This is a genomic window from Zhengella mangrovi (assembly GCF_002727065.1).
Classification (GTDB): domain Bacteria; phylum Pseudomonadota; class Alphaproteobacteria; order Rhizobiales; family Rhizobiaceae; genus Zhengella; species Zhengella mangrovi.
In genome coordinates, this window is sequence record NZ_PDVP01000007.1 from 112,668 (window position 1) to 166,380 (window position 53,713).

At 66.4% G+C, this 53,713-nt stretch carries 63 protein-coding genes (2 of these 63 only partly in view); 34 read left to right on the plus strand and 29 right to left on the minus strand.

Annotation, left to right across the window (positions count from 1 at the left end):
- On the plus strand, window positions 1-539 hold the 3' portion of the coding sequence (murI, locus tag CSC94_RS13125; RefSeq protein ID WP_099306804.1) for a glutamate racemase. The gene continues 259 nt to the left of window position 1, outside the view; 539 of the gene's 798 nt are visible here — the last part of the coding sequence; its start codon lies beyond the left edge, outside the window; it ends in the stop codon at window positions 537-539.
- Window positions 540-655: 116 nt separating this feature from the next.
- Window positions 656-2,404 (plus strand): PhoX family protein, encoded by a 1,749-nt coding sequence (locus CSC94_RS13130; RefSeq protein WP_205853305.1) that lies wholly within the window; start codon window positions 656-658, stop codon window positions 2,402-2,404.
- A gap of 83 nt (window positions 2,405-2,487) precedes the next feature.
- Here the strand turns inward: CSC94_RS13130 and CSC94_RS13135 are convergent, their stop codons facing one another.
- Together CSC94_RS13135 and CSC94_RS13140 are read right to left on the minus strand one after the other, a co-directional pair.
- On the minus strand, window positions 2,488-3,231 hold the full coding sequence (locus CSC94_RS13135; RefSeq protein WP_099306805.1) for a DUF4336 domain-containing protein: 744 nt from the start codon (window positions 3,229-3,231) through the stop codon (window positions 2,488-2,490).
- A gap of 104 nt (window positions 3,232-3,335) precedes the next feature.
- A complete protein-coding gene (locus tag CSC94_RS13140; RefSeq protein ID WP_099306806.1) occupies window positions 3,336-4,226 on the minus strand; it encodes a DMT family transporter in 891 nt (296 codons plus the stop codon).
- A 309-nt stretch (window positions 4,227-4,535) separates the two neighbouring features.
- Between CSC94_RS13140 and rpsD the strand changes: the two genes are divergently transcribed.
- The 4 genes from rpsD (at window position 4,536) to CSC94_RS13160 (ending at window position 7,965) form a co-directional block, all read left to right on the plus strand.
- The gene (gene rpsD / locus CSC94_RS13145) at window positions 4,536-5,153 is read left to right on the plus strand and encodes a 30S ribosomal protein S4 (RefSeq protein WP_099306807.1); all 618 of its coding nucleotides are present in this window, start codon (window positions 4,536-4,538) and stop codon (window positions 5,151-5,153) included.
- 130 nt (window positions 5,154-5,283) lie between these two features.
- Window positions 5,284-6,264, plus strand: coding sequence for a class I SAM-dependent methyltransferase (locus CSC94_RS13150; protein ID WP_099306808.1), 981 nt, complete (start codon window positions 5,284-5,286; stop codon window positions 6,262-6,264).
- A 13-nt stretch (window positions 6,265-6,277) separates the two neighbouring features.
- Entirely contained in the window at window positions 6,278-7,138 is an 861-nt protein-coding gene (gene ttcA / locus CSC94_RS13155; RefSeq protein ID WP_099306809.1) for a tRNA 2-thiocytidine(32) synthetase TtcA, read from the plus strand.
- The gene (locus CSC94_RS13160) at window positions 7,138-7,965 is read left to right on the plus strand and encodes an inositol monophosphatase family protein (protein WP_099306909.1); all 828 of its coding nucleotides are present in this window, start codon (window positions 7,138-7,140) and stop codon (window positions 7,963-7,965) included. The genes ttcA and CSC94_RS13160 overlap by 1 nt, the downstream gene beginning before the upstream one ends.
- Before the next feature lie 7 nt (window positions 7,966-7,972).
- Here the strand turns inward: CSC94_RS13160 and CSC94_RS13165 are convergent, their stop codons facing one another.
- The 5 genes from CSC94_RS13165 to grxD form a co-directional block, all read right to left on the minus strand.
- The gene (locus CSC94_RS13165) at window positions 7,973-8,785 is read right to left on the minus strand and encodes an HvfC/BufC family peptide modification chaperone (RefSeq protein WP_099306810.1); all 813 of its coding nucleotides are present in this window, start codon (window positions 8,783-8,785) and stop codon (window positions 7,973-7,975) included.
- On the minus strand, window positions 8,782-9,642 hold the full coding sequence (bufB, locus tag CSC94_RS13170) for an MNIO family bufferin maturase (RefSeq protein ID WP_099306811.1): 861 nt from the start codon (window positions 9,640-9,642) through the stop codon (window positions 8,782-8,784). Before bufB ends, CSC94_RS13165 begins: the two co-directional genes overlap by 4 nt.
- A gap of 82 nt (window positions 9,643-9,724) precedes the next feature.
- Window positions 9,725-9,985, minus strand: coding sequence for a BufA2 family periplasmic bufferin-type metallophore (gene bufA2 / locus CSC94_RS13175; RefSeq protein WP_099306812.1), 261 nt, complete (start codon window positions 9,983-9,985; stop codon window positions 9,725-9,727).
- Between the two features lie 135 nt (window positions 9,986-10,120).
- Window positions 10,121-11,356: a multidrug effflux MFS transporter gene (locus CSC94_RS13180; protein ID WP_099306813.1), complete on the minus strand. Its 1,236-nt coding sequence runs from the start codon at window positions 11,354-11,356 to the stop codon at window positions 10,121-10,123.
- Between the two features lie 101 nt (window positions 11,357-11,457).
- Entirely contained in the window at window positions 11,458-11,793 is a 336-nt protein-coding gene (grxD, locus tag CSC94_RS13185; protein WP_099306814.1) for a Grx4 family monothiol glutaredoxin, read from the minus strand.
- 113 nt (window positions 11,794-11,906) lie between these two features.
- Here grxD and CSC94_RS13190 point away from each other — a divergent pair, with 113 nt between their 5' ends.
- Complete coding sequence (locus CSC94_RS13190; protein WP_245408347.1) at window positions 11,907-12,731, plus strand: phosphodiester glycosidase family protein; 825 nt, start codon at window positions 11,907-11,909, stop codon at window positions 12,729-12,731.
- Between the two features lie 30 nt (window positions 12,732-12,761).
- Here CSC94_RS13190 and CSC94_RS13195 read toward each other — a convergent pair whose 3' ends face one another.
- From CSC94_RS13195 to purC, 9 genes are read right to left on the minus strand one after another with little or no spacing between them, the layout of a single operon-like run.
- Window positions 12,762-13,019 (minus strand): hypothetical protein, encoded by a 258-nt coding sequence (locus tag CSC94_RS13195; RefSeq protein ID WP_099306816.1) that lies wholly within the window; start codon window positions 13,017-13,019, stop codon window positions 12,762-12,764.
- 12 nt (window positions 13,020-13,031) lie between these two features.
- Entirely contained in the window at window positions 13,032-13,265 is a 234-nt protein-coding gene (locus CSC94_RS13200) for a BolA/IbaG family iron-sulfur metabolism protein (RefSeq protein ID WP_099306817.1), read from the minus strand.
- Window positions 13,266-13,278: 13 nt separating this feature from the next.
- On the minus strand, window positions 13,279-15,510 hold the full coding sequence (gene purL, locus CSC94_RS13205) for a phosphoribosylformylglycinamidine synthase subunit PurL (RefSeq protein ID WP_099306818.1): 2,232 nt from the start codon (window positions 15,508-15,510) through the stop codon (window positions 13,279-13,281).
- 20 nt (window positions 15,511-15,530) lie between these two features.
- The gene (locus CSC94_RS13210) at window positions 15,531-15,944 is read right to left on the minus strand and encodes a hypothetical protein (protein ID WP_099306819.1); all 414 of its coding nucleotides are present in this window, start codon (window positions 15,942-15,944) and stop codon (window positions 15,531-15,533) included.
- 4 nt (window positions 15,945-15,948) lie between these two features.
- Window positions 15,949-16,587 (minus strand): thioesterase domain-containing protein, encoded by a 639-nt coding sequence (locus tag CSC94_RS13215; protein WP_099306820.1) that lies wholly within the window; start codon window positions 16,585-16,587, stop codon window positions 15,949-15,951.
- Entirely contained in the window at window positions 16,584-17,261 is a 678-nt protein-coding gene (gene purQ / locus CSC94_RS13220; RefSeq protein WP_099306821.1) for a phosphoribosylformylglycinamidine synthase subunit PurQ, read from the minus strand. The genes CSC94_RS13215 and purQ overlap by 4 nt, the downstream gene beginning before the upstream one ends.
- Complete coding sequence (locus tag CSC94_RS13225; protein ID WP_133122897.1) at window positions 17,258-17,452, minus strand: hypothetical protein; 195 nt, start codon at window positions 17,450-17,452, stop codon at window positions 17,258-17,260. Before CSC94_RS13225 ends, purQ begins: the two co-directional genes overlap by 4 nt.
- Before the next feature lie 17 nt (window positions 17,453-17,469).
- The gene (gene purS / locus CSC94_RS13230; RefSeq protein ID WP_099306823.1) at window positions 17,470-17,712 is read right to left on the minus strand and encodes a phosphoribosylformylglycinamidine synthase subunit PurS; all 243 of its coding nucleotides are present in this window, start codon (window positions 17,710-17,712) and stop codon (window positions 17,470-17,472) included.
- Between the two features lie 42 nt (window positions 17,713-17,754).
- On the minus strand, window positions 17,755-18,552 hold the full coding sequence (gene purC, locus CSC94_RS13235; RefSeq protein ID WP_099306824.1) for a phosphoribosylaminoimidazolesuccinocarboxamide synthase: 798 nt from the start codon (window positions 18,550-18,552) through the stop codon (window positions 17,755-17,757).
- On the opposite strand from purC, the gene CSC94_RS24640 reads away from it, so the two are divergent.
- The 3 genes from CSC94_RS24640 (at window position 18,551) to CSC94_RS13245 (ending at window position 20,064) form a co-directional block, all read left to right on the plus strand.
- Complete coding sequence (locus tag CSC94_RS24640; protein WP_165784426.1) at window positions 18,551-18,790, plus strand: hypothetical protein; 240 nt, start codon at window positions 18,551-18,553, stop codon at window positions 18,788-18,790. The genes purC and CSC94_RS24640 overlap by 2 nt on opposite strands.
- A gap of 61 nt (window positions 18,791-18,851) precedes the next feature.
- Entirely contained in the window at window positions 18,852-19,172 is a 321-nt protein-coding gene (locus CSC94_RS13240) for a DUF1476 domain-containing protein (protein ID WP_099306825.1), read from the plus strand.
- A 103-nt stretch (window positions 19,173-19,275) separates the two neighbouring features.
- On the plus strand, window positions 19,276-20,064 hold the full coding sequence (locus CSC94_RS13245; RefSeq protein WP_099306826.1) for an HpcH/HpaI aldolase family protein: 789 nt from the start codon (window positions 19,276-19,278) through the stop codon (window positions 20,062-20,064).
- 4 nt (window positions 20,065-20,068) lie between these two features.
- On the opposite strand, the gene CSC94_RS13250 is transcribed toward CSC94_RS13245, so the two are convergent.
- Entirely contained in the window at window positions 20,069-20,623 is a 555-nt protein-coding gene (locus CSC94_RS13250) for an RBBP9/YdeN family alpha/beta hydrolase (protein ID WP_099306827.1), read from the minus strand.
- 324 nt (window positions 20,624-20,947) lie between these two features.
- Here CSC94_RS13250 and CSC94_RS13255 point away from each other — a divergent pair, with 324 nt between their 5' ends.
- Window positions 20,948-21,748, plus strand: a complete 801-nt coding sequence (locus CSC94_RS13255) for a DUF2189 domain-containing protein (RefSeq protein WP_099306828.1) — start codon at window positions 20,948-20,950, stop codon at window positions 21,746-21,748.
- Window positions 21,749-21,781: 33 nt separating this feature from the next.
- Here CSC94_RS13255 and purB read toward each other — a convergent pair whose 3' ends face one another.
- The 5 genes from purB to CSC94_RS13280 form a co-directional block, all read right to left on the minus strand.
- Complete coding sequence (gene purB, locus CSC94_RS13260) at window positions 21,782-23,116, minus strand: adenylosuccinate lyase (RefSeq protein ID WP_099306829.1); 1,335 nt, start codon at window positions 23,114-23,116, stop codon at window positions 21,782-21,784.
- Between the two features lie 64 nt (window positions 23,117-23,180).
- Entirely contained in the window at window positions 23,181-23,696 is a 516-nt protein-coding gene (locus CSC94_RS13265; RefSeq protein WP_099306830.1) for a hypothetical protein, read from the minus strand.
- Window positions 23,696-24,373, minus strand: a complete 678-nt coding sequence (rpe, locus tag CSC94_RS13270) for a ribulose-phosphate 3-epimerase (protein WP_099306831.1) — start codon at window positions 24,371-24,373, stop codon at window positions 23,696-23,698. Before rpe ends, CSC94_RS13265 begins: the two co-directional genes overlap by 1 nt.
- Before the next feature lie 79 nt (window positions 24,374-24,452).
- A complete protein-coding gene (locus tag CSC94_RS13275; protein ID WP_099306832.1) occupies window positions 24,453-25,475 on the minus strand; it encodes a P1 family peptidase in 1,023 nt (340 codons plus the stop codon).
- The gene (locus CSC94_RS13280; RefSeq protein WP_099306833.1) at window positions 25,472-26,536 is read right to left on the minus strand and encodes a branched-chain amino acid ABC transporter substrate-binding protein; all 1,065 of its coding nucleotides are present in this window, start codon (window positions 26,534-26,536) and stop codon (window positions 25,472-25,474) included. Before CSC94_RS13280 ends, CSC94_RS13275 begins: the two co-directional genes overlap by 4 nt.
- Window positions 26,537-26,705: 169 nt before the next feature.
- On the opposite strand from CSC94_RS13280, the gene CSC94_RS13285 reads away from it, so the two are divergent.
- From CSC94_RS13285 to CSC94_RS13345, 13 genes are all read left to right on the plus strand, one after another.
- Window positions 26,706-27,197, plus strand: coding sequence for a flavin reductase (locus CSC94_RS13285; protein WP_425356519.1), 492 nt, complete (start codon window positions 26,706-26,708; stop codon window positions 27,195-27,197).
- Window positions 27,198-27,230: 33 nt separating this feature from the next.
- Window positions 27,231-28,151, plus strand: coding sequence for an AAA family ATPase (locus tag CSC94_RS13290; RefSeq protein WP_099306834.1), 921 nt, complete (start codon window positions 27,231-27,233; stop codon window positions 28,149-28,151).
- A 4-nt stretch (window positions 28,152-28,155) separates the two neighbouring features.
- Complete coding sequence (locus tag CSC94_RS13295; protein ID WP_099306835.1) at window positions 28,156-29,418, plus strand: vWA domain-containing protein; 1,263 nt, start codon at window positions 28,156-28,158, stop codon at window positions 29,416-29,418.
- A 17-nt stretch (window positions 29,419-29,435) separates the two neighbouring features.
- A complete protein-coding gene (locus CSC94_RS13300; protein ID WP_099306836.1) occupies window positions 29,436-29,774 on the plus strand; it encodes an XdhC family protein in 339 nt (112 codons plus the stop codon).
- Between the two features lie 6 nt (window positions 29,775-29,780).
- Window positions 29,781-30,497: an XdhC family protein gene (locus CSC94_RS13305; RefSeq protein ID WP_099306837.1), complete on the plus strand. Its 717-nt coding sequence runs from the start codon at window positions 29,781-29,783 to the stop codon at window positions 30,495-30,497.
- Entirely contained in the window at window positions 30,494-32,101 is a 1,608-nt protein-coding gene (locus CSC94_RS13310) for an NTP transferase domain-containing protein (RefSeq protein ID WP_099306838.1), read from the plus strand. The genes CSC94_RS13305 and CSC94_RS13310 overlap by 4 nt, the downstream gene beginning before the upstream one ends.
- A 335-nt stretch (window positions 32,102-32,436) precedes the next feature.
- Complete coding sequence (locus CSC94_RS13315; protein ID WP_099306839.1) at window positions 32,437-32,904, plus strand: hypothetical protein; 468 nt, start codon at window positions 32,437-32,439, stop codon at window positions 32,902-32,904.
- Between the two features lie 42 nt (window positions 32,905-32,946).
- Window positions 32,947-33,342 (plus strand): hypothetical protein, encoded by a 396-nt coding sequence (locus tag CSC94_RS13320; protein WP_099306840.1) that lies wholly within the window; start codon window positions 32,947-32,949, stop codon window positions 33,340-33,342.
- Complete coding sequence (locus tag CSC94_RS24880) at window positions 33,312-33,890, plus strand: hypothetical protein (RefSeq protein WP_205853306.1); 579 nt, start codon at window positions 33,312-33,314, stop codon at window positions 33,888-33,890. Before CSC94_RS13320 ends, CSC94_RS24880 begins: the two co-directional genes overlap by 31 nt.
- Before the next feature lie 5 nt (window positions 33,891-33,895).
- Window positions 33,896-34,453 (plus strand): hypothetical protein, encoded by a 558-nt coding sequence (locus CSC94_RS13330; protein ID WP_099306841.1) that lies wholly within the window; start codon window positions 33,896-33,898, stop codon window positions 34,451-34,453.
- Between the two features lie 27 nt (window positions 34,454-34,480).
- Window positions 34,481-34,987 (plus strand): hypothetical protein, encoded by a 507-nt coding sequence (locus CSC94_RS13335; RefSeq protein ID WP_133122898.1) that lies wholly within the window; start codon window positions 34,481-34,483, stop codon window positions 34,985-34,987.
- A gap of 51 nt (window positions 34,988-35,038) precedes the next feature.
- A complete protein-coding gene (locus tag CSC94_RS13340) occupies window positions 35,039-35,905 on the plus strand; it encodes a phospholipase (protein WP_099306843.1) in 867 nt (288 codons plus the stop codon).
- A 27-nt stretch (window positions 35,906-35,932) separates the two neighbouring features.
- A complete protein-coding gene (locus CSC94_RS13345) occupies window positions 35,933-36,352 on the plus strand; it encodes a DUF1330 domain-containing protein (RefSeq protein ID WP_099306844.1) in 420 nt (139 codons plus the stop codon).
- 48 nt (window positions 36,353-36,400) lie between these two features.
- Here CSC94_RS13345 and CSC94_RS13350 read toward each other — a convergent pair whose 3' ends face one another.
- The 6 genes from CSC94_RS13350 to CSC94_RS13370 all read right to left on the minus strand — a co-directional run bounded on the left by CSC94_RS13350 (window position 36,401) and on the right by CSC94_RS13370 (window position 42,423).
- The gene (locus tag CSC94_RS13350; RefSeq protein WP_165784427.1) at window positions 36,401-37,420 is read right to left on the minus strand and encodes a DUF1176 domain-containing protein; all 1,020 of its coding nucleotides are present in this window, start codon (window positions 37,418-37,420) and stop codon (window positions 36,401-36,403) included.
- 346 nt (window positions 37,421-37,766) lie between these two features.
- On the minus strand, window positions 37,767-37,913 hold the full coding sequence (locus tag CSC94_RS24645) for a hypothetical protein (RefSeq protein ID WP_165784428.1): 147 nt from the start codon (window positions 37,911-37,913) through the stop codon (window positions 37,767-37,769).
- A gap of 139 nt (window positions 37,914-38,052) precedes the next feature.
- Window positions 38,053-39,780 (minus strand): AMP-binding protein, encoded by a 1,728-nt coding sequence (locus CSC94_RS13355; protein ID WP_099306846.1) that lies wholly within the window; start codon window positions 39,778-39,780, stop codon window positions 38,053-38,055.
- Window positions 39,781-40,043: 263 nt separating this feature from the next.
- A complete protein-coding gene (locus CSC94_RS13360) occupies window positions 40,044-40,877 on the minus strand; it encodes a shikimate dehydrogenase family protein (RefSeq protein WP_099306911.1) in 834 nt (277 codons plus the stop codon).
- A gap of 35 nt (window positions 40,878-40,912) precedes the next feature.
- A complete protein-coding gene (gene aroQ, locus CSC94_RS13365; protein ID WP_099306847.1) occupies window positions 40,913-41,350 on the minus strand; it encodes a type II 3-dehydroquinate dehydratase in 438 nt (145 codons plus the stop codon).
- A 107-nt stretch (window positions 41,351-41,457) separates the two neighbouring features.
- A complete protein-coding gene (locus CSC94_RS13370) occupies window positions 41,458-42,423 on the minus strand; it encodes a LysR family transcriptional regulator (RefSeq protein ID WP_099306848.1) in 966 nt (321 codons plus the stop codon).
- A 164-nt stretch (window positions 42,424-42,587) separates the two neighbouring features.
- On the opposite strand from CSC94_RS13370, the gene chvE reads away from it, so the two are divergent.
- The 10 genes from chvE to CSC94_RS13420 all read left to right on the plus strand — a co-directional run bounded on the left by chvE (window position 42,588) and on the right by CSC94_RS13420 (window position 52,969).
- A complete protein-coding gene (gene chvE, locus CSC94_RS13375; RefSeq protein WP_099306849.1) occupies window positions 42,588-43,655 on the plus strand; it encodes a multiple monosaccharide ABC transporter substrate-binding protein in 1,068 nt (355 codons plus the stop codon).
- A gap of 93 nt (window positions 43,656-43,748) precedes the next feature.
- Complete coding sequence (gene mmsA / locus CSC94_RS13380) at window positions 43,749-45,269, plus strand: multiple monosaccharide ABC transporter ATP-binding protein (RefSeq protein WP_099306850.1); 1,521 nt, start codon at window positions 43,749-43,751, stop codon at window positions 45,267-45,269.
- Between the two features lie 15 nt (window positions 45,270-45,284).
- A complete protein-coding gene (gene mmsB / locus CSC94_RS13385) occupies window positions 45,285-46,535 on the plus strand; it encodes a multiple monosaccharide ABC transporter permease (protein ID WP_099306851.1) in 1,251 nt (416 codons plus the stop codon).
- Window positions 46,536-46,595: 60 nt separating this feature from the next.
- Entirely contained in the window at window positions 46,596-47,558 is a 963-nt protein-coding gene (locus CSC94_RS13390; protein ID WP_205853307.1) for a Gfo/Idh/MocA family protein, read from the plus strand.
- Between the two features lie 4 nt (window positions 47,559-47,562).
- A complete protein-coding gene (locus CSC94_RS13395; protein ID WP_099306852.1) occupies window positions 47,563-48,495 on the plus strand; it encodes a 2-dehydro-3-deoxygalactonokinase in 933 nt (310 codons plus the stop codon).
- Window positions 48,495-49,097: a 2-dehydro-3-deoxy-6-phosphogalactonate aldolase gene (locus tag CSC94_RS13400; protein WP_165784429.1), complete on the plus strand. Its 603-nt coding sequence runs from the start codon at window positions 48,495-48,497 to the stop codon at window positions 49,095-49,097. The genes CSC94_RS13395 and CSC94_RS13400 overlap by 1 nt, the downstream gene beginning before the upstream one ends.
- 48 nt (window positions 49,098-49,145) lie before the next feature.
- The gene (locus CSC94_RS13405; RefSeq protein ID WP_099306854.1) at window positions 49,146-50,063 is read left to right on the plus strand and encodes a dihydrodipicolinate synthase family protein; all 918 of its coding nucleotides are present in this window, start codon (window positions 49,146-49,148) and stop codon (window positions 50,061-50,063) included.
- Between the two features lie 25 nt (window positions 50,064-50,088).
- The gene (locus CSC94_RS13410; protein WP_099306855.1) at window positions 50,089-50,985 is read left to right on the plus strand and encodes an SMP-30/gluconolactonase/LRE family protein; all 897 of its coding nucleotides are present in this window, start codon (window positions 50,089-50,091) and stop codon (window positions 50,983-50,985) included.
- A gap of 25 nt (window positions 50,986-51,010) precedes the next feature.
- A complete protein-coding gene (locus CSC94_RS13415) occupies window positions 51,011-52,516 on the plus strand; it encodes an aldehyde dehydrogenase (NADP(+)) (protein ID WP_099306856.1) in 1,506 nt (501 codons plus the stop codon).
- 60 nt (window positions 52,517-52,576) lie between these two features.
- Window positions 52,577-52,969, plus strand: coding sequence for a carboxymuconolactone decarboxylase family protein (locus CSC94_RS13420; RefSeq protein ID WP_099306857.1), 393 nt, complete (start codon window positions 52,577-52,579; stop codon window positions 52,967-52,969).
- A 7-nt stretch (window positions 52,970-52,976) separates the two neighbouring features.
- On the opposite strand, the gene CSC94_RS13425 is transcribed toward CSC94_RS13420, so the two are convergent.
- Window positions 52,977-53,713, minus strand: partial view of a tetratricopeptide repeat-containing sulfotransferase family protein gene (locus CSC94_RS13425; RefSeq protein WP_099306858.1) — the 3' portion only. The gene runs 964 nt beyond the window's last position; the window shows 737 of its 1,701 coding nt (coding positions 965-1,701); its start codon lies off the right edge, out of view — the gene reads right to left on this strand; the stop codon is at window positions 52,977-52,979.

Sequence of the window (53,713 nt, forward strand, 5' to 3'; positions counted from 1 at the left end):
TCTTTCCCGAACAGCCTTTCGTCGGCACGGTGCCTGCCATCAAGCCGGCGGCCGAGCGCACGGCCTCGGGGCTTGTCTCCGTGCTGGCGACACCCGGGACGGTGAAGCGGCAATACACCCGCGACCTGATCGCCAAGTGGGCCTCGAAATGCCACGTGCGGCTGGTCGGGTCGGAGAACCTGGCGCAACTGGCCGAGACCTACATGCGCACCGGGTTCGTGGACGAGGCGAAGGTGCGCGCGGAAATCGAGCCATGCTTCATCGAGCGTGACGGCAAGCGCACCGACATCATCGTGCTGGCCTGCACGCATTATCCCTTCCTGGTCAATCGCATGCGCAAGACCGCGCCGTGGCCGGTGGACTGGATCGACACGTCGGAAGCGATTGCCCGGCGCGCCCTGGCGGTCCTGGAAGGGCAGGGCAATGGCCATCCGCCGGCGGGCGAGGCTTTGCCGGACATGGCCCATTTCACATCCGGAAACCCGGACCCGGCGCTGGCCCGGCTGATGCGCGGTTTCGGCTTCGCCACCTCCGGCTGACTGGCCGGAAGCGCCGGCTTTTTCGTCCGCCCGCCAGAAAAGCGTCATCGGCCCTTCATGAAGCGATCCTAGCTTCGCGGCCGGTTTCAAGACCCGTTTCGCGAAGGAAAATGACGATGCTCAAACATGTCCTGATGATGACCACGACGCTGGCTGTCCTGCCGGCCGCCGCCCATGCCGCAGACCTGGCATTCGCGCCGGTGCCGGTTCCGCAAACGGATGCGGCCAAGCGGGCCGTCCAGGCCTCGCCGTCGGTCACGATCGACGGTACCGAGCACAAGATCGGTTATCACGTGCTGTACCGCTCGGGCGACATGGGGGCCGGCACGCTGATCGACGCGAAGGGCAATCCAGTCATGAATGACGACGGAACGCCTGCCGTTTCGGACTCGGCCGATTTCACCTCGCTGCTGCCGCGCGGCGACCGGCTGTTCAGCGTCACGCATTTCGAGGCGCGGCCCGGTGCGATGTATCTCAGCGAACTGAAGCAGGATGCCGACGGCACTCTGACCGTGCTCTCCAGCAAGCCGATCGATTTCTCCTCCGTTGGCGGCCTGTGGGTGCCCTGTGCCGGTTCGGTGACGCCCTGGGGCACGCATCTCGGTTCGGAGGAATACCCGGCCGACGCCCGCGCCATCGAGGCCGCGACGTCGCTCGACGAGATCGACGATTACACCAAGCCGATGGTGCGCTACTTCGGCGTCGATCCCGACACCATGTCGCTGGATGATTTCCGCACCGCCTACAACCCGTACCGCTATGGCTTCGTGACGGAGATCGCCGTGTCGGATGACGGCGAAGCCACGCCGCACAAGCACTACGCGGCCGGGCGTGTCGCGGTCGAACTGGGCTACGTGATGCCGGACCGGAAAACGGTCTACATTTCCGACGACGGCACCAACGTGGGCCTGTTCCGCTTCGTCGCGGACAAGGAAGACGACCTGTCGTCCGGCACGCTCTATGCCGCCAGGTGGACGCAGACCTCGGCCGACAATGGCGGTGCGGCAGACCTGTCCTGGGTCGATCTCGGCCACGGCGATGACGCCTCGGTGCGCAAGCTCATCGACGACGGCATTTCCTTCTCCGACATTTTCGAGACGGCCGACATCGCCGATGACGGGTCCTGCGGCGACGGCTTCATGGCCTCCAATGCCGAGGGCCGCTCTGAATGCCTGAAGGTCAGGGACGGCATGGAACTGGCCGCCTCGCGGCTGGAGACGCGCCGTTACGCCTCGATGATGGGTGCGACGACCGAGTTCCGCAAGATGGAAGGCATCACCTTCAACCAGGCCGACTCCAGGCTCTATCTCGCCATGTCGGAGGTCGAGCGCGGCATAGAAGACAATGCCAAGGGCGGCAAGGCGACCGACAAGTATGACAAGGGCGGCCGCAACGACATCAGGCTGGAAGCTAATGGTTGCGGCACGGTCTACGAACTCGACATCGACGGGTCGATGACCGCCACGGCCATGCGCGGCCTGGTGTCCGGCAAGCCGACCCGGTACGAGGACGGTTCGCCCTACGCCGGCAACAGCTGTGATATCGACGGCATTGCCAACCCGGACAACCTGACGTTCATCAACGGCACGCGCACGCTGATCATCGGCGAGGATACCGGTTCGGGCCACCAGAACGATGCGATCTGGGCCTACAATATCGACAGCAAGGACCTGACCCGCATCGAGACCACGCCCTACGGTTCGGAGACGACCTCGCCCTACTGGTATGGCGATATCAACGGCCATGGCTACCTGATGAGCGTCGTGCAGCATCCCTACGGCGAATCCGACGAGGACAAGCTGGACGATCCGGCCGATGCCCGCGCCTATATCGGCTATGTCGGTCCGTTCCCCGCGATCAAATGACCGTCATTGCCTGATGGATTGACGACATCACGGGCCGGCGCAGCCACTGCGCCGGCCCGCTTGCTGTCCGGAGAACTGCCGGTTCAGCCTTTCACCCAGTCGAAGGCGCGGCGCAGTTCCGCCGTACCGCCGGTCTCGAACCACTTGCCGTGGGCGATGACGATGCGCTCGGGATCGCAGGCGATCATCCAGTCGATCACCGGGCGCAACTGCTCGTGATGGCCGCGGAAGGTGGCGCGCAGGTCGCGCGGGGCGCGGCCGTGGGGCGCCATGACGCCGATGAGCCGGTACATGAACCGCGCCAGCCAGCCATGCAAGCGCTGATCCTCGAAGTTCTCGATCAGGTCGGCCAGGATCAGCGTGCGCGATGGCCTGTGGAAGAACACCACCTCGTTGAGGATGGAACTGCCGCGGGCGATGCGCTGGTCGATCACCCCGGCCCATTCCGGCGGCGGCGTGTCGGCCAGGTCGTCGGTAAAGGCGACGTCCGAGCGCTTGCGGACGCCGGGCGAAGCCCAGGTGCGGGCTTCGGGGAAATGCTGCGACCACGGGCCGATCGAGACATGGTGGATCAGGTTGGGCGAGACGATGTGGCGCACCGGGCCGAGCGCGGCGATCGCTTCGGCCAGCGCCTCGTCCGGGTGGGTCGGCGAGTGCAGCCAGATGCCGCCATCGGGCAGGCGGACCACGGTCATGCGGGTCGGGAAGGGCCACTTGACGGGGATGCCGTAGCCCCATTTCAGCACCGGGCCGTCGACGATCCATATGTTTTCGGCGACGGGTTTGAGCACATCGAGCGGTTCGTAGGGATCGTAACTGCCGGTCATGTCTGCCTCCCGTTGCGGTCAGGTTGGCAAGCGATGATGACAAGTGCAAGGCGCGGCATGTCGCGGCCGTTCTTCCGCGTCTCCACGCAGGGGCGGGGGCGCGTTCAGCGGTTGAGAATCAGGGCCGAGCCTGTCACGACGAGTGCGGCGCCGATCCATGCGCCGGCGGCAGGCCGTTCGCCGGTACGGATCCAGAGTAGCGGCAGGAGAAGCGCCGGGGTGGTGGCGGAGAGGATCGAGACGATCCCCACCTTGCCGCCCGACAGCGCGAAGAGAAGCAGGGTGACCCCGAGCGCCATGCCGATGATGCCGGATGCAGCGGTGAGGCCGAGCAGCGTCCATGTCCATTGCGCCCGCTGGCGGGCGAACGGCGCGCCGGTTGCCATGACGAGGGAGAGCGCGGCTGCGGCCACGCCGATGCGCAGCGTGGACGCCACGACCGGGTCCATGCCGGCGGCCATGACCGGGCGCGCGATCAGCGAGCCTGCCGCTTGCGAGAGCGCGGCCGCCAGTCCGAAGGCAATGCCGGCCCAGAGCGGCCCGCGGACATGTTCCCACTGATGCAGCTGCGATGGCCGCTTGCCGTAGAGAATGGCAAGCGTGACACCGGCAAAAACGATGGCCATGCCGATCAAGGTCCAGTGCGACAGCACTTCGCCGAGCACGAGCCTGCCGAGAATGGCGGAGATCGGGGCATTGAGCGAGAACAGGATATTGGACCGGCGCGGACCGAGCCGGTTCATGGTGGCGAAGAGGGCTGTGTCGCCAAGGAATATGCCGACGAAGCCGGACAGCACCAGCAACCAGGCATCGTCCACGGCAAGTCCCTGCCAGCCGCCGGTGACGGTCAGCCAACCCGCCAGAAGGACAAAGACGATGGTCATGCGGGCGCGCACGAAGGCAATCGGCCCCAGCGCCTGCGCGGGAACAGGCGATATGACACTGGTCAGGGCCCAGGTGAAAGCGGTGGCGAGCGCAGCCAGTTCGTAGATCATGAAAGGAATGTCCGGCGCCAGGGTTGGCGGCGGGGCTTATAGCGGCTGCGGGGCGCTGGTGGAAGCGGCCAGACGGGCAAGCGCGCTCAGCCTTGCGACACGAGGCTTGACATGGACTGCGCCAGGGCCTAGTGAACCGCCAGCGCCGGGCCGAAATGCCCGGTGTTTCATTTGACATGTCCCGTGGATCTTGTCCGCAAAGCGTGCGTGGAAGATCCTGTCAGGGAGCAAAAAAGGCTCCCAGAGGAGGGCGTGTTTCCTTCATCCGGTGCGTGAAGCGCCGGGTGTATCACTTTGAAAGGGAATGCGATGAGCAAGCGCGAATCCGCCAAGTACAAACTCGACCGCCGTATGGGCGAAAACATCTGGGGCCGCCCGAAGTCCCCGGTCAACAAGCGTGAATACGGTCCGGGCCAGCACGGCCAGCGCCGCAAGGGCAAGATGTCCGACTTCGGTGTGCAGCTGCGCGCCAAGCAGAAGCTGAAGGGCCACTACGGCGACATCTCCGAGAAGCAGTTCCGCGCCATCTATGACGAGGCCGTGCGCCGCAAGGGCGACACGCCGGACACCCTGATCGGCCTGCTGGAATCGCGCCTCGACGCCATCGTCTACCGCGCCAAGTTCGTTCCGACGATCTTCGCCGCGCGCCAGTTCGTCAACCACGGCCACGTGATGGTCAACGGCAAGCGCACGAACATCCAGTCCTACCGCTGCCGTCCGGGCGACGTCATCGAGGTCCGCGAGAAGTCCAAGCAGCTCGCCCTGGTGATCGAGGCCACGCAGCTCGCCGAGCGCGACGTGCCGGACTACATCGACGCCGACCACAACAAGATGGTCGCCACCTTCGCCCGCATCCCGGGCCTGGCCGATGTGCCCTACGCCGTGCAGATGGAACCGAACCTGGTCGTCGAGTTCTACTCGCGCTGATGGTTTGCCGGTTTCCGGCTATTGCGAAAGGCGGTCCACCCGGGCCGCCTTTTTCGTTTCCAGAGCGCGTCAGGTCCATCGCGGTGGCTGACAGGCGCGCCCGATCCGTCTATACGGGCGGCAAGCAGACATGATCCAGCGAGTTCCCGACATGACCGAGCCCTGCAAGCTGTGCGGATCGACCCGGCACGAGACCGTGTCCACCAAGGACCGGCACGGCAAGCCGCTGACGACGATCCTGTGCCTCGGCTGCGGTATCATCACCAACGACCCGATCCCCAGCGACGAAGACCTGGCGGCGTTCTACCGCACCGACTACCGCAAGGACTACAAGGGGGCGGACAAGCCGCGCATGCGGCAGGTCTGGCGCAATTTCCAGAGGCTGGAACGGCATGTGCAGGCCAATCGCGACGTCTATGCCGGGCGGAAGCGCTTTCTCGATCTCGGTTCCGGATCGGGCGAGTTTTCCTTCCTCGCCAAGCGGATGGGCATGGAGTGCCAGGCGGTGGAACCGAACGAGGCCTATGCCGCCTACAGTCGCGACGAACTGGGCCTCGACGTGGCCACGCAGACCCTCGAGGAGACCGTGTTCGCCGACGGTTCCTTCGACCTGATCCGGCTGTCACACGTGCTGGAACACATGCGCGACCCGGTGCGCTCGCTGTCGGTGCTGCGCCGCTGGCTGAGCGACGACGGCGTGCTCTACATCGAGGTGCCGAACATCGAGCAGGAAGCCGCGCTGAAGATGCACGGCAAGATGTTCCACTTCGGCCACATCTTCAACTACAACCCGGGGACGCTGCGGCTGGCTGCCGGCCTGGCGGGGCTGGAAGAGCTTCCAGCCGTGCGCGAGCGCAACGCGGAGACCTGCGGCACCTTCTTCGTCAAGGCGCCGGCGTCCTTCGTGCTGCCGGTGGACCTGGAGGCCAACGCGCGGCGCATGAAGGCGGCGATGGATGCCCACAACGCGCGCCGCCTGCCGAAACCCAAGGACGGAACCGCGCTTGGACGCTTCATCGCCATCAACCGGCAGCGCCTGTCGGAGGTGATGGCCGCGCGCCGGTTCGCCACGCACCGCCAAATCGCCGACCATTTCGGCAGCCGGATCTGACGGGAGCATCTCCATGACGGTTCACTCCGACATCGCGGAGGATGACAGCGCGACCTGCCACCCGCTCTTTGCCGGCATCGAGACGTCGGTGGAATTCAACAAGCTGCGCAAGCGCCTGTTGCGCCAGACCCGGCAGGCGATCGAGGACTACGGCATGGCGCGGCCCGGCGAACGCTGGCTGGTGGCCCTGTCGGGCGGCAAGGATTCCTACGGCCTGCTGGCCGTGCTGATGGACCTGAAATGGCGCGGCCTGCTGCCGGTCGACCTGCTCGCCTGCAACCTCGACCAGGGCCAGCCGAACTTTCCCAAGCACATCCTGCCGGACTGGCTGACGGCCAACGGGATCGAGCACCGGATCGAATACCAGGACACCTATTCGGTGGTGACCGACAAGCTGCCGCAGGGCGCGACCTATTGCTCGCTCTGTTCGCGCTTGCGGCGCGGGCATCTCTACCGCATCGCGCGGGAAGAGGGGTGTTCAGCGCTGGTCCTGGGGCATCATCGTGAGGACATCCTGGAAACCTTCTTCATGAACCTGTTCCACGGCGGCCGGCTGGCGGCCATACCACCGAAACTGGTCAACGACGAGGGCGACGTGGAGGTGCTGCGGCCGTTGGCCTTCTGCGCCGAGGCGGACCTGGAGAAGTTCGCGCGCCACATGGCCTTTCCGATCATTCCGTGCGACCTGTGCGGCAGCCAGGACGGGCTGCAGCGCAATGCCATGAAGGCGATGCTCACCGACATCGAGGCGCGCATGCCCGGGCGCAAGGACACGATGATCCGGGCGCTGACAACGGTCCGCCCAAGCCATCTCCTGGACCGGACGCTTTTCGACTTCGCCGCGCTGGCGGCCCATCCCGTGAAGGATTCATGATGCGGTTTTCCGATACCGACCTCGACTGGCTCGTCGATTGCCTGGAGCGTGCCGCGCAAGCGGAGATCCTGCCGCGGTTCCGCCATCTCTCCGACAGCGATATCCGCGAGAAGACCTCCGGGTCCGACCTCGTGACGGAAGCCGACGTGAATGCCGAGCGGTTCATCACCGCCGAGCTTCGCGACCGCTTCGACGGGGTGCGGGTCGTCGGCGAGGAGGCCGTGGCCGCCAATCCGGACCTCCAGTACGGCTGGGCCGGTGAGGGCCTCGCGGTGACGGTGGACCCGGTCGACGGCACCTTCAACTTCGCCTCGGGTGTCACGGTGTTCGGCGTCATGGCCGCTGTCGTGCTGGACGGCGAGACGGTGGCCGGCGTGATCCACGACCCGGTCGGCGGCGATACCATGGTCGCCGCGCGTGGTGGCGGTGCCTTCGTGCGCCGCGAAGGCGCAGCTGCCCGGCGGCTGAAGGCGATGGATGCCCTGCCGGTCGAGCAGATGATCGGCTCGGTCTCGTGGCAGTTCGCCGAACCGGGGCTCAGGGCCCGGCTTGCGGCCAATCATACCCGGTTCCAGGCACCGGTCTGCTACCGCTGCGCGGCCCAGGATTATCGCATGCTGGCGGACGGCCACATGCATTTCGCCTTTTATTCGAAGCTCACCCCCTGGGATCATCCGGCGGGGGTCCTGATCCACCAGGAAGCGGGCGGCCACGTCGCCAAGATGGACGGGACGGTCTACCGGCCAGACGATCTGGACGGCCACCTGCTGGCGGCGCCGGATGCCGAGAGCTGGACGCTGATCCGGGATACGCTGCTGGCCGGCTGAACCCGCGTCAGCCTGCCGGCGCCGGTGCTTCACTGCCGGTGGCGATGCCGGCGACCATCCCTGATTCGATCCAGCCGCGCAGGTAGCCGGCGACGCGCGGCGCGGCGGTCCCGGGATCGGCCATCATGGCCGCCATCTCGCACAGCAGGCCGAAGGACCGGCCTGCCATGGCTTCGGCGAGCAGCATGGCTTCCTCCGGTTCCAGCGGCCGGTAGCGCGCCTGCAGGTCCGCGCGCCAGACAAGCGTGGCACAGCCGTTTGGGAGCGATGCGGCATCCGGTGGCGTCTCGTCCTGCCTCAGGGCTGACAGTATGGCCGCGGCATTGGTGCCCGGCGTCAGCAGGCGCACCGATGGCGTGAACGCCAGAACCATGTCCATGGCGCGCTCCGGCGGCAGCGCGGCGAGGTCCTGCAGCGATGCGGCCTCGCGGTCGGCGGCATCGAAGGCACCGGCGAGGGCCCATTGCAGGGCGGCCAGATCGCCGATCACGGGATGGGCGTTCCATGGCGCGGTGGCGGCCGCGAAGGCGGGGAACCGGTCGGCAAACCAGCGGGCGTTCGGTGTCGATGACGGGCAGGCCTCGATATAGGCCGCCGAGAGCGCCTCGAACTGCGCGTCGCCGAGGAAGGCGTGAACGGCATCGAAATCATCGCGCAGGATGGCAGCGAGGCGCAGGCGGTAGGCGTTGCGATAGGTCGCCAGCCGGTCCTCGCGGCTGTTGTGCGGCGGCGCGGCGATCAGCGCCAGCGCGTCGTCGTCGCCATCCTTGATCGCGGCCTGCATCCGGGCTTGCAATTCGGCGAGCGTTGGCCGGGTCATGCCGCGCGGATCTCCGTCGCGTCGCCCAGGACCTCGCGGGCGATGGCGCGGGCGCGATCCAGTTCCGCCAGCAACTCGGCCAGGGGCGGGATGTTGTCGTCGCGCTCGATCATGGTGGAAACCGGGCCGAAGCGCTGCAGGGCCTGGCGGTAGAGGTGGAAGACCGCATCGCTGACCGGCTGGTCGTGGGTATCGATCAGGTGGCCGTTGCCTTCGGAGTGACCTGCAAGGTGGAACTGGACGACCCGGTCGACGGGTATGGTCTCGATGAATCGTGCGCCGTCAAAGGCATGGTTGGCACCGGAAACGAAGACGTTGTTCACGTCGAGCAGCAGCCAGCAATCGGCGCGGCGCGCCATCTCTGCCACGAAGTCCCATTCGCTCATCTCGCTGTCGGCATATTCGATGTAGGAGGACACGTTCTCGATGGCGATACGCCGGCCAAGGTAATCCTGGACGCGGGCGATCCGGTCACAGACATGATCCAGCGCCTCTTCGGTGTAGGGGACCGGCAGGAGGTCGTGCAGGTTGACGCCGTGGACGCCGGTCCAGCACAGGTGGTCGGAAATCCAGCGCGGGTTCACGCGGTCCGCGAGCGCCCTGAGCCGTTCAAGGTAGGTCATGTCGAGCGGGCTGGTGGAGGCGATCGACATGGAGACGCCGTGCATGACGAGCGGATAGCGTTCGGCGATGCGGTCCAGCATCCGCATGGGCTGGCCACCGGCCGCGAAATAGTTTTCCGAGATGACCTCGAACCAGTCGACCTGCGGATTGCCGTCGAGGATCTCGCCATAGTGCTGCGGGCGCAGGCCGAGGCCAAAACCGAGGCTTTCGGGTTTTCCGTCCTGTGCGGGCATCGTTGTCTCCTGGAACTGCGGGAAACCGGGAAAGGGCAGGTGGAAAGCCCCCGCGTTCCACCTGCCGCGGGCGGTTCGGCTCTTACTTGAGCACCTTGCCGCCCTGAGCGTCACACTCGTCCTTGGAGAGTGAAATGAAGCCCTGGCCCTTGCAGGCGTTCTGGCCATTGCACGAATTGGAGGCCGTGGCGCATTCGCCGTGGCCCTTGCAGGAATTCACGCCCATGCACTTGACCATACCATCGGCGGCCTGCGCCGTGGTGACCATCGGGGCGGTTCCGGACAGGGCCAGGGTGAAGGCGGCGGCGGCCAGCGCGGCTCCGGACTTGCCGATATGTTTCATGATCTTTCTCCCATCAGTTTGCAAAGCACGCGTCCTGCGTGCATGTCCAGAAAACTGAACACAGCGTTCAATGGGAAGGCACGATCCCGTGAGGGCTTCGTGTGCGCCGATGACGGAAACGTGGCGGCGGCGCGATCAGGCTTCCGCCGGGCCAATCGTGAAGAGGTGGCCGCGCTCGGCAACGAGGACGCAAAGCAGGGCGGCCAGGGATACGGCGGCGAACCCCGCCATGACCGGCGTGATGGTGCCGTCGAAGGACTGGCCGATGGCCGCGCCGATGAGGGCGCTGCCGGTCGTCTGAAAGAAGCCCTGCGCCGAGGAGGCGATGCCGGCGACCCGCCCGAGCGGCTCCATGGCGATGGAGCTGAAATTGGAAGTGAGCATGCCGAAGGCGCACATGGTCACCGTGAACAGGCCGAGGAACAGGGGCAGCGGGACGACGCCCTGCAACGACAGGAGATAGAGCGTCGTGCTCGTCGCCAGGAAGACAAGAAGGGCGGAATGGGAAACGCGGCGCATGCCGAAGCGCTGCACGATGCGCGAATTGAGCCAGGAAAACAGCGACATCGAGCCCGCGACCAGCGCGAAGACCAGCGGAAAGGCCGTGCCGAGGTCGTAGATGCCGATGTAGATCTGCTGGACGGTGTTGATGAAGCCGAAGAGCGACGACAGGATTGCCGTCATGGCCAGCGTGTACCAAAGGGACATGCGGTTGGTGGCCACGGCGTGGAACCCGGCGGCGACGGCCCGGAACGAGACCGGCCGGCGATGATCCTCGGCCAGCGTTTCGGGGATGCGTAGCGCCATCCAGGCGATGACGGCCGCGCCGCCGAAACCCATGAAGAGGAAGATCGTGTGCCATTCGCCGGCCAGAAGAATGGCCTGGCCAAGCGCCGGCGCGACGACCGGCATGATCATGAAGACCATGAAGACAAGCGACATGATCTCGGCCATGGCGCGCCCGCCGGCGACGTCGCGCACCATGGCGACGGTCAGCACGCGCGTCGAGGCGGCGCCGGCGCCTTGCAGCAGGCGGAGCAGCAGAAGCGTCTGGAAGTCGGGGGCGAAGGCGGCGGCGAGGGCGGCGAGCACGTAGATCGACAGTCCGGCCAGCAGCGGTCCCTTGCGGCCAAAACGGTCGGACAGGGGGCCGAAGACCAGCTGCATGGCGCCGAAGCCGAGCAGGTAGGCGGTGATGACGAACTGGCGCTCGTTCTCGTCGGATACGCCGAGCGATGCGCCGATCTGCTGCATGCCGGGCAGCATGATGTCGATGGCCAGGGCGTTCAGGGCCATCAGCGCGGCCATGACGGCGACGAACTCGGCGCGGCCGACCGGCAGCGGCCAGCTTCTCTCGGGGACAGGAGACATCGCACACCTTCAGGGCAGATGGGACAGGGGTCGAAAACGAAAGCGGCGCGCCCGGTCAGGCGCGCCGCTCGAATCCGGCGAATGACCTGATAAAAAGGGGGTCAGGCAGCCGACGAGGTGGCGATGCCGTTCTGCGACAGGTGCTGCTGCAGTTCACCGGCCTGGAACATCTCGCGGACGATGTCGCACCCGCCGACGAATTCGCCCTTCACGTAGAGCTGCGGGATCGTCGGCCAGTTCGAATAGTCCTTGATGCCCTGGCGCATCTCGTCGGAGGCAAGGACATTGATGCCCTTGTATTCCACGCCCAGGTAGTCGAGAATCTGGACGACCTGACCGGAAAAGCCGCACTGCGGAAAACCGGGCGTGCCCTTCATGAACAGCACGACGTCGCCCGACTTCACTTCCTGGTCGATCAGTTCCTTGATGTCACTCATGGCTTGTATCCTCTTCCTGCCGGGTTCAAGGTCCGGCGGTTTCCTTGCCCTTCAGATAGCGCGACAGGACGGGCGGCACAAGCGGTGCGTACCCGAGAAAGGACGTCAAAAGCATGAAACAGGGGCGCCAGCGGGGCTGGCGGGTGATGACGCTCCTCGTGCTGGCGCTGGCCATCGCCGGCGCGGCGGTCTACAGCTGGACCGTCCGCCACCAGCGCAGGCCGGTCAGGGAGAGCCGCGTGGAATCACTGCCGCAATTGCCGGAGGCCTGCCGCTTCGAGACGCACGAGGGGGCCGGTTACATCGCCTGCGTGCTCGATCCGCACTCCGTGCGTTTCCGCCTATATCTCGCGCGGCCGGACAGGCAGGCCTATGGAGCCGTTCCCGCGTTCCTCGACGCCATGGCGGGTGCAGGGACCGTGCCGCTGATCGCCATGAATGCCGGCATGTACCATGCCGACATGACGCCGGTGGGCCTGTTCGTGGACGAGGGGCGCGAGACCGCAGCCCTGGAACTGGCCGATGGGGACGGCAATTTCTATCTCAAGCCGAACGGCGTGTTCTTCATCGATTCGTCGGGCCGGGCCGGCGTGATGGAAACGCAGGCCTTTGCCGGGTCGGGCCTGACGGCGCGCCTGGCGACGCAATCCGGCCCGATGCTGGTCATCGACGGCGAGGTGCATCCGAAGTTTCTCGCCGACGGCACGTCACGCTACATCCGCAACGGCGTGGGCGTGCGGGCGGACGGCGCGGTGGTGCTGGCGATCAGCCGCGAAGCGGTGTCGCTCGGTGCCTTCGCACGGGCTTTCCGGGACGGGTTCGGCTGCCCGGATGCGCTGTTCCTCGACGGCGGGATTTCGGCCTTCGCGGCGTACGGGCAGATGGTGACCGGCGGCACGGACAAGTCGGGTCCGATCCTGGCTGTGTTCGCAAAGTAAAATCGCTTGCGGGGCGCGACCGGCCGCGGACTAGCGCTTCGTCCGGCGGCGGGTCGCGGTTTTCGCCCGTGTCTTGCGTTGCGTCGTCTTGGAGCGGCGGCGCGCCGTGGCCTTGCGGCTGGTCTGCTTCTTCGCCGGTGCGAGCATCTTTTCGAGTTCGCTGACGATCGTACCCGTGACGCCGGATGACCGGCGCCTGCGGCGGGTCGTGCGCCGCGGCTTTTTCAGGATTTCCTTCAGGGCCCCGTCGATGGTCTCGGAAATGATGTCCGTCAGGATGTTCGCCATCGCCGGTCCGCCTCAGTCCGGGGCGGAGGTCTGCAGGGCGAGCGCGTGCAGCACGCCGCCCATGTTGCCCTTCAGCGCCTCGTAGACCATCTGGTGCTGCTGGACGCGGGACTTGCCGCGAAAGCTCTCCGAGACGACCTCGGCGGCATAGTGATCGCCATCGCCGGCAAGGTCGCGGATCGTGACCTTCGCATCGGGGAGGGCTTCAAGGATCAGTTTCTTGATGTCGCCGGCGTCCATCGCCATGGGTCTGGTCTCCTCAGGCTGCGTCTGCGCTCTCGACGAACTCGCCGGCCATGAAGTCCGGGAACCACGATTCGTGCGCCTTTTTCATTTCCGCCAAGGATATGGACAGGTTGGCGCCTGCCGTCAACGCGTTGCCGCCGGCGGTACCCAGGATCCGGAAGGGCACGCCCGCACCCTCGGCGTTGATCGTCAGCCAGTTGGCGAGGTCGCTGCCGACGGCGACGACGTAGCGTGCCTGGTCCTCGCCGAAGAGGGCGGCATGAACCGCACCGTCGCCGATGTCGATGTCGGCGCCGACGCCCGCAGCCATGCACATCTCGGCAACCGCGACGATCATGCCGCCATCGGAGATGTCGTGGCAGGCCTTGATCTGCCCGTTCGAGATCGCCGAGCGCAGGAATTCGCCGTTGCGCTTCTCGATCACGAGATCGACCGGCGGCGGCGGTCCGTAGGCTTCGCCGAGGACGTCACGCAAGTAGACGGACTGGCCAAGATGCGTGCCGTCGCCACCCAGCAGGATCAGCACGTCGCCTTCGGAGAAGGTCCCGATCCGCGCCATCTTGCCCCAGTCCGGGATCAGGCCGACGCCGCCGATGGTGGGGGTGGGAAGAATGGCAACGCCGTTGGTCTCGTTGTAGAGCGAGACGTTGCCCGAGACGATCGGCATGTCGAGCGCGGCGCAGGCCTCGCCGATGCCCTCGATGGCCTTGACCAGCTGGCCCATGATTTCCGGCTTTTCCGGGTTGCCGAAGTTCAGGTTGTCGGTGGCAGCCAGGGGCAGGGCGCCGGTGGCGGTCAGGTTGCGCCAGCATTCGGCCACGGCCTGCTTGCCGCCCTCGTAGGGATCGGCCTCGACATAGCGCGGCGTGACGTCGGACGAGAAGGCAAGGGCCTTGGTCTCGTGGCCGTCAACGCGGATGACGCCGGCGTCGCCCCCCGGGATCTGCAGGGAATTGCCCTGGATCAGGGTGTCATACTGTTCCCAGACCCAGCGCCGGGAAGCGCCGTTGGCGGAGCCGAGCAGGGTGAGGAGCGCCGCGCCGTAGTCCTCCACTTCCGGCACGTTGGAGGCCGGCAGGGGCGCATGGCGGCCGGGCTCCATCCACGGCCGGTCGTATTCCGGCGCCTCGTCGCCCAGGTCCTTGATCGGGAGATTGGCCACCTCCTCGCCCTGGTGGACGATGCGGAAGCGCAGGTCGTCGGTGGTCTTGCCAACGATGGCGAAGTCCAGGCCCCACTTGACGAAGATCGCCTTGGCTTCGTCTTCCTTCTCCGGACGCAGCACCATGAGCATGCGCTCCTGGCTTTCCGAGAGCATCATCTCGTAGGCGCTCATGCGCTCCTCGCGCACCGGTACGCAATCGAGGTCCAACTCGATCCCGAGATCGCCCTTGGCGCCCATTTCGACCGCCGAGCAGGTGAGGCCGGCCGCGCCCATGTCCTGGATGGCGATGACGGCGCCGGTCTGCATCAGCTCGAGGCAGGCTTCCAGCAGGCATTTCTCGGTGAAGGGATCGCCGACCTGAACGGTGGGGCGCTTCTCCTCGATGGAGTCGTCGAATTCGGCGGAGGCCATGGTGGCGCCGCCGACGCCGTCGCGCCCGGTCTTGGCGCCGAGGTAGACGACCGGCAGGCCGACACCCTCGGCCTTCGAGTAGAAGATGGCATCGGTCTTCGCCAGGCCGGCCGCGAAGGCATTGACCAGGCAGTTGCCATTGTAGCGGGCGTCGAATTCCACTTCGCCGCCGACCGTCGGTACGCCGAAGGAATTGCCGTAGCCGCCCACGCCGGCCACCACGCCGGAGACGAGATGGCGGGTCTTCGCATGGTCCGGTTCGCCGAAACGCAAGGCATTCATGGCAGCCACGGGCCGCGCGCCCATGGTGAAGACGTCACGCAGGATGCCGCCGACACCCGTCGCCGCCCCCTGGTAGGGCTCGATGTAGGACGGGTGGTTGTGGCTCTCCATCTTGAAGACGACGCAATCGCCATCGCCGATATCGACAACGCCGGCATTCTCGCCCGGGCCCTGGATGACCTGCGGGCCGCTGGTCGGCAGGGTGCGCAGCCATTTCTTGGACGACTTGTAGGAACAGTGCTCGTTCCACATGGCCGAGAAGATGCCAAGCTCGGTGAAGGACGGCTCGCGGCCGATCAGGTCCAGGATGCGCTGGTATTCGTCCGGCTTCAGGCCGTGGGCAGCGATCAGGTCTTCGGTGATGCGGATATCGTTGGGGATGGTCATCTTGCTTCTGCCAGTTCCTGTCAGGCCTTGCAGCCGGTTCCGCCGGTTGCCCAGCGGGTCACGTCGGTGTTGATGCGTCCGGAAAGGGGTTTCCCGGTCAGGGGGCCGTAGGTTGTCAATTGCACCGGGTTGCCGTGCGCTTCGATCACCAGCTGCGGCAGGCCCTGGGCCGCCCTGGCCTGGACCAGGAGGATGCGCGGCTTGCCGACACGGGTATCGAGTTCCGGGATCAGGCGGTAGGCGGCGAAATCGCGGTCCTTCGACCTCATCCAGCACGTCTGGGCCTGCATGTTGACCGACTGGAGCAGGGCAATCGCCGCGGAATTGTCCACCGTCGCGATCAGCGGGCCGCCGGCGGGCTCGCGCTGGCAGGCAGCCAGTCCGGCAGCGGCGGTGACGAGGGCGAGGGCGGCGAGACGGGAGGGGCCGGTCATGGTGTCACCTCAGGGCCTGGAGGATGAGCCGGTGCACTTCGCGGGCGATGACGTCGTTCTCGGTCATGTTCCAGTGGCTCTCGGAAATGACGGTGATGTCGGTGCGATCGCGAATGTCGATGTTGCGGACCCGGCCAGCCATGCCGGGCGGGACCGTCAGCGCCTTGCCGAGGGCGTTGAAGGACAGATAATAGTTCCGGTATGCGCCGACGGCCGGAGAAACCGGGCCGCTCGTCGTCGGGTCGAGCGTGACGACCAGGCTGATCGGCACGCCCCTGGCGGCCAGCTTGTCGGACAGGGACAGGGCGGCATTGCCACCGAAGGAATGCCCGACGATCACGATGGGGCCGTCTGGCGGTGTCGCGAGGATCTCTTCTTCCGCCTCTTCGGTCTCCCGCCATGAGAAGACGCGGGCCCGGATCCCCTGCTGGGCGAGTTCGCCGGCGATCGTGTCGAGCCCCATGGAGAAGTTGCCGCCAAAGAAGCCGCGGAAGAAATAGACCTCCGTCGGCTCGGCGGTCCAGGCCCGGACGGGCATCAGGAGACCTGCCAGCACAAGCAGGAGAAGGACGGCGGCAGACCTCACCGCGCGCGCGCACGACGGCCGCACCATGCGTTGCCGCCTTGCCGTGCGATGCCTCATCCGGCCACTCCCGCGAGGTCGAGCGCGCTTTCGAAGAGCGCGCGCCCGTCATCGCCGCCATGGGCGGCTTCGATCAGGTTCTCGGGGTGCGGCATCATGCCGAGAACATTGCCGGCCTCGTTCACGATGCCCGCGATATCATGCATGGACCCGTTGGGATTGGTGCCCTCGGCATAGCGGAATACGACCTGGCCGTTATCCTCGAGGCGCTTCAGCGTGTCCGCATCGGCGAAATAGTTGCCGTCGTGGTGAGCGACCGGGCAGCGGATGACCTGGCCCTTCGAGTAGCCGCGGGTAAAGGCGGTGTCCGCGTTGGCGACTTCCAGTTTCACCTCCCGGCAGACGAAATGCAGCGAGGCATTGCGCATCAGCGCACCCGGCAGCAGCCCGGCTTCGAGCAGGATCTGGAAACCGTTGCAGACGCCCATGACGCGGACGCCCTCGGCGGCCTTCCTGCGGACGGCATCGAGCACCGGCATGCGCGCGGCAATGGCGCCGCAGCGCAGGTAATCGCCGTAGGAGAAGCCGCCCGGGATGACGACGAGGTCGACGTCGGGAATGGCCGTGTCGGTCTGCCAGACGGTGACCGGCGGCGTGCCGGAAATCTTCGTCAGGGCCGCGATCATGTCGCGATCGCGGTTGAGGCCGGGGAGAAGGATGACCGCTGCTTTCATTCGTCGAACCTGACTCTTTCCTGTGCCTCGGCCCGTTCGCGCGGTTCAAGCCGCTTCACGATCCGGTCAAGGCGGGCGCCGTGGTCTGCGAGGGTACCGTGAATGGTGTGACCGCCGGCCGGCATGGGCGCGAGGCTTGCCGGCGTCGCCCCCGGCCATTCTTCCATCCGTTCGTCGGACATGTCCATCATGCCGGACTCCTGCAACCTCAGGCGATGGAGACGGTGTAGTCCTCGATCACCGTGTTGGCGAGGAGCTTCTCGGCCATGGCGGCCAGTTCGGCCTCGGCGCGGGCGCGATCGTCATGATCGAGCTCGATGTCGAAGACCTTGCCCTGGCGGACGTGGCCGACGCCGGAAAAACCGAGCGTGCCGAGCGCGCCTTCGATGGCCTTGCCCTGCGGGTCGAGAACGCCGTTCTTCAACGTGACGGTGACGCGTGCCTTGATCACTTCGATTTCGTCCTTGTTCGTCTGGCTGGGCGGAATGGCGGCTCAGTGGATGGAGCCGCCGTCCGGATCGTCCTTGCTGGAAACGAGCACCGGGCCGGAAGAGCGCGGCGGCTCGTTCTCGTTGATGATGCCGAGGCGGCGGGCCACTTCCTGGTAGGCTTCGACCAGGCCGCCCATGTCGCGGCGGAAGCGGTCCTTGTCCAGCTTGTCCTGGGTCGCGACGTCCCACAGGCGGCAGGAGTCGGGCGAAATCTCGTCGGCGAGCACGATGCGCATCATGTCGCCTTCCCAGAGGCGGCCGCACTCGATCTTGAAGTCGACGAGCTGGATGCCGACGCCCAGGAACATGCCAGAGAGGAAGTCGTTGATGCGGATGGCCAGCGCCATGATGTCATCGATTTCCTGCGGGGAGGCCCAGCCGAAGGCCGTGATATGCTCTTCCGACACCATCGGGTCGTCCAGCGCGTCGGCCTTGTAGTAGAACTCGATGATCGAGCGGGGCAGGACGGTGCCTTCCTCGATGCCGAGGCGCTTGGACAGGGACCCGGCGGCGACATTGCGCACGACCACTTCCAGCGGAATGATCTCGACTTCCTTGATCAGCTGCTCGCGCATGTTGATGCGGCGGATGAAGTGGGTCGGGATGCCCATCCGGTTGAGGTTGGTGAAGATGTGCTCGGAGATGCGGTTGTTCAGCACCCCCTTGCCATCGATGACCTCGTGCTTCTTGGCGTTGAACGCGGTGGCGTCGTCCTTGAAGAACTGGATCAGCGTACCCGGCTCGGGACCTTCGTAAAGGATCTTGGCCTTGCCTTCATAGATGCGGCGGCGACGGTTCATGGGCTTTTCTCTTGGGTCCTTGCGCGCTCAGGTGCGTGGCGCGCGAACGCGGAATCACCGTGGCGGCACGCTTTCACGCACCGTCCGTTCGGCGGTCTCTAAACCAAAGCAGGGTTTTCCTCAATGGCCGTTTGGCGCCATCAACCGCTTTCTGACGGTGCAAAAACGCCGAAACACGCCGATGGTCGCGTTTTCAAGACAAAAGGCTTTTGCTATCAGGCTTCAAAACCCATATTGAACACCGGAATGAATCATGCCGGGCCGGCGCACCGGATTGTCCAGACAGAGGATCGTTTGCAATGAGCCAGATGAGTGATCGCGAGAAGGCCTTCGAGAACAAGTTTGCCCATGACGAGGAACTGAAGTTCAAGGCCATGGCGCGCCGCAACAAGCTGCTTGGGCTGTGGGCGGCCGAGAAGCTGGGCAAGAGCGGCGACGCTGCCGAAGCCTATGCCAAGGAAGTGGTGCTGGCCGATTTCGAGGAAGTCGGCGATGACGACGTGTTCCGCAAGATCCGCGGCGATTTCGACGCGGCCGGCGTGGACCAGTCCGACCACCAGATCCGCCGCACGATGGAAGAACTGCTGGCCACTGCCGCTGAGCAGGTGACCAAGGAATAACCGGTCGCGGACGCGAACCGGATAACGGCCGTCCGGTCTTGCCGGGCGGCCGTTTTGCTTGCAAGCATGTCGATGGCCGGCGGGGACCGGCAGGGAGGGAAGAATGTCACGACTCACGAGCCTCGCGGACCGCCTTCGCGCCGGGGAAACCCTGCTCAGCGCCTGGTCCTCCATCCCGGACCCGGTGACGATGGAAGCCGTTGCCGCCACGGCGTTCGACACCGTCGTCCTCGACATGCAGCACGGCGGGCATGACGACGGGTCCATCCTGCGCTGCCTGCCCGCGGTGATTTCGGCGGGCAAGCCGGCCATCGTGCGGGTCCCGGTTGGGCGGTTCGACATGGCGAGCCGGGCGCTGGACTTCGGCGCCGACGCGGTGATCGCCCCGATGATCAACACGATCGAGGATGCGCGGACGTTCGCAGCCGCGATGAAGTATCCGCCGGTCGGCGGGCGGTCCTGGGGACCGACCATCGGGCTGGCGCGGCGCGGCGTGACCGGCGGGCAGTCCTACCTGGAGTGCGCCAACGCCCAGACGCTGGCGTTCGCGATGATCGAGACACGCGAAGCCTACGCGATCGCCGATGACATTCTCGATGTCGACGGGATTGACGGCGTGTTCGTCGGGCCGTCGGACTTTTCCATCGCCTGGTCGGGCGGGCACCGCATCGACCCGCTGATGGATGACATGATGGAGGCGATCGGCGACATCGCGGCCAAGGCCACGGCGCGCGGCAAGCTCTCGGCCATCTACGCCATCAATCCCGCGATCTGCGCGAAATACGAGGCCATGGGCTACCGGCTGATGGCGGTGGCGACCGAGGGCCTCTACATGGCCGCCGGGGCGGCAGCCATGGTCGGCGAAGCTCGCGCCGCGATGAAGAAGGGCTGACCGCTCAGGCGCGCAGGTGCGAGAGGAATTTGGCGAAGACCATCGAGCCTTCCGGCCAGGGACCATGGCCGGATTCAGCGTTGATGTGGCCGCTCTCGCCACCGTCGAGAAAGAGGGAGCCCCAGCTCGCGGCGAGGTCGTCGGCGACCTCGAAGTCGCAGAACGGATCGTTGCGGCTGGCAATCACCACCGACGGGAAGGGCAGCGGGTCGCGCGGGTAGGGGCCGAAGGTCATCAGGTGCTTCGGGCGGACCTGCGGGTTGGACGTGTCGGGCGGGGCGACGAAGAAGGCGCCGGCCACCTTGTCCCTGATCTGCTCAGCGGCGAGCACGCAGATGGCCGCGCCCAGCGAGTGGCCGACGAGCACGACCGGCCTGGAGGCGCGGTTCACCTCTTCCACGAGGCGGGCGATCCACTCCTCGCGGACCGGCTTGCTCCAGGCCTCCTGTTCCACGCGGCGCGCGGTCGACAGGCGGTCCTGCCAGCGCGTCTGCCAATGGCCGGGGCCCGAGCCGGTGTAGCCCGGAACGATCAGGATTTCGCATTCGGATGATTTCATGGACGCCGATGTAATGCAGGCGCCGGTGCACCGCAAGGCCGCGACTGCCGGCGCCTGAAAAACACCGCCGGTCCGTTCACCTCGCGGCCTCGTGAAGCGGCGGGGCGTGTACAAAAGGCATATTTCATCTACACTTTCGTTCGAGGGGTGCGCTGCGGATCGGCGTGCCACGCCAGGGTCGCGGCCGCGTCATGCCGCCGCCCGGCTTCCTCGCAGTGCCGCATGGCCGCCGGCATGGAGCAGTCCAACCCGGTAGCCCCATGCTCCCAAGGGGAAGGTGCCGCCATCCGCTTCCGCCCCGTCGCAAGACAGGAGGAACCAACCATGAGCGGATTTCATGTCGTGGCGGGCGCCAATGACACGTTCGAGCGGCCCGTCGTGCAAACCCTGACCTTTTCCGACCTTGGCGCTGCGCTGCGGCTCGGACTGGACGATTTCTTCGACAAGCCGTCCCACTATGTTTTCCTGTGCCTGATCTACCCGATCGCGGGGCTCGTCATGTCGGCCTGGCTGACCGGCGCCAATATCCTGACGCTGCTGTTTCCGCTGATGTCCGGCTTCGCGCTGGTCGGCCCCGTGGCGGCCATCGGGCTCTACGAGATCAGCCGCCGGCGGGAAGCCGGGCTGGACACATCCTGGTGGCATGCGCTGGAGGTGCGCCAGTCGCCGGCGCTGCCATCGATCATCGGCGTCGCCGCCTGGCTGTTCTTCGTCTTCATCGCCTGGCTGCTGACGGCGCACGGGATCTATGCCGCCTTCTTCGGCGAAGCCCAGCCGGCCGGTCTCGGCGACATGGTGCACATGATGCTGACCACGGAAGCCGGCCGCAGCGTGATGCTGTGGGGCAACCTGGCGGGCCTCGGCTTTGCCGTGGTCGTGCTGGCCACGTCGGTGGTGGCGTTCCCGCTGCTGCTCGACCGAGACGTCGGCGCTCTCTCGGCGCTCGATACCTCGCTCAGGGTGACGCTTGCCAATCCCGTGGTGATTGCCACCTGGGGCCTGATCGTGGCGCTGCTGCTGATCGCCGGTTCGCTGCCGTTCTTCGCCGGCCTGGCCGTGGTGCTGCCGGTGCTCGGCCATTCCACCTGGCACCTCTACCGGCGCGCGGTGAAGCAGGAGGGCTGATGCCCTCCCGCCCGTGTTGGAGGCGACGTCCGGTCAGCCCCTGGCGCTGCCGAAGACGCGGGTGAAGATCGTGTCGGCGTGCTTGGTGTGATAGCCGAGGTCGAAGCGGGAGCGGATTTCCTCTTCCGACAGGGCCTTGCGCACGTCCTCGTCGGCAAGCAGTTCCTCGAGGAAATCCACGTCGGCCTGGCCGCTGCGCTGGTAGCTGTCCCAGACCTTCATGGCGTTGCGCTGCACCAGGCGATAGGCATCCTCGCGGGACACGCCGGCCTGGGTGAGCGCCAGCAGGATGCGCTGCGAATGGACGAGGCCGCCGAGGCGGTCCATGTTGCCCATCATCCGCTCGGGGTAAATGACGAGATTCTCCACGACGCCGGTCAGGCGGGCGAGCGCGAAGTCGAGCGTCACCGTGGCGTCCGGGCCGATCATGCGCTCCACCGAGGAGTGCGAAATGTCGCGCTCGTGCCAGAGCGCCACGTTTTCCATGGCCGGCATGGCATAGGCCCGCACCATGCGGGCAAGGCCGGTCAGGTTCTCGGTCAGGACCGGGTTGCGCTTGTGCGGCATGGCCGACGAGCCCTTCTGGCCCTTGGAAAAGAATTCCTCGGCTTCCAGAACCTCGGTGCGCTGGAGGTGGCGGATCTCGGTCGCCAGGCGCTCGATGGAGGAGGCAACGACGCCCAGGGTGGCGAAATACATCGCGTGACGGTCGCGCGGGATGACCTGCGTGGATACCGGCTCGGCCTTCAGGCCCATCTTCTCGGCGACATGTTCCTCGACGCGCGGGTCGATGTTGGCGAAGGTGCCGACAGCCCCGGAAATGGCCACCGTGGCCACTTCCTCGCGGGCATTGACCAGGCGGGTACGGCAGCGGTCGAACTCGGCGTAGGCCTGGGCAAGCTTGACGCCGAAGGTGGTCGGCTCGGCGTGGATGCCGTGCGAGCGGCCGATGGTCACCGTGTCCTTGTGCTCGAAGGCGCGCTTCTTCAGGGCGGCGAGCAGCTTGTCCATGTCGGTCAGCAGCAGGTCGGTGGCGCGGACAAGCTGCACGTTGAAGCAGGTGTCCAGCACGTCGGACGAGGTCATGCCCTGGTGGACGAAGCGGCTGTCCGGGCCGATGAACTCGGCAAGGTGGGTGAGGAAGGCGATGACGTCGTGCTTGGTCTCGCGCTCGATCTCGTCGATGCGGTCGATGTCGAATTCGGCGGCGCCGCCCTTTTCCCAGATGGTCCTGGCCGCTTCCTTCGGAATGACTCCGAGCTCGGCCAGCGCATCGCAGGCATGGGCCTCGATCTCGAACCAGATGCGGAATTTCGTTTCGGGGGACCAGATGGCGACCATATCGGGCCGCGAGTAGCGCGGGATCATCGGGAGAACCTGTCCTTCGGGTGTTTCAGTGGTGGGGTGCTGTTATCACCGGGTGACCAATTGCTCAACTCGGCCGGCCGGCCAGCAGGAACGCAGCCAGCAAGAGCGCCGGCAGGCCGACGGGGACGAAGAGGCGCAAGCCCATGACGAGAAAGTGGTAGACCCCGGCGGCGGTGGTGAAAACGGTCTGGTTTGCCCACAGCCTGGTGCCGAACGGCGCGTGGAAGGTGGCGAAGTAATACCGGAAGACCTGGGAGAAGCCGAAGGCCGTCGTGGCGATGGTGCCGATGCCAAGCAGGAGGAAGGCGGCGGCGAAGCGCTGGGTCGGCCGGAAACCCAGCCACCGGGCCAGGATGCCGAAAAGCGCCAGCGCGAGCGGGAAGGCAACGCCGCCGCCGGCAAAGAACAGCACGAGGACGCGGGCCATGTCAGTCGACGACCAGCCGTCGAGCCCGAGACCGGCCGCGGCACTGGCCAGCATGGCCGTGCCCCAGGCGATGGCGCCCAGCAGCGCGACGCGCCAGTCGGGGGTGCCGGCGCGCAAGGCCGCCCGAAAGGGAAGGCGGCCGGCGCTGCCCATCAGGCGCGTCCGCGCTCCGCCGCCTCGCGTATGGCGGCGATGTTGGCTTCGTAGGCCTCGGGCGTGCCGCCCTTGAAGACGGCCGAACCGGCGACCAGCGCATTGGCGCCAGCGCGGGCGATCTGCCCGGCATTGTCCGCGGTCACCCCGCCATCGACCTCGATGTCGATCGGCCGGTCGCCGATCATCGCCTTGACGCGGGCGATCTTGTCCAGCGCGGAGGGAATGAACTTCTGGCCGCCGAACCCCGGGTTGACGCTCATGACGAGGACGAGGTCGAGCTGATCGAGGCAGTATTCGATGACGCTTTCCGGCGTCGACGGATTGAGCGACACACCCGCCTTCTTGCCCATGGCGCGAATGGCCTGGAGCGAACGGTGAAGATGCGGTCCCGCCTCGGCGTGAACCGTGATGATGTCGGCACCGGCCTTGGCAAATCCCTCCAGGTAGGGATCGCAGGGGGCGATCATCAGGTGGCAGTCAAACGTCGCATCGGTGTACTTGCGGATCGATTTCACGACATCCGGGCCAAAGGTGATGTTGGGCACGAAATGGCCGTCCATCACGTCGAGATGGACCCAGTCGGCGCCCTTGGCGATGATGTCGCGCACTTCTTCGCCGAGGCGGGAGAAATCGGAGGCGAGGATGGAGGGCGCGATGGCGAGCGGACGGGTCATCTGGGCGGGTTCCGGAATTGCGGCACGATGGCGCCCCGCCTAGCAGAAAGGGGCGCCCGAAACAATGCGGGGCGGCGGGTTACCCACGGCCAAGCGTGCACCAGGCCGGGTAGAGGTCGCCGGTTGCGGGGGTTGCATCGTGGACACCCCTGGCGATGGCCCGGGTCATGGTCGCGGCCGCAGCAGCGCAGAGATCGATGAAATCGTCGCCGGAGGCCGGCCGTGGCCGCGTGCCCGTCGCGATGCCGAAGACCAGGTCGCCGTCCATCGGCGTGTGGACCGGCCAGATGGCGCGGGCAAAGCCGTCATGGGCGGCAATGGCGAGACGCTTGCATTCCGCCTTGGACAGGGCGGCATCGGTGGCGATGATGCCGATGGTCGTGTTTTCCACCCCGGTGTTGCGCAGGTGGCGGAACTTGATGCGGATAGCGTCGGTATCCGCCGGCAGGGGCGAGGGCAGGCCGAGGCCGCCGAACTCCGCGCCGATCTCGAACGGCGCGGCCCAGAAATGGGGCGTCTGTGCGACGAGCGGCGAGCCGACCGGGTTGGCGACCACCAGGGCCGCCACTGTGGTCCCGTCGGCCAGGACCGTCGATGCCGTGCCGAGACCACCCTTGACGGTCGCCGTCAGTGCGCCGATCCCGGCGCCGACGGAACCGGTGGCGACGTCGATGGACGCGGAACATGCCGCCTCGTAACCGAGATCGCGGTAGGGCGGAAAGCGGCCCCAGTCCTTCGGCTGGCCGTTGGCCAGGTCGAAAACGATGGCCGCCGGGACGATGGGAATGATGTGCGGACCGATGCGGAAGCCACGGCCCTGCTCACGCAGCGCCGCCTGCACGCCGGACGCGGCATCAAGCCCGAAGGCCGAGCCGCCCGACAGCACGAGGGCATGCACCTTTTCGACGCTGTTGTGCGCCTCCAGCAGGTCCGTTTCGCGCGTGCCCGGGGCGCCGCCCAGCACCTGGACGGCTGCCGTCACCGGTTCGTCGGGCACCACGACCGTCACGCCCGAGCGCATGCTTTCGTCGGCCGCATTGCCGACCCTGAGGCCGGCGATGTCGGCGAGGCTGTTGGACGGGCCTGCCCGGAATCCCGTCATCCCGCGGGCTCCCAGGTCTCGCCATCGAAGCGCAGCAGTTGGTAGGGGTTCGTGGCGCGGTCGCCCTTGGCATCAAAGGTGAGGCTGCCGGCGGGTGTCTCGAAGGTCTTGCCGTCGAGGCGTTCATGCCAGGCCGCCGCGCTGTCCGGCGTGGTCTCGCCCAGCGCCCGGATGGCGATGGACGCTGCCATGTAGCCGGGGGCGACGTAGCCTTCGGGGGTGACGTTTGCCGAGGCCAGGTCCGACCGGAGCGCTTCCGGGAGCGCATTGTTGGCGTCCGGAACGGCGATGGCGAGCGTTCCGGCCGGCAAGGGAATGTCGGAGACGTCGCGGACCAGCGCTTCACCGCCGGCGATGGTCATGGCGGCGTCGAGGCCGGCGAGGTCACGCGCCAGGATGGCGATGTCGCGGCGGTCTCCGCCGGCAAAGACATGCGTCGCGCCGGCGCGCTTCAGGCGGCCGGCCAGCGCGATCTGGTTGGGCAGTTGCGGCCGGAACGTGTCGACGAAAACCGGGTTCAGGCGGGCCAGTTCGGCCTGCAGGCGCACGGTCTCGGCCAGTTCGCGGGCGGCGATGGTGCCGTCGTCGATGATGGCGAAGAAATCCTTGCGCCAGCGGTCCGGGATGATGCGGCCGGCGGCTTCGCGCTCGGCGTCCCCGCGCGGCGCGGTGCGCCATATCAGCCAGCCGGTCTTGTCGCGCCTGTCGGTCAGCGCGTCGGTGCGCACGCCGGGCGTGATGACCGGGATGCCGGCCGCGGTGAGGACCGGCAGGGCCGCCTCCAGCGCCTCGGTGCACAGGAAGCCGACGACGATGGCGACCTTGTTCGCGGCCAGTTCGCGCGCGGCGGCGGTGCCGCCTTCGCCGGAACAGCCGGTGTCCGTGGCGACAAGCGCGTGGTCCCCGGCGGCCAGGCGAACGCCGGCCTCCATCTGGCGGCCCAGCGGCTCGGCAAACCCGGAGAGCGGCGCGGCAAAACCGATGGTGGCGGCCTCTGCGGGCGCGGCAGGCGCCAGGGCGGCGGCGACCAAGGGCAACAGGATGAGATGGACTCGACGCAACAACACTTTCCGGCTCCAGGCGGGGCACTTCGGATCATCGATACCGGTCGCGGCAGGCGTGTGCAACCGGTTTGCCTTGCATGGACCGGGCCTGCGCCTATATTGCCGTGTTCAGGCCACCGGGCACGACCGCTGGCAGACATATCGGTTTCGGGCGGGCGGTTTCTCCTTGTTGCATCCAGTTCCAGTCGACGGCCAGGCCTATCGCGACGCGATGGCACGCTTTGCCGGCCATGTTCATCTCATCACCAGCGACGGCGCGGCAGGGCGGCGCGGCACGACGGTGATCGCCGCCTGTTCGGTGTCCGACGATCCGCCGATGGTGCTGGTCTGCCTGAACCGCCACAACCCGAACAACCAGACCATCTTCGACAACGGCGTCTTCGCGCTGAACACGCTGGCCGCGCCGCACCAGGCGCTGTCGCAGGCTTTTGCCGGGCTCGGCCGCATGGACCAGGACGAGCGTTTCGCGCTTGGCGAATGGACAACCCTTTCAACGGGTTCTCCCGTCCTGAAAGGCGCCATGGCGGTGTTCGACTGCGTCGTCGAGGACGCCCGCGATTTCGCCACCCATCGTGTCCTTTTTGGCAAGGTGACAGGCCTCGCGACGGGCGATAGTCTCGACCCGCTTATCTATTTCAACAGGTCGTACCGGTCCTGAAGAACCGTCGGCCGAACCCCCGGGAGGAGGGTCATGAAGGCGCCCACGCTGCCTCAAACCATCGATGAAGCGCTCGCGCTGCTTCAGGACCAGAACTACGTTGCCGACCGCTCGCTGGCGACCGTGCTCTTCCTTGCCCTCAGGATGAAGCGTCCGCTGTTCCTGGAAGGCGAGGCCGGTGTCGGCAAGACGGAAATCGCCAAGGTGCTGGCGCAGGCGCTCGGGCGCGATCTCATCCGCCTGCAATGCTACGAGGGGCTCGACGTTTCCTCGGCGGTCTACGAGTGGAACTATGCCGCGCAGATGATCGAGATCCGCATGGAGGAAGCCTCCGGCGAGACCGATCGCGACGAGATGGAAAAGAACGTCTTTTCCGAGAAGCACCTGATCCGCCGGCCCGTGCTGCAGGCGCTCGAACAGGGAATCAACGGTGCCCCGGTGTTCCTGATCGACGAACTGGACCGGACCGACGAGGCGTTCGAGGCCTTCCTGCTGGAAATCCTGTCGGACTACCAGGTCACGGTGCCGGAACTGGGGACGATCAAGGCGGCCGAGCCGCCGATCGTGATCATCACGACCAACCGGACGCGGGAGATCCACGACGCGCTGAAGCGGCGCTGCCTCTACCACTGGGTGGATTATCCGACCGCCGAGCGCGAACTGGAGATCGTCCAGCGCAAGGCGCCGGGCGCCAACCAGCGGCTTTCGGCCGAGGTGGTCGCCTTCATCCAGAAGCTGCGCGAGATGGACCTGTTCAAGGTGCCCGGGGTGGCAGAGACCATCGACTGGGCCTCGGCACTGACCGAACTGGACAAGGTGGCGCTCGATCCGGAGACCGTGTCGGACACCATCGGCGTGCTGCTCAAGTACCAGGACGATATCGCGCGGATCCAGCAGGGCGAGGGCCATCGCATCCTCAAGGAAGTCAAGCAGGAACTCTCCGGCGCGGAGTGATGGGATGAACGACGCCCCCGCGGAGAAACGGCTGCCGAACGCGGCCAAGCCGGACGGCAAGATCGCCGACAACATCGTCTATTTCGCGCGGACGCTGCGCAAGGCGGGGATGCGTGTCGGTCCGGCCTCGGTCGTGGAGGCCATTGCCGCCGTCGAGGCCGCGGGCATTGGCTCGCGCGAGGATTTCTACTGGATCCTGCACTCGGTGCTGGTGAAGCGGCGCGAGGACCGGCCGGTCTTCGACGAGGCGTTCCGGCTCTACTGGCGATCGCGCGAGCTGATCGAGAAGATGATCGCCATGTTCTCGCCCCAGGCCGCGCCCAACCGCGAGCCGGAAAAGCCGCGCGCGGCCGAGAGCCGGGTGTCCCAGGCGATGTTCGAGGGGCGCGAGAAGGACAGGCCGCTGCAGGAGCAGCCGGAGATCGAGGTCGATGCGCGGTTCACCTTCTCGGGCAACGAGGTGCTGCGCCAGAAGGACTTCGCCCAGATGACGGCGAAGGAACTGGACGAAGCGCGCAAGGCGCTGCTGACCTTGGAAATGCCGTTCGACGAGGTCCGGACGCGCCGCTTCCGGCCCGATCCGCGCGGGCGGCGGCACGATCAGCGCGCGACGATGCGGGCGGCCATGCGCACCGGCGGCGATTTCATCCTGCCGAAATTCCGGTCTCAGCGCGAGGTGCATCCGCCGCTGGTGGTTCTGGCCGACATTTCAGGCTCGATGAGCCAGTACACCCGCATCTTCCTGCATTTCATGCATGCCCTGACGGCCAAGCGGCGAAAGGTGCATACCTTCGTCTTCGGCACGCGGCTGACGAACCTGACGCGCTCGATGCGGTTCCGCGATCCCGACGAGGCGTTGGCGGAGTGTTCCGACCTGGTCAAGGACTGGTCCGGGGGCACACGCATCGGCGAGGCGCTTCACACGTTCAACCGGCTGTGGTCGCGGCGCGTGCTGGGGCAGGGCGCCGTCGTGCTGCTCATCACCGACGGACTGGAGCGTGACGAGATCGGCAGCCTGGAGAAGGAAATGGAGCGGCTGCACAAGTCGTGCCGGCGCCTTGTCTGGCTCAATCCGCTGCTGCGCTTCGACGGGTTCGAAGCCAAGGCACGCGGCGTGAAGGCCATGCTGCCGCATGTTGACGAATTCCGCGCCGTGCACAACCTTGAAGCCATGGCGGACCTGGTCACCAGTCTCGGCGCGCCGGGGTCCCGCGAGGCCGATCCGCGGCGTTGGCTCCAGGCCGTGGAGCGCGTGGCGGCCGAATAGGGTCAGGAGGACCTGTCATGAGCGAAACGACGGTACTGGACGAAGCCCGCGATCCGCTGGTCATCGCGGAAAACTGGATGAAGGACGGCAAGGCCGTCGCCATCGCGACGGTGATGGAGACCTGGGGGTCGGCGCCACGCCCGGTCGGCAGCCATCTCGTCATCAACGAGGATGCGGATTTCGAAGGCTCGGTGTCCGGCGGCTGCGTGGAAGGGGCCGTGGTCGCCGAGGCGATGGACATCCTCGACAACGGCGAGCCGAAAATGCTGGAATTCGGCGTCGCCGACGAAACCGCCTGGCGCGTCGGCCTGTCGTGCGGCGGGCGTATCCGGGTCTACGTGGAACGGCTGGGCTGACGCATCATGGATCCGCTGAACCTGAAAAAGCTGAATGCCGCGCGGCGCAACCGCCAGGCCGTGGCGCTGGTGACGTCCATTGCCGATGGCCGCGACCGGATCGTGCACGAGGGCGACCCGGTCGGCGGGGAACTGGGCGAGGCCCTGGCCAGGGCTTTCCGCTCCGGCAAGTCGGGCATGGTGACGGCGGACGGCTCGGAGTTTTTCATCAACGTGCACCTGCCGCCGGCGCGGATCGTCGTCATCGGCGCGGTTCACATCTCGCAGGCGCTGGCGCCGATGGCGAAGATCGCCGGGTTCGACATCGAGATCATCGACCCGCGCACCGCCTTTGCGAGCCCGGAGCGGTTCGAAGGCGTGACGCTGCATGCCGACTGGCCGCAGAACGTGCTGCCCGAACGGCCCTTCGACGCCTGGACGGCAGTGGCGGCGGTGACCCACGATCCCAAGATCGACGATCCGGCGCTGGAAGCCGCGTTGAAGGCGGACTGCTTCTACATCGGGGCGCTGGGCAGCCGGAAGACCCATGCCCGGCGGGTCGAGCGCCTGACCGAAGCCGGTTTCAGCGCCGAGCAGCTCGGCCGGATCGCGGCGCCGATCGGGCTTGATATCGGGGCTGCGAGCCCTGCCGAGATCGCGGTCGCGGTGCTGGCCCAGATCATCCGTGCGCTGCGCACGCGCGGTCTTGCCGGGCAGCGCGCTCCCAAGGGGGAGGCAGCGTGAAATTCGGGCCGGTCCCGGTCGCTCAGGCAGACGGCGCCGTCCTCGCTCACGGCGTCCAGGCCGGCCCGCGGCGGCTGCGCAAAGGGACGGTGATCGATGCGGAGGTCCGCGACCTGCTTCTGGATGCCGGGGTTGCCGAGGTCATCGCCGCCGTGCTGTCACCCGACGACATCGGCGAGGACGAGGCAGCCGGCCGGCTGGCCGCCGCGCTTGGCATGCGTGGCTGCACCGCCAGGAGCCCGGCGACGGGGCGCGTCAACATTCATGCCGACCATGACGGTCTCTTCACCGTTTCGCGGACGCTGGTCGACGCGCTGAACCGGATCGACCCGGCCATCACGCTGGCGACGGTTGCCGACGTTTCGCCGGTGAAGGCCGGGCAGATGGTGGCGACGGTGAAGATGATTCCCTTCGCGGTGGCGCGCACTCACCTCGCCGAGGCCGAAGCGGTGGCGGCGCGCGGGGAGATGTTCGCCGTCCATGCCTACCGGCCGCGTGTCGCGGGGCTGGTGCAGACGGAACTGCCGACGGTCAAGGCATCCGTCCTCGACAAGACGGCCAGCCTGACCGCGGGGCGGCTGGCGCGGTCCGGATCGCGGCAGGGGCGGGAGTTGCGCACGCGGCACGATGCGCAGGCCGTGGCGGCGGCTCTTGCGGACCTGAAGGCGGATCACGATCTCATCATCGTCTTCGGCGCCTCCGCGATGGCCGATTTCGACGACGTCATCCCGGCCGCCATCCGCGCCGCCGGCGGCCGCGTGGAGCGCGCGGGCATGCCGGTCGATCCCGGCAACCTTCTGGTGATCGGCGATGTCCGGGGAACGCCGGTGATCGGAGCGCCGGGCTGCGCCCGCAGCCCGAAGGAGAACGGCTTCGACTGGGTGCTCGACCGGCTGATGGCCGGCCTGCCGGTGACCCATGACGTGATCGCCGGCATGGGCGTGGGCGGCCTGCTGATGGAAATTCCGACACGGCCGCAACCGCGCGAGAAGAAAGCGCCGGCGGCCCGGCCCGCCATCGACGGGCTGGTGCTGGCCGCGGGACAGTCGAGCCGCATGGGCCCGGCCAACAAGCTGCTGGCGCTGTTCGACGGCGAACCGCTTATCCGCCGCACGGTGCGCGCCGCGCTGGACGCGGGCGTGCTGCGCCGGGTGACCGTCGTGACCGGGCACCAGGCGGACCGGATCGCGGCGGCGCTGGCGGGGCTGGACGTGCGCCTCGTTCACAACGCGGATTTCGCCACCGGCCTCGCGTCATCGCTGAAGGCCGGCCTGGAGGAACTGACGGAAGACGTGGCGAGCGCGATGATCCTGCTCGGCGACATGCCAGGCATCGGGCCAGGGGAGATCCGCACGCTGGCCGCAACGCATGACGGGTCGCAGGTGGTACGTGCCAGCCACGGCGGCCGGCGCGGCAACCCGGTCATCCTGCCGGCGTCGGTCATCCGGCGCGTTCCGCTGCTTTCCGGCGATACCGGTGCGCGCCATCTCATCGAGGCGTCGGGTCTGCCCGTGCTGGACGTGGACCTTGGCGATGCGGCGCTGACGGACGTCGACACACCGGACGCACTTGCGGCAGCCGGCGGCACGATCGAAACCGCCTGACCTTCTGCCGGACTTCCATTGCATTCCAGGTCGGATTGCCTGCCAGGGATGACGGCTGACATGTCAACTGTCTGAATTCCAAAGGTTATACGCCTTGGGAATGACTGCATTAGCAATCCATGAACCATAAAATTGGGGAGGCCACGTTAAGGTTCCGTTCACCACAATTTCTAAGCCGTCCTTAATTGCATCCGAATATGTTCATCCACGGCAGGGAATTTGGTGAATTGTACAGGCTCGGTGGCGACACCGACCATGGGCACATTGTGCCAGCTCCACTGCCGGAAAAACCCGGATCAACCGGGAAAAACAAGGCTGTCAAAGGAGTTGATACAATGAAGAATGCTCGCAAAACGATCGTTGCCGTTGCCGCGCTGGTTCCGGCCCACGCTTTTGCCGCCACGGGCAACATCCCGTTCAACGGCTCTGTCACCGACACGTGCATGATCACGGTCGGCAATCCCGGTACGATCATGCCGAACGCCGGATATACCGCGCTGAGCTCGAAGGAATCGGGCGGGGTCGCGGGTACGGCGCAGATCCTGACGACCGGCAACGCCTATGCCGTGACCGCCGAAGCCCCGTCCTCCTGGACCTCCGCTCCGACCTCCGCAGCGGCCGCGACCTTCGCCGCCGAATACGACCTCTCGGGCGCCAATACCGCGAGCAACGTCGCCGGCGGTACCGGCACGACGCTCGCCCATGGCACCACGGATGTCAGCGTCGACCTGACCGCCACGCTTCCGAGCGGCACCTACGAGTCCGGCACCTATGCCGCGACCGTCGTGTTGCGCTGCGAATAAGCCGGCAGTCAGCGAAGACGTCAGGACACGTTTGGGGTCATCATGAAAAGTGTATTCAAATTCGCGACTGGCGTCTTCGCGCTGGTGCTCTTGCCGTGCGGGGCAATGGCGCAGTCCATGTCGCCGATGCGCGCGGAAGTGCAGAGCTTCACCGACAGCTTTGCCGTGCGCGTGTATCCGGCCAATCCATATCAGCACCGGATCAGAATCGAGGTGAAGGTCTATGACCAGCACTTCAACGAGATCAGGGATGCTGTTGCTTCGCCTTCCGTCTTTACCCTCGGTTCGCGCTTTGCCCGACCGGTCACCGTCATGGTGCCCTTCGACGGCGAACAGCGTCGCAAGGTCCGGATTTGCACCGAATCCGTTCCGTTTCCAGGGCAGACGACCAGAATCAAGGCACAGGTATGCGGAAAATTTCTTGGCAAGCGGCTCTGACGGTTGCTGCCACCGGGCTGTCCGTTCTTTGCGGGCAGCCTGCGGCGGCCAATGACGTCAACTACATTTCGCAGAATATCCAGGGCTTCAACCTCCCCGGGGTCCAGTTGCCGCAGGGCGCCGACGAGGTCCGCGCGGCCGATGGCACGACCTGCCGCTCGGCGGTTTCGGGCAGCGGCGCCTATCTCGATGTCGGCGTGATCGGAACGCCCGGCTCGTCGAGCACCACCGGCACGTCCACGGCATCGGCCTACGGACGCATCGTGATCCCGCTCGGCCACCAGCCGAAGCGCCTCGACTGTTCGGAACTCTATGCGCTGGAAGTCGAACGGCTGAAGATGGAACTGCGGCTGATGCAGATGGGCCTGGGCAACCAGGGCCAGCCGGCGGAAATGTCGCCTGCCACCATGGCCGGCGCGGACGAACCCGACACGTCGGTGAAGACGGCTTCGACGTCCAGGACAGGCCGAAGCAAACGTGCGCGGCCATCGCAGTCCGGCGGATCGTCGTGGGCCGACGAAGGCTGGACGACGGAAGGCAAGGACTGACCCGGATGGACTGGCTGGCAAGCATGCGCTGTCGCGGGCCGGGTGTGCGGGCAGGGCTTACCGGCATGCTGGCGGCTGCGACCATGGCCGGCGCAGCCATGGCGGGCGATCTTGCCAGGGACGATATCGTCCAGGCGGGACCCGTCCCGCTGTCGGACAGCGACTTCCCGTTCGGCCTGCCGGACCGCCACCAGAGCTGCACGATCATGGTCGGTGCGCCGGGCGCGATGGCGGCGAGCATCGGCCGCGACCAGTTGAGCTCGACGCTCATCGGCGGGCGTCCCGGCACCGCGACGGTGACCGCGACCAACAGTTCCTACACGATGACCTACGAGGCACCGGCGGTCTTCTCGAGCATGCCCGCTGGCAACAACGGCGCCATTGCCTTCAGCGGCCAGTCGTCGGGAAACGGGGCCACGGATTTCATGAACGTTCCGGCCGGAGACGCAGTCCGGATCAAGCGCGGAACGACCAGCGTGACGCTCGACCTGAGCGCCACGATCAACGGTTCGACATTCGTATCAGGGGACTACCGTGCGGAGGCGGTCCTGCGCTGCGAATGAGCGAACCTCGACGCAAGGGGGCGAGGGATGAGCAAACGGGCATTGGCCGGCTGGCGCGCCGGGGCTCTGAGCATCGGGCTGGCGGCTGTCTTTGCAGGCCCGGCCATGGCCGGCACGGGCGACGTGCAGTTCGGCGTCAACATCACGCGGCTCAATTACTGCGCCATCCAGTTGCAGGACCCGGGTGCCATCGCGCCGGACAGTTCCAACCAGGTGCTGAGCTCGAAGGAAGCCGGCGGCAAGCCGGGCAAGGCGCGTGTCAGCGCGCTGACCAACTACCTGGTCACGGTCGACGAGGTGCCGTTCTTTCTCAACGAGCCCGGCGGGATGAGCACGGGGTCGTCCTTTGCCGCCACGTTCTCCGGCAGTTCGGTCTTCCGCGGACTGACGTTCAACGAGCGTGACGGAGGTAGCGGCGTGCGCCTGCCGCGCGGCTATTCGGTCACCGACCTGAACATCGACCTGGAGATCACGCGCCCGGCGGGGTTTGCCGCGGGCGACTACACGGCCTTGACGATCGTGCGCTGCGAATAACGGCGGGGCGTCCTTGCAGCCGGTCGCCGCATCGGTTCAATATGGCCGCCCATGGTTCGCTTCGTTTTCTCCCTGATCGCCACCCTCTGCCTTGCGCTGCCGGCGCAGGCCCTCGACCTGGCCCCCTACAAGGACCGGCTGTTCGCCTATCCGGCGCTGCTGGATGGCAGCGACCCGCCCGTATACCGGATCGTCGACTATCGCGAGATGCGCGACATCAACGGCCGCGACGCCGTCCCCGAACGGCGTGTCCGGGACGACTACGTCTCGCTCGGGATCGCGCGGCAGCGGGCCGACCTGGTTCTCGATACGGGCGGGTTCCGGGTCCGCCATATCGCCACCGGAAAGCGCGACGGAGCGAGCCTCATCGTCATCTACCTGCACGGGCAGGGCGGCAACCGCAAGCAGGGCGTCTCGGACTACACGTTCGGCGGCAATTTCAACCGTGCGCAGAACCTCGTCGCCGCGGCCGGCGGGCTTTACCTGTCTCCCGACTTTTCCGATTTCGGGGCACGTGGAGCGGCGGAGATTACGGCGCTGGCGCAGCATTACCTGTCGGTTTCGCCCGGTGCGCGGCTGTTTCTCGCTTGCGGCTCGATGGGCGGGCAACTGTGCTGGCGGCTGGCGGGCGACAAGGAGGTCGTTCGTCATTTGGGTGGCATGCTGCTGATGGGATCGATGTGGGACGAAAGCTACCTGACCGGCCCGGGTTTCACGGCACGCGTGCCGCTTTATTTCGGGCAGGGCAGCCGCGATCCGGTCTTCCCCGTGGAGCGGCAGGAGGCCTTCTTCCGGTCGATTCTCAAGGCAGCGCCGGATTACCCGGCCCGTTTCGTGCGTTTCGAGACCGGAACCCACGGCACACCGATCCGCATGACCGACTGGCGCGAAACACTCAACTGGATGCTGCAACGATAAGGGCGGGATGCCCGAAGGAGGATGATCATGACCGGCCATGTCGACCCGACGCGCGAGACCTTCGGCGAATTCCGCCGCATGGACCGCGCCGGACCCGTTCACATGCTGAACCTGGTGCGGCTGCGCGAAAAGGCGGTCTATCCGGACGGGCGCGAAGCCACCGGGGCGGAGGCCTATGCCGCCTACGGGCGGGAAAGCGGGCCGATCTTCCGCGGCCTCGGCGGCAAGATCGCCTGGAGTGGTGCCTTTGAACTGATGCTGATCGGTCCGGCGGAGGAGCGCTGGGACCGCTGCTTCATTGCCGAGTACCCGTCGGTGGCGGCCTTCGTCGAGATGATCAAGAATCCCGACTACCAGAAAGCCGTCGTCCACCGGCAGGCCGCGGTGCTCGATTCACGGTTGATCCGGCTGCAGCCGAAAGCCTCCGGTGCCGGTTTCGGAGAATGAATTTCCGCCTCTTTTCAACTTGTTGTGCGGGTTGTCCAAGACATTGAATCAGGGGGCGGAATCCTTGTCGAAGACGACGGTTCCGTCCTCCTTTTCGTCCATGGTCGGGTCGACCTCGTAGTGCACGAGCGTGAAGGTGCCGCCACGGAAGATCCACTTTCCGGCCGACCACGAATCGCCCACGCCGCGCCACTTTGCAAAGGACGTGATCGACAGCGTGTCGGGATCGTATTGCGAGTTGATGAGCTGGGTCGAGGTCTTGAAGCCGATGGTCTCCATGGAATCGAGCCTTGCGGAATCATTGTCGACATAGCGGATGTCGAGTTCCGGCTCGGCGAAGGTGAGGAGGTGGAGCCCCTCGACCTCCTCCCAAAGGTAGTAGACGTCGACGATATTGTAGGCGGCATAGCGGCAGGTGAAACCGTAGAGCCAGGCACGGCGCTTCGGTGCGTCGGCAGCGTCGCTGGAATAGTTGAAATCGATCGGCCAGGCCTTCGGGCCATCGGCCGAGACCTGCATGTCGCAATCGCCGGACCACTCGGCCTTGAACATTGCCTTTACCGACGCCAGCCGCCGGTCGTCCGGCGAGGCCGGTTCGCCGACGCCGCATCCCTGGGGCAGGGCCTGCTCGAAGGCCATGTCGGAAACCGCCAGGGTGGCCCCCTGGAACGTCATCGGGCGATAGGGCTCGCCCTGGACCTGGGGATTGGCGAGGCGCGCCACGTAACAGCCTGAAAAGACGGTCTGGTTGCCATTGTTGTCCGTCGCCTGGATGGCGACCGGCACATGCCAGTAGGTGGTCCCCGCCGCACCGTCCGCTTCGGCGGTCCCTGTCAGCACGTCGACGCTGGCGGTGGTGTCGAAGCCGGCGACATAGGTGTCGAAATCATCCGATGGCTTCGGATCGAAGTAGGACCACGCGCGGGCAAATTCCTTGTTGGAAATCGCGTTGTAGAGACTTTCGACGAGCCTTTCCGGTGTCGAGCGGTCATCGACATAGTCGGCACGGGCGGAACTGAACGCCATGATCACGGCGGCCGCGGCAAGTGGCAGGCTGAGACGGAACATCGGGGGGCTCCTCCGGCATGGATTGGCACGAAGTGTCAGCCCCCGGTCCGCGATTGGCAAGGGGAAGGCGGTAAAGTTTTCAGGAAGGGAACCGGAAAACGAAAACGGCGCCAGCGAGGGAGGAGGTTCGCTGACGCCGCTTTTCGCACACGACCCTGGGAGGAGGATGGGCCGTCTGGTCTCACCGGTCATGGGAGGAGGGTTGACCGGAGGAGATCTTGAAGCGCTGGTGTTTCGCCGTCGCTTCGTTGTCCTCAATATGCGTTTTGTTGTGCATTGCAACAATATCTAATTGTGCATTGCAGCCATGCATTTTCGCATGGCTTGGTCCGCATGGTCTGCGCGCTTACCAGCCGGAGAAGCGGGCGCGCAGGATTTCACGCTGGCGGCGTTCCAGTTCGGCGAGGGTTCCGGAGCGGGCAAGCCAGTCCTCGTGCGCCGGCCGGCGGGCCATCGTGCTGGTGAAGAGTGTCGAAATTCGCTTCATGAACATGGGAGTTCATCCTTCTCGTTGATGGCGCGCAAATAGGCAATTTGCTGCGCCGCAACAAGATGGGAAAATGCACATGAGGCATGCACATGATGCATGACTGTGCAAACGGGTTTTTAACCCCTGGCAGGCGCCGGCCGGTTCAGGCGCCCTGGGCCAGCATGTCGACCATCTGGTCGCGCATGATGAATTTCTGCGGCTTGCCGGTGATCGTCATCGGCAGTTCGGCGACGATGCGGACATGGGCGGGCACCTTGTAGTGCGCGATCTGGCCGCGGCAGAACTCGCGGATTTCCTCCGGGTCCACGTCCTCGCCCGGCGCGGGAATGATCCAGGCACAGACGATTTCGCCGTATTTCTCGTCCGGGACGCCGAAGACCTGTACCGCGGAGACCTTCGGGTGGCGGAACAGGAATTCCTCGATCTCGCGCGGGTAGACGTTCTCGCCGCCGCGAATGATCATGTCCTTCACGCGGCCGGTGATCGAGCAGAAGCCTTCCGCGTCGATGCGGGCGAGGTCACCGGTGTGCATCCAGCCGTCGCGGATGGCATCGGCGGTCCTTTCCTCCTCGTCCCAGTAGCCCAGCATCACCGAATAGCCCTTGGTGCACAGTTCGCCCTGTTCGCCGACCGGCACGGTGCGCCCGGTCTCGTCGACGATACGGACCTCCAGGTGGGGGTGGATGCGGCCGACCGTCGCGCAACGCTTGTCGGTGGGATCGTCGACGAAGCTCTGGAAGGAGACGGGCGAGGTCTCGGTCATGCCATAGCAGATCGTGACCTCGGGCATGTTCATGTCGGCGTTGACCCGCTTCATGACCTGTTCGGGGCAGGGGGCGCCGGCCATCACGCCGGTGCGCATCGAGGACAGGTCGCGCGGTTGCGCCTTCAGTGCCTCGAGCATGGCGATGAACATGGTGGGCACGCCATAGCAGGCTGTGCACTTTTCCTCTTCCAGCGCCTCGAGCGCGGGTTCGGCCTCGAAGCCCTCGCCGGGAAAGATCATGGCGGACCCGTAGGCGACGCAGCCAAGCACGCCCATGACCATGCCGAAACAGTGGTAGAGCGGCACCGGGATGCACAGGCGGTCGCTTTCGGTGAAATTGATGCGGCCCGTGACGAAGCGGGCATTGTTGACGATGTTCCGGTGCGTCAGCGTTGCGCCCTTCGGCGCGCCCGTGGTTCCCGAGGTGAACTGGATGTTGATGGCGTCGTTGGGCGCCAGGGTCCCGGTGATGGCGTCGAGGCGGGCGATGCCTTCTTCCGTGCCCATCGCCATGAGCTCGTCAAAGGAGAGGATGCCCGACCCGGCATCCGCGCTCATCCCGACCACCCATTTCAGATGGGGCAGGTTCTTCGAGACAAGCCGGCCCGGTTCGCAGGCCGCCAGTTCCGGGGCCAGCGTGCGGATCATGCCGATGTAGTCGGAAGTCTTGAAGCTGGCCGCCGTGACGAGCGCCTTGCAGCCGACCTTGTTGAGCGCATAGTCCAGTTCGGACAGGCGATAGGCGGGATTGATGTTGACGAGGATGATGCCGATCCGTGCCGTGGCAAACTGGGTCAGCACCCATTCATGCCTGTTGGGCGACCAGATGCCGACGCGGTCGCCCTTCTCAAGGCCCAGCGAGAGGAAGGCGGCGGCAAGCCGGTCGACCTCGGCGGCGAATTCCGACCATGTCCGGCGGATGCCCTGGGCGCGGAAGACGGCGGCCTCCCGATCCGGGAAACGGGCCGCGGTCCCGGCAAGCACCTGCGGGATCGTCTTTTCCCACAGCGGGTCGTCGGTGGGACCCACCACGTGCGACAGGCCGCCGACCGGGGCGCCGAAGGGACGTGCGGTCTCGTTTGCCTCGTTGGCGTTCTCGGTCATGGTGAGCCTCCCGTCACGATTTTATGGTTGGCGGGATGGTGGGACGCGAAGGCGTTCGTGTCCAGTGGCGAAAAGACCAAGGCGAACCGACGGGGGGTCGATCCTGACCGTTCGGCGCGCTTCCGCAGCCGGGTGGTCTGCTCCAGCGACACGTTTCGTTTTTAGGCCGTTCCGGACGCGAAACCGGCGGCCACTTTCGCTGGAACCGGTTTTTTCGGGCAGTTCCGGACGCGAAACCGGCGGCCACTTTCGCTGGAACTGCCCTAGTACCGGATGGTCGCGACGGCCCGCAGTTCCCCGGCCGTCGCCGGTGGAAAGCCGAAGAATTCCAGGTAGGCCGGGATCTGCTCGAACAGCATGTCGGTGCCGACCTGCGTCATGCACCCTCGGGCGCGGGCGGCCGACAGGAAAGGCGTCTCCTCCTGCTTCATGACGACTTCGCCGACAAAGGCGGATGGCGCAATGCGCTCCATGTCCATGGGCAGCGGGTCGCCGGGGTTCATGCCCAGCGGCGTGGCATTGACGACGATGTCGTGGCCGGCGGGGTCGTCGCTGCCGGCGGTAACGGCGAGCGCGGGGTAGTGGGCCTTGAGGCTGGCGGCCAGCCTTTCGGCGCTTTCGGCGCGCGTGTCGAAGAGCGACAGGCGGGCCGCGCCGGCCCTGGCCAGCGAGGCGGCAATGGCGGAGCCGACGCCGCCGGATCCGACCACGAGGGCGGAGGACCCCTCGATTGTCCGGCCCTTGGACAGCACGCCGCGTACGAAACCCTCGCCATCGAACATGTCGCCGACGAGGCGGCCGCCTGCATCACGACGGACGGCATTGCACGATCCGCAGACCCGGACCGTGGTGCTGGCCTCGTCGAGCAGGTCCACCACGGCCACCTTGTGCGGCATGGTGATGAGCGCGCCGGCAATGTTGCGCATGCGGAAGAGCAGCGGCAGGGTGGCGGCGAAATCCTCGGCCTCGCAGCCCATGGGCACGACCACGGCATCGATGCCGTGTTTCTCGAACCAAGGATTGTAGATCATCGGCGCCTTGAAGCTTTCCGTCGGCACGCCGAGATGGGCGAGGAAGCGGGTATGGCCGGAAATGATCACGCGGGTCGTCTCCTGTCAGGTTCCTGCCAGCGTCAGCCGAGCAGCGTGCCCATGCGGCGCACGGCCAGTTCGTAGCCCTCGATGCCGAAGCCGGCCATGACGGCATCGGACCGGTGCGAGACATAGGAATGATGGCGGAACGGCTCGCGCTTGTGGACCTGCGAGATGTGGACTTCGATCACCGGCCCTTCGAAGGTGTTGAGCGCATCGAGAATGGCGACGGAGGTGTGGGTAAAGGCGGCCGGGTTGATGACGATGCCGCCGGCCTGCTCGCGCGCATCGTGGATCCAGTCGATGATCTGGTGCTCGGCATTGGACTGGAGCAGGCGGATCTCGAGGCCGAATTCACCGGCCACGGCGCGGCAGCGCGTTTCGACGTCGGCGAGCGTTTCGTGACCGTAGATCTCGGGCTGGCGCTTGCCCAGCAGGTTCAGGTTCGGACCGTTGAGGATGTAGACCAGTTTCGACAAGGGACGAGCCTTTCCGGGGCAGGAGTGCAACGTGCGGCCGCGGCCGCGTTGTCAACGGCATAGCTCCAAACGGGCCGATTTCCAACCGGTGTTTGGCGGCCGCGGGCTCAGGCCCCCTCCGACGCCGGAATCAGGGGCGTGTCAGGCTCCCCGGAGAGGCCGGCCAGGATGAGGCCCCAGAGCTTGGCTGCCAAGGGGCTCAACGCGTGGTTCTTGCGGGCGATCAGGTGGTAGGGATTGACGATCAGCGGCTCGGCCGGTTCCAGGCGGGCAAAGCCGTTGGTTGCCTGGCCGGCCCCGAGCAGGTCCGCCACTTCGCGCGAGACAGGGGCTATGGCATCGGTGGAGGCCAGGTAGGCGATCATGACCAGAAGGGACGTGGAATTGACGATCTCGCGCGGCAAGGAGATGGACCGGGCGAGAAAGGCTTCCTCCACCGCCTGGCGCATCGGCGTGTGCGGCGCTTGGATCACCCATTCGTAGCCCTCGAGTTCCTCCAGCGTGACCGGGTGGCATCCGTCGAGCGGGTGGCCTGTGCGGATGAGGAAATTGATCACCTCGACACGCCCGCGGCGGACGATGAACTGGCGCGCATCGGTGCCGGCGGGAATGCGCGAGAGGACGAAGTCGAAGTCGCCGCCGAGCAGGCCGTCGATCAGCACATCGCTCGGCGCGACGTCGATGTGGATGTCGGCGCGGGTGGCGTCGCGCTTGAGCCGCTGGATGGCCGGAACGACGTGGGCGACGGCGCCGCCGGTGACCGAGCCGACGCGGATGGTGCCGGAGCGGCCGCCGCCGACGGCCTCGACCTCGCGGGCGGTCTGCTCCATGCCGTTGAGGAGCGTGATGGCGTTGCGGGCAAGGATCTCGCCCATCGGCGTGACCGTCATGCCCTTCGGATGGCGCTGGAAGACGGACGTGCCGATGGTGCGCTCGATAGCGGCCAGCATCCGCGATGCGGCGGGCTGCGTGATGCCCAACTGCTCGGCTGCCAGGGCCAGTTGGCCGGTCTCAGCGATGGCGCGAACGAGGCGGAAATCCCGGATCTGGAGGCGATTTGAGAGCTGCGGCATATAAGTGCTTATCATTATTGGTATGCAGAATGTCAATCTGTGCAATTGAAATGCAAGCCGTGAGGTCCTTAACCTGCCTCCGGGATCGTGACGATCCGTCAACAGGCCGCGCTGCCGACCAACCGTTGACTGGCAGCGTGTAGCGTTCTCTCGGGAGGAATTCGATGAGGAAACTGATTTCCGCAATGGCGTCGCTTGTGGTCGGCGCCAGCGTTCTGGCCGCCCCGGCCCTGGCGCAGGACAAGGGTACCGTGGGCATCGCGATGCCGACGAAGTCGTCGGCACGCTGGATCTCCGACGGCGATTCGATGGTCAAGCAGTTCACGGAAGCGGGTTACCAGACCGACCTGCAATATGCCGAGGACGACATTCCCAACCAGCTCGCGCAGATCGAGAACATGATCACCAAGGGCGTGAACGTGCTGGTGATCGCGGCGATCGACGGCACGACGCTGTCCAACGCGCTGGAAAACGCCGCTGCCTCCGGCATCAAGGTCATTGCCTATGACCGCCTGATCCGCGACAGCGCCAATGTCGACTATTACGCCACGTTCGACAATTTCAAGGTCGGCGTGCTGCAGGCCAATTCGCTGGTCCAGGGCCTGAAGGAACGCTTCCCCGACACCAAGCCGTGGAACGTGGAACTGTTCGGCGGGTCGCCGGACGACAACAACGCCTACTTCTTCTACAACGGCGCGATGAGCGTGCTGCAGCCGATGATCGACGCCGGCGAAGTGGCAATCCCGTCGGGCCAGATGGGCATGGACAAGGTCGGCACGCTGCGCTGGGACGGCGCGGTGGCGCAGGCGCGCATGGACAACCTCCTGTCGGCCAACTACACCGACAAGCAGGTCAACGGCGTTCTGTCGCCCTATGACGGCCTTTCCATCGGCATCCTGTCCTCGCTCAAGGGCGTGGGCTACGGCTCGGGCGACATGAAGATGCCGATCGTGACCGGCCAGGACGCCGAGGTTCCCTCCGTCAAGTCGATCCTGGCGGGCGAGCAGTATTCGTCCATCTTCAAGGACACCCGCGAACTGGCGCGCGTGACCGTGGGCATGGTGAACGCCCTGCTGCAGGGCAGCGAGCCGGAAATCAACGACACCAAGACCTATGACAACGGCGTCAAGGTGGTTCCGTCCTACCTGCTGGAGCCGGTGGCGGTCGACAAGTCGAACTGGGAGAAGATCCTGATCGACTCCGGCTACTACACGATGGACCAGATCAAGTGATCCTGCCATCCTGACGGCAGGCCGGCCCGCGCGGGGCAAGTTTCCCGCGCGGGCCGAGCATCACTGGCATCGGCAGACATCTGGGGACCAGCCATGGCGACGCTGCTCGAAATGCGGTCGATCACCAAGACCTTTCCCGGCGTCAAGGCGCTGGACACGGTGAACCTGACCGTGGAGGAAGGCGAAATCCACGCCCTCGTCGGCGAGAACGGGGCGGGCAAGTCAACCCTCATGAAAGTGCTGTCGGGGGTCTACCCGGCCGGCAGCTACGAGGGCGACATCGTTTACGACGGCGCGGTCGCGGCCTTCTCGGGCATTCGCGACAGCGAGGACGTCGGCATCATCATCATCCACCAGGAACTGGCCCTGGTTCCGCTGCTGTCGATCGCGGAAAACCTGTTTCTCGGCAACGAGCGGGCGTCGGGCGGCATCATCGACTGGCGCGAGACCTTCCGGCGCACCGAAGACCTGCTGAAGAAGGTCGGGCTGTCGGAAGCGCCGGGCACGCTGGTCGACAAGCTGGGCGTGGGCAAGCAGCAGCTTGTCGAAATCGCCAAGGCGCTGTCGAAGGACGTACGCCTGCTGATCCTCGACGAGCCGACGGCGGCGCTGTCGGAAAGCGACAGCCAGGCATTGCTCGACCTTCTTCTGGACCTGAAGCGGCAGGGCGTGACATCGATCATCATCAGCCACAAGCTCAACGAGGTGCGGCGCGTCGCCGACCGGGTGACCGTCATCCGCGACGGCACGACGATCTCGACGCTCGACGCGCGAACGGAAGCGATCACGGAAGACCGCATCGTGCGGGACATGGTGGGCCGCGACATGGCGCACCGCTACCCGGAACGCGAGCGGCGGGCCGGTGACGTGATCTTCGAGGTGCGCGACTGGAACGTCTGGCACCCGGAACATGCCGACCGGCAGGTGATCCACAATGCAAGCCTGACGGTCAGGGCCGGCGAAGTGGTCGGCATTGCCGGGCTGATGGGCGCGGGGCGCACCGAACTGGCGATGAGCATCTTCGGCCGGTCGTACGGGCGCAAGATCTCCGGCGAGGTGCTGATCCGCGGCAAGCCGGCCGACGTGTCGCGCGTCGACCGCGCCATCGATGCCGGGCTGGCCTATGTCACCGAGGACCGAAAGTCGCTCGGGCTGGTGCTGGACGAGACCATCCAGCGCAACATCACGCTGACCAACCTGCCGGCGGTGTCGTCGAGCGGCGTCATCTCGGAGACCAGCGAGACACGGGTGGCGGAGAAATACCGCGACGCGATGAACATCCGCACGCCGTCGGTGTTCCAGCGGGTCGTCAACCTCTCCGGCGGCAACCAGCAGAAGGTCGTGCTGTCGAAGTGGCTGTTCGCCGAACCGGACGTCCTGATCCTGGACGAGCCGACCCGCGGCATCGACGTCGGCGCCAAGTTCGAGATCTACAGCATCATCAACGCGTTGTCGGCCGAGGGAAAGGGCGTTCTGATGATCTCGTCGGAAATGCCCGAAATGCTCGGCATGTGCGATCGCATCTACGTCATGAGCGAGGGAGAGCTGGTCGGCGAGCTGAATGCCGCCGAAGCCAGCCAGGAGCGCATCATGTCGCTCATCGTCACGGAATAACGGGAGGCAAGTTCAATGGAAGCGGTTCACGGCTCCTCTGCCGAGACCGGCGATGCGAAGGCGAAGAGCCTGGGCATCGGCGAGTATCTGCTCAAGCACATGCGCGCCTACGGCCTGCTGTTCGCGCTCATCGCCATCATGGCGTTCTTCCAGATCGTGACCGACGGGACGCTGCTGCGTCCGGTCAACATCACGAACCTTCTGCTGCAGAATTCCTACATCGTCATCATGGCGCTCGGCATGCTGATCGTCATCGTCTCGGGCAACATCGACCTCTCGGTCGGCTCGGTGATGGGGTTCATCGGCGCGCTGGCGGCGGTGATGATCGTCAACTACGACCAGTCGGTGCTGGTGACGACCATTACCTGCCTGATCGCGGGCGCGGCGATCGGCGCGGCGCAGGGCTACTGGGTGGCCTACTGGAAAATCCCGTCGTTCATCGTCACGCTCGCCGGCATGCTGGTGTTCCGCGGCCTGTCGCTGTGGCTGCTCGAAGGCCAGTCGGTCGGTCCGTTCCCGCGTGAATTCCAGGTCATCGCCAACGGTTTCGTGCCCGATATCTTCCCGGCCGGGATCGGCGCGGCGCTGGCCGGCGTTTTCGGCGCCAACCGCGTCAACGTGCTGGCGCTGTTCGCCGGCGCCGTGATCGTGGCGGTGATCCTGTGGCTCGGCCTGCGCCAGCGGGCGCGCAACAAGGCCTACGGCATCGAGGACGAGCCGCGCAGCTTCTTCATCGCGCGCAATGCCATCGTGATGATCGCCCTGCTTTTCATCATGTTCAAGCTGTCCACGTTCCGCGGCCTGCCGAACGTGCTGATCACGATGGGCGTACTGACGATCATCTATGCCTTCATCACGGAAAAGACGGTGACGGGCCGGCGGGTCTATGCGCTGGGCGGCAACGAGAAGGCGGCCAAGCTGTCGGGCATCAAGACGGAGCGGCTGACCTTCCTGGCCTTCATGAACATGGGCGTTCTGGCGGCCATCGCCGGTCTCGTCTTCGCCGCACGCCTGAACACCGCCACGCCAAAGGCCGGCTTTGCGCTCGAACTGGATGTCATCGCCGCTGTCTTCATCGGCGGCGCGTCGATGTCGGGCGGCGTCGGCACGATCATCGGGGCCGTGGTCGGCGCCTTCCTGATGGGTGTGCTGAACAACGGCATGTCGATCATGGGCATCGGCATCGACTACCAGCAGATGATCAAGGGCCTCGTGCTGCTCGCGGCGGTCATCTTCGACGTCTACAACAAGCAGAAAGAAGGCTGACGGGTCCGGGCCCGGCGCTGTCGCGCGGCGGGCCGGTCACGGCAACGGAAAGAGGATCGAATGAGCATGAAGATCGCGCTGGTCGGCATCGGCAAGATCGCCCGCGACCAGCACGTGCCAATGATCGAAGCGTCGCCCGACTGGGAGCTTGCCGCCACGGTTTCGCGGGAAGGCCATGTCGAGGGCGTGGAGAGCTACCGGGATTTCGCCGGGATGCTGGCGGCGCGTCCGGATATCGAGACGGTGTCGCTCTGCCTGCCGCCGGTGCCCCGTTTCGACTACGCCGCGCAGGCCATCCGCGCGGGCCGCAACGTGATGCTGGAGAAGCCGCCCGGCGCCTCGCTGTCGGAAGGGTTTGCCCTGGAAGCCATGGCGCGCGACGCCGGCGTCTCCATCTATGCGACGTGGCACTCTCGCGAGGCCGCCATGGTGGCGCCGGCCAAGGCGTGGCTGGCGGACAAGCGGCTGAAGAGCCTCAAGGTCATCTGGAAGGAGGACGTGCGGCGCTGGCATCCGGGCCAGAAATGGATCTGGGAGGCCGGCGGTCTCGGCGTCTTCGATCCGGGCATCAATGCACTGTCGATCGTCACGGAGATCCTGCCGGTTCCCATCCACCTGACCGGCGGCGACCTCTATTTCCCGGAGAACTGCGACACGCCGATCGCCGCCAGCGTGACCTTCTATCACCCCGGCGGCGCGGCGGTGACGGCCGACATGGATTTCCGCCAGCAAGGCGAGCAGATCTGGACCATCGAGGTTGAAACCGACGCCGGCTCGCTGGTGCTATCGGAGGGCGGCGCAAAGCTTGCCATCGACGGGACAGAGCAGACGGAATCGGCCGCGCTCGTGGAGACCGAGGACGGCAGCAACCCGCTGCTCGGCGGCGAATATGCGCGGCTCTACGCCCGCATGGCGGCGCTGGTGCGCGATCACGAGATCGACATGGACCTGGCGCCGATGGCGCATGTGGCCGATGCCTTCCTGCTTGGACGCCGCATCGTCACGGACCCCTTCATCGAGTAGGGCCATGAGCGAGACGCCATCACTTGCCGGGCTTGACTGGATCGCGGTGGACTGGGGCACCAGTTCGCTGCGCGTCTGGGCCATGGATGCGCAGGGCGGGGTGCTTGACCGGGCCACGTCGCGCGAGGGCATGTCGACGCTCTGGCCACAGGCCTACGAAGCGGTGCTGGTGCGTATCGTCTCGCGCTGGCTCGGCGAGCGGACGGAACCGGTTCCGGTGATCGTCTGCGGCATGGCCGGGGCGCGGCAGGGCTGGCACGAAGCGGCCTACCGGCAGGCGCCATGCCGGCCGGCGACGCCAGGCAGCCTCACCGCCGTCGAAACCGCCGAGACGCGGCTCGCGGTATCGATCGTGCCGGGTATCTGCCAGGACGATCCGCCGGATGTCATGCGGGGCGAGGAAACCCAGCTTGCAGGACTGCTGGCGGCGAGGAACATCGACGACGGCGTGGTCTGCATGCCGGGCACGCACAGCAAGTGGGTGCGGCTGGCCGGGGGGCGGGTCAGTGCCTTCACCACGGTCATGACGGGCGAGATGTTCGCGCTGCTGGCCGAGCGCTCGGTGCTGCGCCACACGGTTGGCGACGGCGGCCACGATGCCGTTTCGTTCGCCCAGGCTGTCACCGACATGCTGGCGGCGCCGGAAATGCTGACCGCTGCCCTGTTCTCGGTGCGCGCGGGCGCTCTCCTGGATGACGCCGGGCCGGATGCCTGCCGGTCGCGGCTGTCCGGCCTGCTGGTCGGGGCGGAGATCGCGGCCATGCGCCCGCACTGGGCCGGCAAGACGGTGCACGTGGTTGGTGCCGGGCCGCTGGTCGAACGTTACGCGGAAGCCTTGCGCGTTGCCGGTGCCGATGCGGTGCCCGAGGACGGCGAAGCGCTGACGCTGGCGGGCCTGTCGGCCGTCCGCGCCGGAATGAACGGGGGAAAGACCTGATGCGCAAGCTCGTTGCCATCCTGCGCGGCATCCGGCCGGACGAAGCCCTTGGCATCGGCGAAGCACTGGTCGAGGCCGGTTTCTCGATGATCGAGGTGCCGCTCAATTCGCCCGAGCCGCTCGACAGCATCCGGCAAATGGCCGGCGCCTTCGGCGACGCCGCGCTGATCGGCGCCGGAACGGTGCTGACGCCGGGGGACGTCGATGCCGTGGGGCAGGCGGGCGGGCGCCTCGTGGTGTCTCCCAATTGCGATCCCGCGGTCATCGCGCGCACGCTGGAACGCGGCATGGTTTCCATGCCCGGCGTGTTCACGCCGAGCGAATGTTTCGCCGCCATCCGTGCCGGCGCGCGGGCGATCAAGCTGTTTCCGGCGTCGCTGGCCGGAACCGCCGGGCTCAAGGCGATCAAGGCGGTGCTGCCGGCCGACGTCGAGGTCTATGCCGTCGGTGGCGCATCGGCGGACAATTTCGGAGACTGGTTCGATGCCGGTGCCGCCGGCTTCGGCATCGGGACGGCGCTCTACAAGCCCGGCGACACTGTGGACACGGTTGCGGCCAGCGCACGGGCGATGGTCGCCGCCTACGACCGTGCCCGGCGGTGAGCGGCGTTCCGGATCCGGGTCAAGGACAACATTGAAAGGACCTGACGCATGAAAACTCCGCTTTCCGGCATCCTGCCGGTTGCCCCGACGCCGTTCCATGACGATGGCCGCGTCGACGGCGAGGGCATGAAGCGCGTGATCGACTGCATGATCGACCAGGGCGTCGATGCGATCTGCATCCTGGCCAATTACTCCGAGCAGTTCCTGCTGTCCGACGAGGAACGGGCGATGCTGACACGGCTTTGCCTGGAACACGCCGCGGGGCGGGTTCCGGTGATCGTGACGATCAGCCATTTCGCCACCGGGATCGTGACGGCGAGGGCACGGGAGGCCCAGGCCCTGGGCGCTTCGATGGTAATGATGATGCCGCCCTATCACGGCGTTGGCCTGGTGCCCGCGGCACAGGGCATCTTCGAGCACTTCAAGGCCGTCAGCGACGCCATCTCCATTCCGATCATGGTGCAGGATGCGCCGCTTTCCGGCGCGCCGCTTCCCGTCGACCTGCTAGTCCGCATGGCGCGCGAACTGGAAAACGTGTCCTATTTCAAGATCGAGGTGCCGTTTGCCGCCGACAAGCTGGCGGCGCTGATCGATGCGGGCGGCGAGCACATCGTCGGGCCGTTCGACGGCGAGGAGGCGGTGACGCTGCTGGCCGACCTCGATGCCGGCTGCACTGGCACGATGACCTCGGCCATGTTCCCGGAAAAGATCAAGCCGATCGTCACCGAGCATCGCGCCGGCAACCTCGCGGCAGCGCTCGACCACTGGACGCGCTGCCTGCCGCTGATCAACCACGAGAACCGGCAGTGCGGCCTGAGGGCCACCAAGGTGGTGATGAAGGAAGGCGGCGTCATCGGGTCAGATCACGTGCGCCATCCGCTCAAGCCGATGTCGGCGCGCACACGCGAGCGGCTCTTGTCTCTGGCGCGGGATCTCGACGTCCTCGCGCTTTCCTGGGGCAAGTGAACGGCGGCTTTCGAGGAGGAACGCCATGACCATCGCCAAGGCCAATATCGTCCGGCTGGCTTCGGACTGCTCGGAACTGGGCGAGGGGCCTCACTACGACCGGGCCCGCGACACGGCCTACTGGTTCGACATCACCGGCTGTCGGCTGCATGAACACCGCTTTGCCTGCGGCGAGACGGTCAGCCATGTCCTGCCACGCATGGCGTCTGTCATCGCGCGCATCGATGATGACCGTCAGATGCTGGCGATGGAAGACGGGATCTACGTGCGCGACCGCCTGGGCGGCGGTCTCGACCTGCTGGTCGGGCTGGAGGCGGACAAGCCGGCGAACCGCTCCAACGACGGGCGCGTCCATCCGTCCGGGCGGCTGTGGATCGGCACGATGAGCAAGACGTCGGAACGGGCCGCCGGCGCGATCTACTGGTCGGACGGCAAGACGGTGCGGACGCTCTGGGACGGGATTTCCATTCCCAACTCGATCTGCTTCTCGCCGGACGGAACCGTCGGGCATTTCGCCGATACCGGGGCCAACAAGATCTGGCGCGTGGCCGTGGACCCGGCCACCGGCCTGCCGAGAGGCGAGCCGGACCTGTTCCTGTCGGGCGGCGACCTGCCGCTCGGCGGCTGGTTCGACGGTTCGGTGACCGATGCCGACGGCGTGCTCTGGAACGCGGCCTGGGGCGGCGGCTCGGTTTCAGGCTTCGCGCCCGACGGAACGCTGGTCAACACGTTCGAAGTGCCGGCCGGGCAGACCAGCTGTCCGTGTTTTGTCGGGGGCAATCTCGACCGGATGCTTGTGACCACGGCCTGGCAGGGGTATTCGGAGGCCAAGCGCGCCGCCGACCCGGGAGCAGGGTACAGCTATCTCGTCGACGGACATTTCCATGGCATGGCGGATGCCGACTTCCGCCTCGATGCGTGACACGCAAAGACAGGGATCATTTCATATGCTGACAGGCAAACATCTCGTTGCCGGCGACTGGGTCGCCACAGAAACCACGTTCAAGTCGGAGCCGGCGCACGGCCCCGCGCACGACTTCGCCGTCGGCACGCCGGAGCTGGTCGACCGGGCGGCGAAGGCCGCCGAGGAGGCCTTCTGGTCCTATGGCTACTCGACGCGCGAGGAGCGCGCCGCCTTCCTCAACGCGATCGCCGAGGAGATCGAGGCGCGCGGCGAGGCGATCACCGAGATCGGCACCCAGGAGACCGGCCTGCCGGAAGCCCGGTTGCAGGGCGAGCGGGGCCGCACGACCGGCCAGCTGCGGCTGTTCGCCAGCCACATCCTGAAGGGCGACTATCTCGACCGGCGCCACGACGAGGCACTGCCGGACCGCCAGCCGCTGCCGCGGCCCGACATCAAGCTGGTCCAGCGGCCGATCGGCCCGGTGGCCGTCTTCGGCGCTTCCAACTTCCCGCTGGCCTTCTCGACGGCCGGCGGCGACACGGCCGCGGCCCTTGCGGCCGGCTGTCCCGTCGTCGTCAAGGGGCACTCGGCGCATCCGGGCACGGGCGAGATCGTCGCCCAGGCCATCGACGCGGCGATCAGGTCCTGCGGTCTGCATCCGGGCGTTTTCTCGCTCATCCAGGGGGGAAAGCGCGACGTCGGCCAGGCGCTTGTGCAGCATCCGCTGATCAAGGCGGTCGGCTTCACCGGTTCGCTCGGCGGCGGGCGGGCGCTGTTCGACCTGTGTGCCCAGCGGCCCGAGCCGATCCCCTTCTTCGGCGAACTGGGCTCCGTCAACCCGATGTTCCTGCTGCCTGAGGCGCTGAAAGCGCGTGGCGGCGAGATCGCCAAGGGCTGGGCCGGTTCGCTGACCATGGGCGCCGGGCAGTTCTGCACCAATCCGGGCATTTCCGTCGTCATCGACGGGCCAGATGCCGACGCCTATATCGAGGCGGCGACCGCCGCGTTGGAGCCGATCGGCGCGCAGACGATGCTCACCGACGGCATCGCGGCGGCCTATCGTGCCGGCCGCGACCGCGTCGCCGGGACGGCCGGCGTGCAGGAGGTTCTCACCAGCATGTGCGACCTGCGCAATGCCACGCCCTATCTGTTCGCCACGACGGGCAAGGAATGGCTGGAAAACGAGGTGCTCGGCGAGGAAGTCTTCGGCCCGCTCGGCCTGATCGTGCGCGTCGCCGACGTGGACGAGATGGTCAAGATCGCCCGCTCGCTGCACGGCCAGCTGACCTGCACGATCCACATGGACGACGGCGACACGGCGACCGGCCAGGCGATCATGCCGGTGCTGGAGCGCAAGGCCGGCCGTATCCTGGCCAACGGCTTCCCGACCGGCGTGGAAGTCTGCGACGCCATGGTGCATGGCGGGCCTTACCCGGCATCGACCAATTTCGGCGCCACCTCCGTCGGCACCCTGTCGATCCGCCGCTTCCTGCGCCCGGTCAGCTACCAGAACATCCCCGACGCCCTGTTGCCGGGCGACCTTAAGTAAGGTTCATTGCCGGTCCGGCGGAATTTCCCGCCGGGCCGTTTTCAACCGGGAGGGGACGTGATGGCATCGCTGTTCGACGAGGACCTGTTCGTCAAAGGCCTGGAACAACGCAAGGGCACGCTCGGGGCAGAGTATGTCGAGAAGAACCTGGCGGCGGCGGACGATTTCACGCGGCCGTTCCAGGAGGCGATGACGGCGTGGTGCTGGGGTTTTGGCTGGGGCGACGACGTCATCCCTGCGAAGACACGCTCGATGATGAACCTCGCCATGCTCGGTGCGCTTGGCAAGATGCACGAGTGGGAAATCCATTGCCGCGGCGCGCTGACCAACGGTGTCAGCAAGGAAGAGATTCGCGCCATCGTGCATGTCGTCGGGATCTATTGCGGTGTGCCGCAGGCGCTGGAATGCTTCCGCGTGGCGCGCAAGGTGCTGGAAGAGGCCGGCCAGCTCTGAAGGCCGGTCAGGCCAGCCCCTCGATCAGCGGACTCAGCCATTTCTCATAGCGGCGCCATGCCTCGGAACTGCCCTGGTAGAGCGGCTGGCGGACCTGGGCCGCGCTTGCCGTGCGCACGACGCGTTCGGTTTCATGGAAGCGCAGGCAGGCATCGTCCCAGGGCAGGCCGGCGAGAGCGACGAGCCGGCGCGTTTCCTCTTCCTGGTTGCGGGTCAGCCGCTCGTAATCCAGCACGTGGATGCGGCCGGGCAGGTGCGTCTGCCAGAAGACCATCAGGTCATCATGCAGCCTCGTGTAGGCGGCAATGTCCTGGAGGCTGCAGGTGAATTCCAGGCCGCGCGCCGGGAAGAAGGTCCGGAACAGCGACCAGCCGACGGCCACGGGATCGCGTCTGGTGTGGATGAAGACCGCTTCGGGCAGGGCGGCGGCGGCAAAACCGATCCAGCGGAAATTCAGCGGCATCTTGTCGATGATCACGGGCCGGGCGGCCTGAAGACCCGCGAGGCTCTCCAAATAGCTTGTGCGCACGGCGCCCAGGATCGTTTCGTCGATGCGGCCGGCTTCGAGGGCAGGGGCGACGGCGCGACGCAGGGCCTGCAGTTCGCCGGCGCCGCAGACCTGCGGGTGGCTCGCGAGAATCTGCTCCACCAGCGACGTGCCGGAGCGTGGCATGCCGAGAACGAAGACCGGGCGGGGGCAGGCCGGCGGGGCGTCCAGGGGGCGGGGCGGGGCCTGTTCGAAGA

What these genes read in the sequence shown, in the direction of transcription:
- CSC94_RS13390 (WP_205853307.1), top strand. Translation starts at nt 46,596, where the DNA reads ATGAGCATGAAGATCGCGCTGGTCGGCATCGGCAAGATCGCCCGCGAC.
- CSC94_RS13215 (WP_099306820.1), bottom strand. Translation starts at nt 16,587, where the DNA reads ATGAGGCATCGCACGGCAAGGCGGCAACGCATGGTGCGGCCGTCGTGC.
- CSC94_RS24880 (WP_205853306.1), top strand. Translation starts at nt 33,312, where the DNA reads ATGCGGAAAATTTCTTGGCAAGCGGCTCTGACGGTTGCTGCCACCGGG.
- CSC94_RS13420 (WP_099306857.1), top strand. Translation starts at nt 52,577, where the DNA reads ATGGCATCGCTGTTCGACGAGGACCTGTTCGTCAAAGGCCTGGAACAA.
- CSC94_RS13410 (WP_099306855.1), top strand. Translation starts at nt 50,089, where the DNA reads ATGACCATCGCCAAGGCCAATATCGTCCGGCTGGCTTCGGACTGCTCG.
- rpe (WP_099306831.1), bottom strand. Translation starts at nt 24,373, where the DNA reads ATGACCCGTCCGCTCGCCATCGCGCCCTCCATCCTCGCCTCCGATTTC.
- CSC94_RS13350 (WP_165784427.1), bottom strand. Translation starts at nt 37,420, where the DNA reads ATGTTCCGTCTCAGCCTGCCACTTGCCGCGGCCGCCGTGATCATGGCG.
- CSC94_RS13355 (WP_099306846.1), bottom strand. Translation starts at nt 39,780, where the DNA reads ATGACCGAGAACGCCAACGAGGCAAACGAGACCGCACGTCCCTTCGGC.
- CSC94_RS13405 (WP_099306854.1), top strand. Translation starts at nt 49,146, where the DNA reads ATGAAAACTCCGCTTTCCGGCATCCTGCCGGTTGCCCCGACGCCGTTC.
- CSC94_RS13160 (WP_099306909.1), top strand. Translation starts at nt 7,138, where the DNA reads ATGCGGTTTTCCGATACCGACCTCGACTGGCTCGTCGATTGCCTGGAG.
- rpsD (WP_099306807.1), top strand. Translation starts at nt 4,536, where the DNA reads ATGAGCAAGCGCGAATCCGCCAAGTACAAACTCGACCGCCGTATGGGC.
- ttcA (WP_099306809.1), top strand. Translation starts at nt 6,278, where the DNA reads ATGACGGTTCACTCCGACATCGCGGAGGATGACAGCGCGACCTGCCAC.
- CSC94_RS13345 (WP_099306844.1), top strand. Translation starts at nt 35,933, where the DNA reads ATGACCGGCCATGTCGACCCGACGCGCGAGACCTTCGGCGAATTCCGC.
- mmsB (WP_099306851.1), top strand. Translation starts at nt 45,285, where the DNA reads ATGGAAGCGGTTCACGGCTCCTCTGCCGAGACCGGCGATGCGAAGGCG.
- CSC94_RS13190 (WP_245408347.1), top strand. Translation starts at nt 11,907, where the DNA reads ATGAAACAGGGGCGCCAGCGGGGCTGGCGGGTGATGACGCTCCTCGTG.
- CSC94_RS13250 (WP_099306827.1), bottom strand. Translation starts at nt 20,623, where the DNA reads ATGAAATCATCCGAATGCGAAATCCTGATCGTTCCGGGCTACACCGGC.
- CSC94_RS13140 (WP_099306806.1), bottom strand. Translation starts at nt 4,226, where the DNA reads ATGATCTACGAACTGGCTGCGCTCGCCACCGCTTTCACCTGGGCCCTG.
- CSC94_RS13315 (WP_099306839.1), top strand. Translation starts at nt 32,437, where the DNA reads ATGAAGAATGCTCGCAAAACGATCGTTGCCGTTGCCGCGCTGGTTCCG.
- CSC94_RS13130 (WP_205853305.1), top strand. Translation starts at nt 656, where the DNA reads ATGCTCAAACATGTCCTGATGATGACCACGACGCTGGCTGTCCTGCCG.
- CSC94_RS13370 (WP_099306848.1), bottom strand. Translation starts at nt 42,423, where the DNA reads ATGCCGCAGCTCTCAAATCGCCTCCAGATCCGGGATTTCCGCCTCGTT.
- CSC94_RS13195 (WP_099306816.1), bottom strand. Translation starts at nt 13,019, where the DNA reads ATGGCGAACATCCTGACGGACATCATTTCCGAGACCATCGACGGGGCC.
- CSC94_RS13240 (WP_099306825.1), top strand. Translation starts at nt 18,852, where the DNA reads ATGAGCCAGATGAGTGATCGCGAGAAGGCCTTCGAGAACAAGTTTGCC.
- CSC94_RS13320 (WP_099306840.1), top strand. Translation starts at nt 32,947, where the DNA reads ATGAAAAGTGTATTCAAATTCGCGACTGGCGTCTTCGCGCTGGTGCTC.
- CSC94_RS13255 (WP_099306828.1), top strand. Translation starts at nt 20,948, where the DNA reads ATGAGCGGATTTCATGTCGTGGCGGGCGCCAATGACACGTTCGAGCGG.
- bufA2 (WP_099306812.1), bottom strand. Translation starts at nt 9,985, where the DNA reads ATGAAACATATCGGCAAGTCCGGAGCCGCGCTGGCCGCCGCCGCCTTC.
- CSC94_RS13165 (WP_099306810.1), bottom strand. Translation starts at nt 8,785, where the DNA reads ATGACCCGGCCAACGCTCGCCGAATTGCAAGCCCGGATGCAGGCCGCG.
- chvE (WP_099306849.1), top strand. Translation starts at nt 42,588, where the DNA reads ATGAGGAAACTGATTTCCGCAATGGCGTCGCTTGTGGTCGGCGCCAGC.
- CSC94_RS13295 (WP_099306835.1), top strand. Translation starts at nt 28,156, where the DNA reads ATGAACGACGCCCCCGCGGAGAAACGGCTGCCGAACGCGGCCAAGCCG.
- bufB (WP_099306811.1), bottom strand. Translation starts at nt 9,642, where the DNA reads ATGCCCGCACAGGACGGAAAACCCGAAAGCCTCGGTTTTGGCCTCGGC.
- CSC94_RS13275 (WP_099306832.1), bottom strand. Translation starts at nt 25,475, where the DNA reads ATGACGGGATTCCGGGCAGGCCCGTCCAACAGCCTCGCCGACATCGCC.
- CSC94_RS13340 (WP_099306843.1), top strand. Translation starts at nt 35,039, where the DNA reads ATGGTTCGCTTCGTTTTCTCCCTGATCGCCACCCTCTGCCTTGCGCTG.
- purQ (WP_099306821.1), bottom strand. Translation starts at nt 17,261, where the DNA reads ATGAAAGCAGCGGTCATCCTTCTCCCCGGCCTCAACCGCGATCGCGAC.
- grxD (WP_099306814.1), bottom strand. Translation starts at nt 11,793, where the DNA reads ATGAGTGACATCAAGGAACTGATCGACCAGGAAGTGAAGTCGGGCGAC.
- CSC94_RS13415 (WP_099306856.1), top strand. Translation starts at nt 51,011, where the DNA reads ATGCTGACAGGCAAACATCTCGTTGCCGGCGACTGGGTCGCCACAGAA.
- CSC94_RS24645 (WP_165784428.1), bottom strand. Translation starts at nt 37,913, where the DNA reads ATGTTCATGAAGCGAATTTCGACACTCTTCACCAGCACGATGGCCCGC.
- CSC94_RS13305 (WP_099306837.1), top strand. Translation starts at nt 29,781, where the DNA reads ATGGATCCGCTGAACCTGAAAAAGCTGAATGCCGCGCGGCGCAACCGC.
- CSC94_RS13245 (WP_099306826.1), top strand. Translation starts at nt 19,276, where the DNA reads ATGTCACGACTCACGAGCCTCGCGGACCGCCTTCGCGCCGGGGAAACC.
- CSC94_RS13290 (WP_099306834.1), top strand. Translation starts at nt 27,231, where the DNA reads ATGAAGGCGCCCACGCTGCCTCAAACCATCGATGAAGCGCTCGCGCTG.
- purB (WP_099306829.1), bottom strand. Translation starts at nt 23,116, where the DNA reads ATGATCCCGCGCTACTCGCGGCCCGATATGGTCGCCATCTGGTCCCCC.
- CSC94_RS13265 (WP_099306830.1), bottom strand. Translation starts at nt 23,696, where the DNA reads ATGGGCAGCGCCGGCCGCCTTCCCTTTCGGGCGGCCTTGCGCGCCGGC.
- mmsA (WP_099306850.1), top strand. Translation starts at nt 43,749, where the DNA reads ATGGCGACGCTGCTCGAAATGCGGTCGATCACCAAGACCTTTCCCGGC.
- purL (WP_099306818.1), bottom strand. Translation starts at nt 15,510, where the DNA reads ATGACCATCCCCAACGATATCCGCATCACCGAAGACCTGATCGCTGCC.
- CSC94_RS13200 (WP_099306817.1), bottom strand. Translation starts at nt 13,265, where the DNA reads ATGGCGATGGACGCCGGCGACATCAAGAAACTGATCCTTGAAGCCCTC.
- purC (WP_099306824.1), bottom strand. Translation starts at nt 18,552, where the DNA reads ATGAACCGTCGCCGCCGCATCTATGAAGGCAAGGCCAAGATCCTTTAC.
- CSC94_RS13400 (WP_165784429.1), top strand. Translation starts at nt 48,495, where the DNA reads ATGCGCAAGCTCGTTGCCATCCTGCGCGGCATCCGGCCGGACGAAGCC.
- CSC94_RS13225 (WP_133122897.1), bottom strand. Translation starts at nt 17,452, where the DNA reads ATGATGGACATGTCCGACGAACGGATGGAAGAATGGCCGGGGGCGACG.
- CSC94_RS13210 (WP_099306819.1), bottom strand. Translation starts at nt 15,944, where the DNA reads ATGACCGGCCCCTCCCGTCTCGCCGCCCTCGCCCTCGTCACCGCCGCT.
- CSC94_RS13330 (WP_099306841.1), top strand. Translation starts at nt 33,896, where the DNA reads ATGGACTGGCTGGCAAGCATGCGCTGTCGCGGGCCGGGTGTGCGGGCA.
- CSC94_RS13395 (WP_099306852.1), top strand. Translation starts at nt 47,563, where the DNA reads ATGAGCGAGACGCCATCACTTGCCGGGCTTGACTGGATCGCGGTGGAC.
- CSC94_RS13300 (WP_099306836.1), top strand. Translation starts at nt 29,436, where the DNA reads ATGAGCGAAACGACGGTACTGGACGAAGCCCGCGATCCGCTGGTCATC.
- CSC94_RS13150 (WP_099306808.1), top strand. Translation starts at nt 5,284, where the DNA reads ATGATCCAGCGAGTTCCCGACATGACCGAGCCCTGCAAGCTGTGCGGA.
- CSC94_RS13335 (WP_133122898.1), top strand. Translation starts at nt 34,481, where the DNA reads ATGAGCAAACGGGCATTGGCCGGCTGGCGCGCCGGGGCTCTGAGCATC.
- CSC94_RS13180 (WP_099306813.1), bottom strand. Translation starts at nt 11,356, where the DNA reads ATGTCTCCTGTCCCCGAGAGAAGCTGGCCGCTGCCGGTCGGCCGCGCC.
- CSC94_RS24640 (WP_165784426.1), top strand. Translation starts at nt 18,551, where the DNA reads ATGGGCTTTTCTCTTGGGTCCTTGCGCGCTCAGGTGCGTGGCGCGCGA.
- CSC94_RS13135 (WP_099306805.1), bottom strand. Translation starts at nt 3,231, where the DNA reads ATGACCGGCAGTTACGATCCCTACGAACCGCTCGATGTGCTCAAACCC.